Consider the following 44,398-nt stretch of genomic DNA (forward strand, 5'->3'; position numbering starts at 1 on the left):
CGCCGTGAAAGCTCTCGCTGCTCTTCTGGTTAACGCGTCCGCGTGAAAGACGCCCTCAAACGATCCTTTTCTCGTGATCGCAAAATATGTACAAAGAGCCGAAATCTCATCAGAAATTGACACATGACTCCCTCCCCCACTCGGCAACGCTTGATCGGTTACGCCCGCGTCTCAACCGAGGAGCAGGCAACGGACGCTCAGCTCGACGAGCTCAAGGCTGCCGGCTGCGCGGTCATCCATCAGGAGCACGGGTCCGGCGCCTCCCGAACTCGGCCGGTTCTCTCGCGGCTCATCCGCGAGATTTCGAAAGATGAGGTCCTCGTGGTAGTTCGGCTCGATCGTTTGGCCCGGTCGGTCAGCCATCTGCTCGAAGTGATCGAGACGCTTGAGGAGAAAGGTGCCCACTTCAAATCCCTCAGGGATCCAATCGACACGTCGACCCCGCAAGGCATGTTCTCTCTGCAGGTCCTGGGCGCCGTCGCTCAGCTGGAGCGATCGCTCATCTCGGAGCGCACGAAGGCCGGCATGAAGGCGGCAGTGGCTAAGGGGAAGAGGCCGGGGAACCCAGGGTTGCGTGAGGGACGGCCGGAGGCAATCCGCAAGACCACCCTCGCCCGCGACCGCGTCTATCTGGGCGACCTTTTGACGGCAGCCGGTTCCTTGCTTCCCGTTGTCCGCCAGATGCGGCCAGACCACAGCTGGCGAGATGTCGTGCAGGTGCTGAATGCACGAGGCCAGCGGTGGACGGATCAAAGCCTCCGAAGGGCAGTCAAGCGATTGGTCACCGAGCGGATGGCTGAGCCGGAATTGTTACAGAAAGCCGGAAGGCGGCCGCCGGACGACCGAATCATGACTCTCATTGCTGGCATCGCGATCTCTAACCCGAACCTCACCCTGCGTGAGATCGGCGCTCAGCTCGAAGGAATGCGGGAGCGGACGCCACGCGGCGGGAGAGAATGGAAGGCCAGCTCGGTCAAATTCCAACTCGACCGGGCCCGCAAAATGGGCCTCGCGGTCCCTGAAATCCAGTGATCGCGATGCTGTCACCAGATTTTGTGTTCGAAGTGCGACACTTGGATAGCTTGTGCCACCCTTGGTAGATCATGATGACCTGCCAGCAGGTCGTGGACAGGTCGCCGGTAGGTTAACTTGAGCTCCGAGCCTCGAATTCCATAGCCGCGACGGCGCTTCCGCCGGAGCCATCTCATTAGAGCTTCGAGCGCCCTGCCCTGCCCCTCGTGGACTTCCACAGTTTGGCGGCGATGCTTCCCAACATCGCCCTACACGGTGACCCATGCCGCTTAAGGAGGCTACCTGCTCCCATTCACTCACCATGTCTCGCCCGGGTCCTCAAACTCCATCAGCTCGCCGCCAATCCGAACGAGGGCATCATCAAGAGGCGACCTGCCTCTACCGGCGCCTTTTGGCCGGAGCCCCCTCCCCTGCCCTCGGACGAGCCGGCGCTTCACGAGCCGCGTAGCCTCTACCGCGAGATAGGCCAGTTCCTGATCCGGCATGCCATCCAAGAGTTCGTCAATCTCGGGCCTGGTTGCCTTCGCGCCGAGCGTGCCCAACGACACTCGCTCCGGCGCAGGGGTCTCCTCACGCACTGGCCTCGCCGGGGAGGTCCGGTGGACCGGTTTGGCAGGTGGCGGAGGTGCTCCGAACAGGTCCCCTTGTCGCTCATCGCGAACCGGGTTTCGCGCCATTCCGCCTCCAGTCCGTTTCCCTCTCGTTAACCATAGTGGCCGCCTCGCCTTCGTCCTTCAACCAAAACGGTGACGGTCCTGATGGTTGCGCGAGAGAATGGCCCCTCCCCTTACAGAGGGCTGCTCTGTTCAACGGAAGGTGCCGGACGGTCAGCCTCATGATGATCCGACCAGTCATCCGCCAAGGCATCGGACGTCGTCCCGGTCCCATGAGCAGGCAGTCGCATAAGGAGGCTGCACAGGCGCGCCAGTGTCGAGCGCAGATCATGGCGGTGGACTACCATGTCGACCATGCCGTGTTCCTTCAGGAACTCGGCCCTCTGGAATCCGTCAGGCAAGTGCTCGCGGATCGTCTGCTCGATCACCCGAGGACCGGCGAAACCGATCAGGGCTCCTGGCTCGGCCATATGGACATCGCCCAGCATCGCATAAGACGCCGTCACACCGCCCGTGGTTGGGTTGGTGAGAACGACGATATAGGGTAGCTTTCCCTCGCGCAGCCGCTGGATCAGAACCGTGGTGCGCGCCATCTGCATGAGGGACAGCATGCCCTCCTGCATCCGGGCTCCACCCGAGGCGGTGAACACCACATAGGGAGTGCCTCGCTCTATCGCCGTTTCCGCACACCGGATGAACACCTCCCCGGCAGCCACCCCGAGCGAGCCGCCGATGAAGTCAGGGTCATGGGCTGCCACTGTCATCGGCAGGCCTTCGACGGTTCCTGTGCCGACTTTGATCGCGTCGGCTAACCCGGTTTTCGTCCGGGCCTCCTTCAGGCGGTCGGTGTAGCGCTTGGTGTCCCGGAACTTCAGCGGATCGGATTCTCCCTCCGGGACTGGCACATCCGTCCACTGGCCCCCATCGAAGGTCAGCGCTAGGCGCTGGATCGCCGACAGGCGCATATGGTGGCCAGAGCCTGGGATCACCCACTGGTTGGCCTCAACGTCCTTTTGGAACACCACCTGCCCGGAATCTGGGCACCTGATCCAAAGGCTGTCAGTGTCAGGCGCATCCCGCTTGAACAGGGTTTTGATCTTTGGCGCGACATCGGTAATCCAGCTCATGCGGCGTTCCTTCCGTATCTGCCGGCGCGGCACAGACCATGGGAATGCAGCAGGAGTGCGACGCCGAACTGGTCGACCCCTCTCTGAGTGCTCAGTCACAGTTCACTAGCCAGAGGGGTTCTGCCATAGCCCGGCTAGGGCAGATCCAAAGACGGCACTGCAAAATGAGGGACAAAGAGCGTTGGCGGGCCCGCGATACAGCTCAATCGGGCAAGAGAACTCGACGCCTAAGCGGCCGTTCTTCCGATTGCGGCGGCTGATCATAATGCTGCGGTGCTGACCGACGCCGATGTTGCCACCCTGAAGCATCTTGCCGGTACCAGGATGGGCGTCAACACGCTGCGCGCCCTCGCCTCTGATCTCGCCAATCTCGAGGCTTTGTGCCGCGCCGCAACCGGAGGCCCACTCCTATGGCCGGCTGATCCCGAGCTCGTCCCGAAGTTCGTTGCCACCATATGTGGGCCCTGGGTCAGAGCGCCATCGATGCGGCTCATGGCATGCTTGACGACTTTACCGAAGGCCACTGGGATTGGAAGATCCTCAAGGTCAAAGGGCCCCATGCTCCCAAGACGGTCTCCCGGCGGCTCTTCAACTGGTCGACCCAGCACCAGTGGAAAGGCGTTGAACCGCCGTTCGAGCAGCCTGGCATCAGGAAGGCTCTCTACTCGGCTATGAAGACCTCAGCTTGAGATCCTCAGAGCAAGAGCCGTAAGCCCGTCACCCGCGATATCCTCGACCAACCCTTGGCCACCTGTAGCGGTTCCAAAGCTGTTGACCTCCGCGATCAGGCCATCCTCCTGATTGAGGCCAGCGGGCGGCGGCGCAGTGAGGTAGCGACCGTGAGGCACTCCCAGGTCGGCGTGGCCGATCCCATAAAGCTGCGGCCGGCGGACCCCGCATCGCCAACGGCGCGCTGTGTTCGCATTGCTCTCGGCCGGCCGAAAACCACTACGGCAGGGCAGGGTGCCTTCGTGTTCGCTGCGGGCCGTGCGGCTATTGCCCTTCACGAATGGATGCAGGCCGCCAACATCACCTCCGGGCCGATCTTCAGGGAGGTTCGCAAGGACGGCTCCATCGGAGCCAACTCACGGACTCCGCAGTCGGTCAACCTCATTCTCAGGAAGCGCTGCCGGATGGCGGGGGTGGAGCTGGCGGATTTCAGCGCCCACGGACTGCGGTCCGGCTTCATGACTCGAGCCGGACGCGACGGGATCCCGCTGGTCGACGCGATGCGTCAATCAGCACATAGATCGGTCCAACAGGCCTCCGGATACGACAAGCAGGAGCACACTCAGAGCAGGGAAGTCCGAATAGACATCTAGGCACGATTCTGCTTGCTCTCGGCCACTGTGATGAGGGAACTAAGACCTTGCTGCTCCTGCGCTCTCCAGCCCCGAGTTGAACATGTTCAACTGGGTTCAAGATGAAGTCGCAGGACCAGCCTTAGTCCTAGTGTGACGAGGGCAGCCTGAGCACGTAGCTTCCCTGCAACCAAGCTGGTTCCGAGTTGAACATGTTCAACCTCCGCTGAGATGCCACTCGCTTTGGCAGATCAACTTCTGGGGTGGACATGCTCAACCACAGCCTGACGATCAAAGTTGATAGGTGAGGGGAGTTCATAAACCAAGAAAGACAGTTGGACTAAGGTCACGCAATTCCAACCCTGATCACCCTGCGCATCATGTAACTTTATTTCGCTATCGTGAGTTGAACATGTTCAACTTCCATCGCCTGAACGGTCCCTGCATAGGCCGCTTACAGCCCGGATGCATGCGACGAGAACTCGAACTTCGTTCGATTTCCCGAGCCAAATCGCTCGATCTATTAACTCGCGATTAACGAATTTACGGCTGTATGAGCATCAGCGCTAATTCTCGGGTTTGAGCCCGATCAGCGTTAACATCTTCGGAAAGGCTCAGCCGATGCAAGCCCAGCACGCACAGTCCCCAAGCGAGGCGAATGACTTGCGCCTACTGATCGAACGGGATGCACAGGAAATCTCCGCCAAATTGAAAGCTCACCAAGAGCGCATCTTTCCCCCGACAGCACAAAAACGTCTGCGTCGTTTTACGTCAGCTGAAGCCGCCAAGTTTATCGGTATCCACGAAGGATACATTCGCCAACTCGCTACTACAGGCAAAGCCCCACTTCCGGAGCCAGCGCCAAATGGGAGACGGACCTTCTCCGTAGAGGAGATGAATGCACTGCGCGGCTTCCTTGACGAGGGCACGAAGGGCTCTCGGACCTACATCCCGCGACGAAAGGACGGTGAGAAGCTCCAGATCATTTCCGTAATGAATTTCAAAGGTGGAAGCGCGAAGACCACTACAGCTACCCACTTAGCCCAGTACCTCGCCCTTAGAGGGTACAGGGTCCTTGCAGTGGATCTCGATGGTCAGGCGAGCATGTCGGCAATGCTGGGGCACCAGCCTGAATTCGATGTTGGTGAAAACGAGACGATCTACGGTGCAATCCGCTACGATGACCAACGAGTGGACATTACCGAAGTCATCCGCGCCTCGTACTTGCCTGGACTTCACATCATTCCGGGCCAACTTGAGGTGACCGAATTTGAGCATGACACGCCAAAAGTCCTTGCTGATAAAACTCAGGCAGGATCGCTCTTCTTCTCTCGCATTGGCCAAGCATTGGCGCCTATCGCTGATGAGTACGACGTCGTGATCTTTGACTGCCCGCCTCAGCTGGGATTTCTCACACTTTCAGCTCTCTGCGCAGCGACTTCCGTTCTCATCACTGTCCATCCTCAAATGATGGACGTCATGTCCATGTCGCAGTTCCTTCGAATGACTGCCGATCTCCTTGGTGTCGTATCAGACGCCGGCGGCTCAACAAACTATGACTGGATGGGCTACTTGGTCACGCGCTTTGAACCCGGTGATGGCCCCCAAAATCAGATGGTTGGGTTCATGCGATCGATGTTCGGAACGCGGGTGCTCAACAATCCAATGCTCAAGAGCACTGCCATCTCCGACGCGGGTCTTACTAAGCAGACCCTTTATGAAATTGAACGCTCGCAATTTACCAAAGGTACATACGACAGGGCTCTCGAGTCCCTGACGGCAGTGAACAGCGAGATCGAAGATCTGATCCGCAAGGCATGGGGGAGGGTGTGATGTCGCGTAAGAACCTGTTCGGAGATCTTGCAGTACCGATCCCGCAGGCTGGGGGCGAACCTCCGGCCGCGATGGCGCCTGAGAGACCCTTCGCTGGGAAAGAACGTAAGCCGCCGCGGATGGCTAGCGCACTCGGTGCAATCACCGAGTCGCTAGGAGCCATCACTGAAAAGGCCCAAAAAGCTGAGGAGATGGAAAGGCGCCTCGCAGAGGGATTGACAATCGTCGAGCTCGAACCTGCCGACGTTGATGTATCCTTCGTCCGCGACAGGATGATTTATACCGAAGAGGATCATGCAAAGCTCGTTGAGGCTATAAAAAGCAACGGGCAACAGGTTCCTATCCTTGTGCGCCCACATCCGAAAGAGCAGGGACGTTATCAGGTCGCATACGGTCACCGACGCCTCCGGGCTGTCACTGAACTTGGCATCAAAGTTCGCGCCGTAATCAGACCTTTGACCGACGAGCAGTTAGTGGTTGCTCAGGGGCAGGAGAACAATGAACGCACAAACCTGACGTTCATTGAGAAGGCTCGCTTTGCCCTTCGACTTGAAGACGCAGGCTTCTCCCGAGAAGTTATTCAACAGGCGCTGTGCGTCGACAAGACCTATCTTTCCAGGCTGATCAACTCTATCAAGAATGTCCCAACGGATATCATTGACGCAATTGGATATGCACCTTCGATAGGCCAACGGCGTTGGCAAGAGTTCAGTGAAAAACTGACTGCCCAAAAGGTGGCCGGACTTCGGCAGGTTCTCCAATCTCCAGAAGCCCAAAATGCGATCAGCGACAAGAGATTTGAAATTGCCCTGAAGGTTCTTCTGACTGAACGCCCAGTTTCGCCTCAGACAGAACAATGGGTTTCAGCAGATGGAATCCGTCTGGCCAAATACAGCCAGGCGGACAAGAAGTTTTCGCTCGTCATCGATGAGAAGGCAGTTCCTCAATTCGGACAGTTTCTGATTGGGAGGATGCAAAGCCTCTACGAGGAGTTCGTCGGAAGCCAGTCTAAATGAACTTCCATCTCTAACTCTTCCGAGGATGTCCTCGTAGCTGTCCCGGCAATCCACTCCCAACCGGGACAACTAACAGGCGGTTGTGCGCCATGTAGACAATAAAGTCAGCGGAAGAGGGGAGGGGAGAGCGTAGGTTAGAGCGTTGCCTATCTCTGATGTTGGTCTTGTACAGAGACGGACGTCGTACTCAATTGATCGTTTGAAGACGATTTCCAAGATATTTTGTTAATCAGCGGGGGAGGGGAAGGCTTCCCCTGGGCGGGAGAAAATGCTTTCAAAACAAGGGCTTTAGCGGATCAGTCGATGACGAAAGGTCGATACAAGCCTCTGTGATCAGATCCCAAACGAAGCCGCTGACGATGTCGTCCCACTCAACAGGTCGCATCCTAAGGAAAGGCAGTAGTCAATTCCAGTTTAGCTTCCTTTGCTGTCACCTCTCCTTATTATATCAACGGTTTAGATCTCGGAACGAAGCGTAGCTTTCTGGGTAAGCGGGTCAGTTGGAGGCAAGCCTCAGGTTACTAGGGCCACGAGGATGACGAGGGGCGGAATTCGCGGCTGAGCCCGTTCAGTCCGAGCCGACCCCGAGATAAGTGAAGAACGACAGCCCGAGCATCACATCACGCCCCAGGCGGGCCAGCAAAGCGTCGAGTTCTTTGTAGCCTGTGTTAGCCAAAGATTGGGTTGAACCGTCGCCCCGTCCGCTCAGTCGATCAACCGACTATCCTGAGCTGCCGGCAAGCCACTTGTTGCCGCAATTCCCTGCAAATGGCAGTCTCGTCCCGTTACATACGCCATAAGTGCCCGTTCCACCCAATAACCGAAAGCCGCCTGTGATCTCCATGCTCAGATGGTCACATCTGCCTGTTTTGGCTCTCATAGCTGCTGCCCTGAGCGGGCAGGTCGCGGAGGCTGCGCCCGGATATCCGAAGCACGAAACTCCCATCCCGCCGGCAACGATGGCCCTGATGAAAGGGAACAACACCGCTCCCGCGGAACCGATGCTGATCCGCATCTACAAGAAGGAGGCGGAGCTCGAAGTCTGGAAGCGCAGCACAAGCGGGCGCTATATTCGCCTCAAGACATTTCCCATCTGCCGCTGGTCAGGCCAACTCGGTCTCAAGCAGAAAGAGGGCGACCGGCAGACTCCGGAAGGCTTCTATGCCGTCACCGCAGCCCAGATGAACCCGAAGTCCAAGCACTACCTGTCCTTCGACACCGGATTTCCCAATGCCTACGATCGGGCGCATGGGGCCACTGGATCCGCCCTGATGGTTCACGGAACCTGCTCGTCCGCCGGCTGCTATGCCATGACGGACGCGGGAATGGCGGAGATATACGCCCTTATGCGGGAGGCGTTCAGAGGTGGCCAGAAGGCTGTCCAGTTGCAAGCCTATCCGTTTCGCATGACGGCGGAGAACCTCGTTCAGCATCGCCTGGATCCGAACATCACGTTCTGGCGCCAGCTCAAGGAGGGCTCCGACCGCTTCGAGGCCACTCGGGAAGAACTCGCCGTGGGTGTCACGGCGGGGCGATACACCTTCCGGCCGACCAAAAGCCTGGACACGGAAGCAGAGGTATTGGCCTACCGGGCCATGGAAGACGACCATGTGACGGTGTTGCTGGAGGAGGGCAGGGCGGCCATCCGGACCACCTATGCCGATGGCGGGCAGCATCCGTCCTTCACGGCCCTGTGGCGCCGCGGCGTCTCCTTGGGTGAGGTCAGCCGTCCAGAGGCTCTGGCCTATGCCGGCCTCGAGCGTGTGATTGCGCCCGCGCCGGCGCCACGACCGGCGTGTTCCGGACCAGGTGCCTGCACACCATCATCCGCTGACGCAAAGGCGGTCTCTTCCCCAGCCATGGGAGAACGGCTCGTCGCCATCGCGCCGCGGGACGGCCCGTCCACGTGGCTGACGGAACTGCCGTCGCTGTTGACGTCCGCCGCAGTCGATGGCGCCGCAACGAGTTTCACCCATGACCATCCGATGATCCTGGGAGCGCAGAAGATCGTGCCCGCGCGTTTGGAAAAGCACACCTGATGGGAACACGGCTTGGCGGGCCTGAGCGATCTGAAGGCTGTCATCGCCTTGGCCGGGCCTCGAGTGCTACCTAGCGGACGGAGGCCCAACGAATGGGCTTGTAGTTCTTGCCCTTGAGCTTGGCTTGCCCCCAGATGGATTCGAGGTAGCCAGCATCCCCGAGGATGATGCCGTCCAGTTTGGCCGCCCGGTTGATGTCGACGCTGTCCTGCTTGCCCTTGAGCCGTTGCGTGTCCCTCGTGGACATCCGGGTGACGAAGGTCACGACGAGGCCGGGAGAGCCCTCTACCTCGTAGGCGTTGAACAGGCGCAGACCATCCGGCTTCTCGTCCATGAGCCGTTCGACGAAGGCGAAGCCATTGTTCTGCGCATGCATCCGGATGTCCGCGAGGGTGGTCTCGCCATAGCGGAAGCCAGGAAAGTCAGCGGGCTTGCCATCAGGCCGACCGCCCCAGGTCTTTTCGGCATAGGCGATCCGGCCATTCGCTGGATCCGTCGCGAGCGCGAGCTTGTTCCCGTCAGACAGTCTCCACCTGACCTCCTCGTGGGGCCCTGCGGCAACTCTGGAGGCTGGCTTGCCCGCGATCCGCGATGCTGTGGTGATTTCCTCCCCAATGCGGATGCCGTTCAGGCTCTGAGCCTGCGTTTCGGCCGTCAGGACAAGAAAGCCAAAGGCGGGGAGCGCATGCCGCGCGACAATGGAGGGGAAGTTTCTCATGGCGGTTATCGGCAAAGGAGGCCGACAACCTACCTTTGACAGGACTTTCGTCAACCAGACTTAGCCATTCCTTGGGCATTCGCGGATCCATGGTTGCAGAAGGATCACAGCTTCTGGCTGCCCGTCGGCGCTGGAGAGCGCTCTTCACTGCCGTGGCGTTTCTCCGGCACGGGACGATCCCCGGCCCGATGCACGACGAACCTGACAAGGGACTGGTAGATTCTAATCTCAATCGCGAAGAAGCTGTTTCCACGCCCGGATCTGCCGATCAGAGCAGAAGCGCGGCGGATCTCCGAAGAGACGCCAATACCCGATGCCGGTCTTGGGATTGAGCATCCAATACCCGACAGACTGTGGGATCGCAGGTGGGGCCTCGTCCTCGATCATCCAGAGGATCACAGGCACGCCGTCCCGCGGCGCTATGCTGATTGAGGACCAGCCCTCCCTGAGCGGCTCCATCGACATCGTCGGTTGGGTCTCCAGCGTGACTGCGGCCTTTGTCTGCCGCCTATGGATCTCACCTGCGGGTGGCTGAATGCGTGTTTCTTCCCGCAACGTCATGTCGGGATCAAAGACAGTCAGACGGAGCTCGACCGGTTCGAGAACCAAGCTGTGGCCATCCTGGCGCTCGGTCTGACACAGACCGGCGTGAGCTATGCGATCGTGATGCAAGTGTTGCTCTAAGACGTCCGCCGTGAGCGTTTCATCCACGGTCTTCGCAGAAATTCACGGTCCGAATGCAGCGAAGGCCTCGAGGGGCAACCTGAGGCCGTGCCTGTGCGGGAGCGATGGGCTGCATCGATAGCCCGAGCGCCTGGGCTCGACCATCACAGGGCCTAATTTTGTGCTTGGTGCCGAGCAGCGTTAACGGCCATCCCCCGATGGCTGTATGGCTTGCTTCAACGAGGCATATCAGAAATCCGCAGCGCATGTTGCACGCCCAGGGGGCTGCACCGCTTATCGGCGATCCTCGTGTGTCGCCAACTCGTCCAAGTGCTGGGCCGCCTCGAACAGGTGAAACTTGGCTTCGAGGAGCGAGACCTGCTCGGCAAGGGTGCGGATCGTCTCCGCCTGCTGGCGATACTCGGCCGCCTTGTCGGGGCGGAACTCATTCATGTCTCATGTCTCCGCTGGCGTTTCTCGCCGACCAACGGTCAAAATGGACCATGGTTCGCCGTTCCCTAGGACGGGGCGAGAGTTCTCGGCTTCGATTTTCTTGCCGGCTTCTTCACATGCGTTGAGGCAGAGCCATGATGACAGGTCCATGCTGATAGGTGGAACAGGGTCGCTTTTACCGTGGGTTCCTCAAGCCGCCCTGGTCACATACCCGCCTGAACCGCGCACCTGCCGCGGATCGGGCTGAAAGAGAGGCCGAAATCGACATTCCGCCTGGGCTGCGACCGCCTCTCAGGTCTTCCCGTTCAGAGGCACAAATCCCGGCTTCACAACGTGAACCGTCTGACCGGATCATTCCGGAACACCGTCAGTGACGTGTGACCTGCGGGTCACCACGGGCCCGTCGCCTTGCGACCGGGCCCGTTCCGTTTGATCCCGGGGAGACCTTGGATTCTCCCTTTCCCTTCATTGCACTTTCGTTCTAAGGCAGAATTTCCTCATCCCGTGTAGACGCGATGCATGCCTGGCCGAAGCTCCATCCCCAGCCCCTTCCGCTCCAATCCCATCCCCGCCGACCTCGTCCGGCTGCTCTATACGGCCCTGCCACAGGTCGCCTCGGTGACCACGGGCGTCGTCGTCGGCGCCTGGCTCATGGCCTGGCGCACCGGATCCGAGTGGGACTGGCTGCTGGCTTGGCTGGCGATCGGCATGGCGGCGGTCCGGCTGGGACTGCTCGCGGCCTTCTATCGGACCGGAGCCGACAAGGATCTCTCGCCCGCAGCCGCGAGGGGATGGGAGTTCGCCTACGGAGCAGGCTCGCTCCTGATGGCCGCCGTCATTGCGGGCATGTCCCTCCGGGCCCTGTCGGGAACCGATGCCGGTGTCCAGTTGCTTTGCCTCGGCCTCACGATGGCGACCTGCGCCGGGCAGTCGTCGACGCGGGTTGCCTGGCGGGCCTGGATCCCGATCAGCACCGGCAGCGTCGTCCTGGCCGCCTTCGCCGGCGGCTGCCTGCTGCACGCCGACGCAAGCTATAGAATCGTCGGGGGTTTGCTCCTGCTGTACGGGTACAGCCACATCGAGGCCTGCCGGCACGGCGCCCGGAACCTCGTGGCCCTGCATCGCGCCCAGCGCAGTCTCGCCCACCGCGCCGCGCATGATGACCTCACGGGACTGCCGAACCGGGCCGTTTTCCGCAAGTGCCTGATGGAGGCTTCCGAGAAGTTCGAGCGCGACGGGCAGAAATACGCGGTTCTCGCCCTGGATCTCGACGGGTTCAAGCACGTGAACGATGCCCATGGCCATGCCACGGGTGACGATCTCCTTCGACAGTTCGCCGATCGGATGCGGCACGCGCTTCGCGAGGGCAATGTGGTGGCCAGGCTCGGCGGTGACGAGTTCGCGGTTCTGCAACGGCCCGTCGCGGAGCCGGATGCTGCCGTGAGGTTGGCCGAGTGTCTCATTGCCGAGATCAGTCGTCCCTATGGTATCGAAGGACGGACCATCGCCATCAACGTCTCCGTCGGCATTGCGATGGCGCCCGAGTGCGGGGACGGGGAGGCTCTCCTGCGCGCTGCGGACGCAGCAAGCTACGAGGCTAAGCGCGCCGGCAAGGGGCTTTACCGCCTCGCCAGTCCTGGCCGGCATTGGCCGATTACGGCATAGCGAAGGCCGCCATGGCTATCCCGGACAAGGGCCTTCGTCGGCTCATGACGCGGTGAGCGGACCTTCATTTCAATTGTTGTTCGTTACTCTTTTGACCCATTGCACACATTCATAATGTTTGATCGTTGGTCAAGTGGCCGCAAAGCGAAATCATTGAAGTGTCGTCCTGCGGTGTACCTCAGTTGCGTCTCGATCAACTTACTTGCTTACGGGCCGACCTGATGACGACCGGGCTGTTCTCGTCTTCAACTTGCCCAGAATGGACTTGATGTGCTCCTTGACGGCAGCCTCGTCGATCTTCAACAGATCCGCAACGGCAGACGCGTTTTGGCCGGTCGCTAGATGCGTTATGATCTCAGTTTCCCTCAGCGACATGCCTGAGGAGGCAGGGCGTCGGTCCTCGTTCGCTGCCTTCGGATGGAAGAACCGAGATGGACTGTACACGGCTTCGATGATGCTGCCGGATGGTTCCCTCCGGCGCCGAATGATCTTTGCGGTCATCGCGGCTGCCCCCTGCAACGGATTAACCCTGTAGCCTGTTTAGCGGATCGGGCGGGGAAATACTTTGCAGTTTGCCTCAAGCTTTGCGCCGTTTATCTCACGCGCGGGATCAAAGGAGGTAGAGCCCATCAGACCTGAAGATATTGGATCCACTCGGCCAAGATTGGCTGGCCAGATCCATTCGAGCCAGGCTGAAGATGTTTGATTGTCCGATGAGCCAGGGCGCCCTCGGCTCGGGCTTCCCGGGGCGACATATCGAACATTCCGCGGAACGTCCGGCTGAAGGCGGTTTCATTGTTGAAGCCCCACGAGTAGGCGATATCCGCAATGGAGCGATGAGCATGGGCTGATGACGTGATCTCGCTGAAGCAGCGGAGCATCCGTCGTGCCCGGATGAACGCCGCTAATCCACCCAATGGCTCGAACATTCGGCCGAGCGTGGCCCTTGACAGTCGGAACTCGCGGCCGATGCCGTCCACCGTCAGCAATGGATCTGCCAGATTGTTGTCGATATAGCGCTTGATCGTCAGGATCAGTGCAGCGCGTTTGGCGATCGTTGTTGTCTCATGAGCGTCGGCCGCAGGGCCGAAACAGGCAGCGACAAGGCTAGCGGTCGCGTTAGAGATACGAGCCCCATCTTCTGAACTGAGAGAGCCTGCCGTCTGATAGACGGTGCTCAGATAGGTGGCGAGCAGGTGGCCGAGAGAGGACTGACCTGAGAGCACAAGGCCATGGAGTCCATCAGGATTCCTCACCAGAGGCTCCAATACCGATCGCGGAACCACGAGACTGAGGTTCTGAAAGGTCTCCGCCCGGGTATGCAGCGTCCGGGACAGATCAAGGATGCTGAGGTCGCCAGGACGGACATGGACCGTTCGGCCCTCTGCATCTCCCGCGTAGCCGCCGACAGGATAAAGCTGCACGAGGTAATGATCGACACCGCTGCGCGCAATCGTCACCGGTGAGCGGCGGAACTCTTGTCCACTCGCTGCCACGCTTCCGAGAAGCAACGGACCAAAGTGGTAACTGTCGATTTTGACCTGGAACGATGCGACGGCTCGGGTATCTGCGACCTCTACGTCAAACAGGGGCGAGACAATGTTGCGCCATATCCAGTATGCCTCCTCCGGCGCGGATACCAGGGATCCCTTGAAAGAAAAGGACGGCAGACTTGGCATAGATCTGAAGGTGCCCCAGAGCTCGTTATAATTCAGATAAGAGCCTGGGAGAAGACTAACAGAACAAGATTGAAAGGCGAGGCTTTGTCAAGGTTAAGATGAACATCTTGTTACTTCGCCGTCTAACCTTTGTGTTCCCTCGGAGACGTGTGGGGGCCCGGAGCTGCCACTAACCGTTTGTTCTTCCCTTGCTTCGCTTTGCCAGATTAAGAAACGTTAACCCGAGACAGATCCGCGAAGTGACCCAGCCTTCGCTGTGCGCAAGCCTTTGTTCGCGGTAGGTTTGACATGCTGTGGTTGGGCCGATGCAGGAGAAACGCCCTCACCGAGGGGTTCTTGCGGACCTCCGGCTGAGAGCGCCTGAGGCCCCAGCCGAGGGAGTCGTGGACCTCAGCCAGGGCGCTGGCGAGGGTAGGGGCCCCGCCTTGATCGGGCTGATACGCGACGCGCCCGGTGCCGGCATCCTGAAACGGACAAGGTTAAATTTCGGTAGCAGCAGGTGCATTCCAGACCGGCGCTTATGCTAAATTGCGCGGCCCCGCTTGGACTTCTGAGCCACCAGGGCGCATAGTGCCGCCATCACAGCCGATCCGAACCCGTAGGCGCCGGTGGCTGAAAGACATGCGCTCCCGCCTGCATGGTCGAGGAGGGTCGCCATGAACGACCTCCAACGAGAACGCGAAGACCTCGTCACCGCAGATCGGCATCTTGCGGCAGGCGAGCAGCGCATCGCCGAGCAACTCGCCCTGATCCAGAGAATGACCCGGGACGGCCACGACACCGCTCTGGCCCGGGATCTGCTGCGCCTGCTCGACGAGACCATGGTGGCCTGGCAGGAACACCGCCAACTCATCCTGGACACGATCGCCCGACATGAGCGGGCTCTCGCCCCTGCGCCTCAGCCGCATCCTGGGCCAGGAGCCTCCTGACCTCGGCTATCTCTCCGGCTGGATGCGGCAGCAGCGGATCGAGCTCCTGCCCGATCCGCTCCATCTCATCGATTTGACGCCGCACCTGTTGCCGGAACTGCACGTGGGCTTTTCGAAGCCGGGCGGTTTCCGCCAGGACAGCCTCGGCGCGCTTGAACAGAGTGTCATTCTCCATTCGCATGGCAGCTGCCCCGTCACTTCGAGCCCCAACGCCTCCTGTGCTGCGGGTCTACCGGAGGGTCGAGCAGCTTGCTCACCCCCGAGCATACGTCGCAAAGGGATAACATAGGTCAACGACAGCCATTCACCTGCCTGAAAGGATGGCTTGGCCATCACCTATGGCCACGGCGCAGGTGTGAGCCTCGGTCCTGCTCCCGCAGGCACAGGAGAGATGGCGATGATGCCCGCCCATTTAGCAACCGACCACCATCCGCTCATCCGCAGGCTGGAGAGCATCTTTTCGCCCAAGGACGACGAGCGGTAGGCGCTGCTTGACCTGCCCATGGAGGTGGCTGTCCTCAAGGAGGATCAGGACATCGTGCGCGAGGGTGACCACCTCTCCCGATCTTTCACGATCCTGAGCGGCTTCACCGGCACCTACAAGACGACCGGAGACGGCAAGCGCCAGATCGTCGTCTTCTGGCATGAGGCAGACGAAAGCTGAACTTCCGTTGCTCATATGGTAAGCTGACCTTCACAAGGCCACGCTCAACGGCTCAGATTGACCGATGCTGTTGAAAAACTCGGCAACTGCCGTTTTTCGCGTGGTCAGCATACAGGATGCTGGGCCTGATCTGGCACGCTGATGCTAGTAATAGATGGACGAGGAAGGCCCCGGGAGTTTTTCAACAGCATCGACCCGCTCCGGACCTTCGCAAACAGCGGGAGCGCAGCGGACGGGCTCCTGCGGGAATCGAGAGCACATGATGTGAAAGCGCTGGGACGCTCGCTGGTTTTGCGGGCGTCCCAGAACTGATTGCAGGCAATGAGCAGGCTGTTGGGCTCCCGGCTTTACACGCCGATCTTGCCGCCACCCTGCCTGGTGATCGCCACGATGGCGGGCCGCGGCGGCATGCCGGCCTTGAAATCCGGCCAGCGGGTCGACGGATCATCAAAGGTCGACGCCCGGCCAAATGCCGGCCAGTCCTGGCCATCCTCGCCCGGATGCTGCACGGCCACGAACATCGTCTCGTCGTCCGGAGTGAAGATCGGACCACACATCTCCGCCCCGGTCGGGCAGCGGAAGAAGTGCCGGGACGTGCCACGCAACTCGCCCTCGGTTTCCATCGCCCAAACGCCATCAGAGCGTCCGGTGGTCACGCCCGAGTTGCCGTCGGTAGTGATCCAGAGCCGGCCCATGTTGTCGACCGCACAGTTGTCCGGCATGCCGAACCAGCCATCCTTCGTGGTGGCCGACGAGAAGGTGGCGCCCACCGCCGCCACCGACGGATCGCCGCAGCGCACCAGGATCTCCCACCGGAACTTCGTCCCGGCATGATCCAGATCGTCAGGGGTCATCTCGACGATGTGGCCGAACTTGTTCTCCGGACGTGGGTTGGCCGCGTTGACCTGATCGGTCTTACGCCGGTCGTTGTTGGTCAGCATCGCATAGACCTTGTTGGTCTTCGGATTGGCTTCCACATCCTCAGGCCGATCCATCTTGGTCGCCCCTAACAGGTCGGCTGCCCGCCGGGCTTCGATCACCACATCGGCCTGCGACCGGAACCCGTTTGCCTCGGTCAGCGGTCCCTGGCCGTGAACCAGCGGCAACCACTCGCCCGTGCCGTCCTCGTTGTACTTGCCAACGTAGAGCGTGCCCTCGGCGAGCAGGTCCATGTTCGCCTGCCGGTCGTTGGGATTCACCGTGTCGCGGGTAACGAACTTATAGATGTACTCGAAGCGCTCATCGTCGCCGGAGTAGACGACATACCGCCCGTCCTTGTTGGTGATGCCGGCAGCACCCTCGTGCTTGAACCGGCCCATGGCCGTGCGCTTCTTCGGGGTCGAGTTGGGATCGAACGGATCGATCTCGACGATCCAGCCGAAGCGATTGGCCTCGTTCGGCTCCTTGGCGAAGTCGAAGCGCTCATGCCACTTGCCCCAGGCATAGCGGTTGCCGGGCACGCCATAGCGCTTGTGATTGCGTGCTTCCGGATGATCGTCGGCGAGCTTGCCCCAGAAGTAGCCGTTGATGTTCTCCTCGCAGGTGACCCAGGTGCCCCACGGCGTCACGCCGCCAGCACAGTTGTTGAGCATGCCCAGCACCTGCTTTCCGGCAGGGTCCGCCTGCGTCTTCAGCCGGTCGTGCCCGGCAGCGGGGCCGGTGATCTCCATCGGCGTGTCGGCGGTAATGCGCCTGGCATATTTGGAGTTCGGAACGAAGCTCCACTTGTCGTTCTGGCGCTGGACCTCGATCACCGAGCCGCCATGGGCGGCCATCTCGATGTCAACGAGTTCCTTCGTCATGCCCTTGAAGTCGGCTTCCTTGGTGTCCTGCATGCCAAGGCCGGGGAACATCAGCTCCTCACTGGTGTACTCGTGATTGGCGACCAGGAGCCCGTGGTTGGAGCCGTCGATGGGGAAGTAGCCGAGGAAATCGTTGTTATAGCCGAACTGCCGGCGCTGCTTCTCGGCCGTCTGAGCCTGCGGATCGAACTCTGTCCCATCGGCGAAGATCGGATCACCCCAACGGATGAGAATGTCAGCGTCATAGCCCTCCGCGATGTGGTGCCTCTCGTCGATACCGGCTGTGACCTCCTTGAAGCTGAAGGTGGGGGTTGCGCCCTGGGCCTGCGCCTTTTCGGCGACGGCCAAGGCCAGGGGGCTGACGGTCGCCGAAATGGCGGTCGCCGCCAGGGCACCCTTGAGCAGATCACGCCGGCTGAACCGGGCGCCGATTACGTCCCCCAGAGTAGCATTCTCTGAGGGATTGCGGCCAATGTCCTCGGATTCCTCATAGGCTTTGGTAGCTGAAATCTGGCGTTCCATTGTTTCCTCTATGTTCTCCTGATCCTTTGGAGTGCACCCGCAGGATGGACGATCATAGTAAGGCGACAAAAGATCGGAGATCCACCCACTCTGTAGGCCGGCTGACCGCCACAAAAGAGGGATCCGGTGTGCTGAACATCTCAAGATGGCACGAGCCGGAAGAAACGCTTTGGTCCTCTCATGAGGTGGTGAACGGACCTCCATTTCATTTGCTGTTCGTTACTCTCTGACCCGTTCCAAACCATCCCGTGTTGGAGCATATGCCTGGACCGAGGGTGTAATGCCATTGGTGCTGAATTCCATAACAAACGGACAGTGAGCCTCCTTAAGTGCTCCCGAGCCTTCGGCAACAGAGTGTCTTGTCAGGGGTATTTGTCCGGGTGTTTGCAGGAACAGAGTGGGTAGCAGGAATCACGTGACGGTCGTCCTGAGTGTATCGGCCGAAAGTATGATTGTAGTAGTCGCAACTCAGCCATGAGGCGTGATCTCTGTTCAGTGGCTGCTTCGGTAGGCTCCTCTGTTGATTGCCAGATCGAATCCAGGGTCGGCAATCAAAGGAGGAAACCCACATGTCTCTCACCCGACGCAGTCTCGTCGGCGCACTCACGGCAGTCGCGCTTCTTACCGGAAGCATTGCGCATGCCGCCGACGGGGCCGCCAAGCGCATCATGGTCTATGGCGACTCCAATACTTGGGGCTATATCCCGGTCGAAAGCGGCTCTACTACTCGCTATCCCAAAGACGTGCGTTGGCCCGGCGTTCTCCAGGCAGCACTTGGATCAGGGTATGAGGTGATTGATGAGGGGCTGAGCGCTCGCACAACCGACATCCCCGATCCGACGCTACCTCATATCTCGGGCGCCGGTCTCGATGGATCCGCCTACTTGTCCTCTGCCCTTGCCACGCACCAGCCGCTTGATGTCGTTGTGATCATGCTTGGCACCAATGACGTGAAGAAGATGTTCGACCGTTCGCCATTCCGGATCGCACTTGGCATGGGTAAACTGATCGACATTGTGGCACAGACCAAGGGCGGCGTGGGAACATCGTATTCCGCTCCCAAGGTTCTGGTGCTTGCTCCACCCCCACTGGGGAAGCTGTTCCCTGAAGGGCGCGCCGAGAGGTTCGCTGGCGGCGTCGAGAAGACGAAAGCTCTTCCTGGTTATTATGAGGCGATTGCCAAAGCGGCAGGGGCCGAGTTCCTTGATGTCGGTCAACTGACAACGACTGACGGGATTGATGGTGTTCACCTCAGCCCTGAGGCTCACAAGGCCATCGGCGCCGGTGTTGCTGAAAAGGTCAAGGCAATCCTGCAATAAGATCTGTTCCTTGGAGGACGGTTCATCACGGTGTGAACTGGACCAAACTCCGGGCCGCTGGTGACAGCGGCCTTTTCTTTGGCCGATTGTTCACCCTCACGGGCACAGGGTAACCCCGCCGCTTGGCCCGTATAATGGCCGCCGCGGCCTCATTTCAGCTACAGCCTTCCACAAATTGGAATCCCGTGTGAAGGCGGAATGTCTTCTGCTGGCACACTTGAGACCTAAGCCGCAAGGCAGCAATTGTCGCCTAACCAGACATTCCGAAAGGGCGGAAATCTCACAGCCTGACCTAAAGACTTGTCCCGACGATGGCGTAGACGTTGCACACGGTCTGGTTATCCGCTAGCGTTCTCCCTTTCGACGTGCCCGTCGTGTTGGCTGTCCTGTAAGGGCGCGACCACAATTACCTCCCGCGTGCTCTCCACAATGACCTGCAATTCGTTCTGCTTCGGCTCGGTAGCGAGCTATGGACCGCAGCCGCGATCATCAGAGGTCATCCGTGCGACGTTCGGGCCGGTGCTCGGTCACGTTGCGGCCCGAGATCCGGGCACAGGACGAGCTTGCCGTCGAGGCCGCCCGCTTCGAGACGGCGGTGCGCCTCGGCGACCTCCTCGAACGAGATCCGCTCGGCAACACGCGGCCGGATCGCGCCTGTCGCCAACATGTTGAAGAGCCGCTCCAGGTCTTCCCGGAACCAAGCCGAATGGCGGGCCCGCATCAGGTTGATCGAGTATAGGCGCAGGCGCTTGCCGCGGGGCAACAAGCTCAGCACCTGCCGCCAGACGTACACGCGTACGAGCCACATCAGGAGGCTTAGGAGGCGACGCTCCGCCTGCACGTTCGCCGAGTAGCCGTAGGCGCAGAGCAGACCGCTGGGCCTGAGCGCCGCGAACGAGCGGCGATAATCGTCCTCACCGACACCGTCGAAGACGACATCGAACCCGCCCGGCAGGACGCGCGTGAAGTCTTCGCGCTGATAGTCGATCGGCGTAGCACCGAGGTCGCGGACAATCCCGGCGTGCTCGCCCCGTGCAGTGCCCCACAGCTCCAGCCCCGCCATCCGGCCGAGCGTCAGCAGCGCCTGGCCGACGGCGCCGGCAGCTCCCTGCACGAGCACGCGCTGACCGCGCTGCACCCGGGCTGTGCGATGCAGGAGCTGGTAGGCGGTGGTCCAACTCAGGATCAGCGTGGCCGCCTCCGCCGGATCGATGCCCGGCGGCACCCGGGTCAGGTCTTTGGCCCGGAGCGTGCGATAGGCGGCATTCGAGCCGACGACCGTCATGTCGGCCACGCGCTCGCCAAGCTGGAAGCCGGTCACGCCGTCGCCGAGCCGATCGATGTCCCCAACCATGTCATAGCCCAGCACGAACGGCGGCTGCAGACGCATCGTTTGTGCGTAGAGGTGGCGCCGGATCGTGACGTCGGTGTATTCGAGGCCCGAGGCGAGCACGCGCACCCGCACCTCGCCCGGACCGGCCGTCGGCAGGGGGGCGTCGACCACCTCCAATCCGTCGGGACCGCCGAAGCGCCCGACCTGAACAACCTGATTGCGCGGCTCCATCATGGGCGTTCTCCTTGCAATCTCGTGATCCAGTGCAAGGACGGAAAAGGCCTGAGCGGCTCCTGTGCCAAGGGTCTACCGCCATGCCGGATGGCGAGACATACAATGCGACATCCTACCCGGCCCGCCTGCCGCTCCGCCTTGATTTATCTCAAATCAGCGAGCCGCCGCGGAGCCGGCATTCACATGTCGGCGACCATGCCCCCGTACGGCCCTATCCTGTAGGTGATCCGACCTAGGTCCAGCATTCGAACGCACCGTCCCGCGCGTGAGCGGCGACGCCCTGGCGCACCGCATCGCGGATGGCCGCCAGTGCCTCTGGCGTCTGCGCCCGGAGCAGGTCCGCCGCCCGAACGGTGCCTTTGAGGAGTATGTCGAAGGGAGCGTCCGGCGGCACCACCCGCCAGACCTGCGGCACCTTGGTGACGGTCACGGACCCGAAGCCGGCCGCCTGGAGACTGCGCTCGCACTGGGCCGGATCGCCGAAGGGGAAGAAGTTGGGGCCCGGCGGCAGGGGAACGTCCATCCGACCGTGGGCTTGCACGGCGCTGTAGATCCACCCGAAGCCGACGCACTCCTGCGGGGAGGCCCAGGTACTGAAGGCCACGCGGCCGGTGTGGCGGAGGACGCGGTATGCCTCGCGCAGAAAAGCGTCCGGATCAGGAAAATGCGGGATGCCAAAGTTGCTGATCACGGCATCGAAGCTGTCGTCGGGCAGCGGGAGGGCACCTGCATCGCCGTGGCGGAACTCGATATCGGGATAAAGCTGCCGCGCCAGGGCGAGCTGGGTTGAGGAGAAGTCAATGCCCACGACCTCGGCCCCGCGCTCGGCCGCCGCCGCTGCGACATAGCCGGGCCCGGTGGCGACGTCCGCGACCCGCGTCCCAGGTCTGACCCCGGTGGCATCAAGAAGTGCCCCGATGGCTTGCACCGTGAGCGGTGAGAAGAGGCCATGATAGGTGGTGGCCACCTCATGATCCGACCAGCCCTGATGCTCGAAGTCCCGAAACGACGTCTTCGTCTCCGTCATCGCAGCCTCCATCGGCTCAGGCCCTTCGAGCGTCTATCTTACCCAAGTGCTGGCCGGTGTGACGAGGATGTTCCGCAGACCGTCTTCTCGGGTTTACGCGCAGTACCCGGGCGTCGAGCCAGATCACGGCATTGGCACCGGGATCGGCAAAATGCTCGATATTCTCCAGCCCTAGGACGTCCTGACCAAGATCTGGTTCATGAGGAAACGGCTGGGCTGGGCGGTCTGGCCGGCCGGAGCAATCATGAAGGTGACGGGGACGTAGAGCTGGGCCACGCCTGGCTGGATCTCGATGACCTTGAGTTCGTCCGTCTTGGGATCGAGCGACCATGTGCCTTGGTACAGCGCCTCAAACCGCCTGAGCGCCGCCTCACGGCTCCAGATGGGCGCTCCCCGTGTGATCCAGAGAAACTGGGGGCTGTCGAGCAGCGTGTCGCCTACAGCCTTCGAGTCATGGGCGTTTTGGGCTGCAACGAACTTGCTGAACTGCGCCTTCACCTCGTCCTCGGTTCCGGCCTGAACGGAACCAGAGAAGATCATGAGAGCCGCCACCAGGGTGGTGCGTGAGCCTGTCCGCATGAGAGTCTCCTCCGGTGCCAGCCCCAGGACGCAGTTTACACCCGCTTGAGGTCATCACCCAGACGATGATGGGCTGCAACTCAGTTCCGTGTTCCAAAGCCCCTGACACGGATCAGTCCAGGCCCATGAACCATCCGGTCTGAAATCCCTTTCAATCTGTGAGCTGTTGAGGGTTCAGCGCGAGGGTTGATCCCAGGCCGGAAGGTCTCTTCGTGGTACTAGACCGACTTTATCAGGTTTTCTGAATTGGCATCGTTGACGGACTTTCATTGAGTTCGCTCAACGTTGCACTTTGATCCTGGTCGCGCCCAGAGGCTCGGCACGGCGGCACCGATTGACATTCTGGCTTTGCGGGAGCGAGGATGACGTGCAGCTCCCGCGGGCCACTGCTCCTGCCCAGGAGGCGGCAGCCATTGCGGGTCGATCGTCATGCCAGAGTTCGCCATTGAGCCCGGTGCGGTGAGCCGCCGCTGGCGTGGAGTTGCACTGGTGGCTGGTGCGGCCGCTGCCTGGAGCATCGCCGGGATCCTGACGCGGCTCACTGCGACGGACGCCTGGACCACGCTCTTCTGGCGCTCCATCTTCGCCGCTGCTTTTCTGTGCTGCTATATCGCATTTAAGGAGCGGGGCGATTGGCGGGCGGTGGTCAAACGCTTCGGTTGTCCGAGCCTCGGCATTGCAGTGGCATTTTCGGCAGCAATGATCTCCTTCATCACCGCACTGTATGAAACAACCGTCGCCAACGTCCTGTTCATCCAGGCAACGGCACCCTTCTTCGCGGCTCTCGGTGCCTGGCTCCTCATGCGTGAGCGGGTGTCAATGCACACCCTGGTGGCGATCTCGCTGGCGCTGCTCGGCGTTGGCATCATGGTCTCGGATTCAGCCGTGAGCGGCCGCTTACTCGGTGATCTTCTGTCCGTGATCGTCGCTGTCTGTTTGGCGGCCACCATTGTCGTCGCCCGGCGCTATCCGGATTTGCCGATGACGGACGCGATGTGCGCCGCATGCCTGATCACCGCTCTCGTCACCGCGCCTCTTGCCAGTCCCACAGAGGTTTCGCTGAACGATCTCATGCTGCTTGCCGTCTTTGGGATCTGTCAGATGGGCCTCGGGCTGGTCATGTTTTCAGCCGGCGTGCAGTTGATTCCGGCAGCGGAAGCGGGCCTTGTATCTGTCCTGGAAACGGTCCTGGCGCCCATCGGGGTCTGGCTGGCAGTCGGCGAAGTACCTGGCCCACTTGCCCTGATCGGAGGCGGTATCGTTATGATCGCGGTGCTTGGCCATCTGGTCACCGAGCGGCTCGATGAGCTCCGACACAGAGTGGCCTGAGCTTGATCGTCACGCCGACCTTTTGCTGCTGGGGCCTTGTCACAGGGAGCAGATGAAGAGCTGGATCGCTGCCCAGTACACCAAACAGGTTCAATGGCGGCTTGGAGCATCGCCCCATTGCGGTGCCGCCCTCGCCCCCGCATCCCCGATGAGCCGTGAAGCCAGCAATCCGTTAGGACGACATCCATTCGCTGAGGACCTGATCCATGTGCTCGCCCCAACGAGGGTTGAACCTGATCATCCTCGGCGTGATATCCCAGGCCGGATCACCGGAGGCGCGCATCTCCGTAAGCGCCGAGCGGGCGGTCTCTTGGTCTCCCAATGCCACTGCGCAGAGTGCCACCATCCTCAGCGCAGGCGACCAATGCGTGCGCAGGTCCAAAGCCTGCCGTGCCGCTTTCAGCCCTTTCTCGGGCTGGCCCGCAAAATAGCAGGCAAACGCCAATTGAAGGTTCCAGGCGAAGTTCTGGGGCTCAAGCGGGCTGAGTCTAAGCCCGTGTTCCAGCGGTTCAATCGCATCCTGCGCCCGGCCCGCATACAGCCGTGCCACCCCCGACATGATATGGCCCAGGGCAAAGCTCGGGCTGAGGCTCAGCGTATGATCCGCCGCCCTGATTGCAGCGTCGAACAATCCTGCGAACGTATGGCTGACCACAACGGCGTAGTGGGCGTACGGGTTCTTGTCATCAAGCTGAACGGCACGCACTGCGGCAGGGATGGCGGCCTGGAGGGCTGCGTCCGGATCATCGGCCCAGCCGTAGGCGACCAGACCGCTATAGGTCCGGCTCAACCAGATATAGCCGTCTGCTGCATCAGGCGCGATCTCGATAGCCTTCTTGAACAGGTCCAGGGCGGCGAGGTGGGTTGGGCGCGTGAACTTATGAAACTCCCACATTCCCCGACGCACAACGTCCCAAGCGGTGAGGTTCTGGGAAGGCCGACCAGCCATGCGCTGCCCTTCCTTCTGGAGAAGCTCGGGTTCAATCGCTCCTGCCACCTGCTCGGCAACCTCATCCTGAAGCCGGAAGATGTCCTCCAATTCACGCTCATATCGTTCGGCCCAAACCGAGCCTCCGGTCTCGCCCTCAGCCAGTTGGACTGAAATCCGGACTCGTGATCCGGAATAGCGCAGGGTGCCGCTCACGACATAAACGACCCCAAGTTGGCGAGCGATCTGCGTTACCTCGACCGCCTTGCCCTTGTAGGCGAAAGCCGAGTTTCGCGCGATGATGAACAGCCATCTCATCTTCGAGAGGATCGTGATGATGTCGTCGGTGATGCCGTCCGCCAGATACTCGTCCTCGACCTTTGAGGTCGTGAAGGGCAGAACAACCACTGAAGGCTTGTCAGGAATAGGCGGCGGGTCTCGTTGTGGAATGGATGCTCGATGTGACAGACGCACGCCGAAGATTGGGACCGGCTCGGCTATGTTCTTGACCTTCTGAGGACCGAAATCGTCGAAGCTGAGAGGAAGCACTCGTCGGACGAACTCATGGGCCGATCCTGAGAGGCAGATGCCCGATGGCGGGGCCAGCGCCTGAAGGCGGGCTGCGATGTTGATGGTGTCGCCGAGCAGATCGCCAGCACTGACGATGACATCGCCGACGTGGATGCCGATCCGGAACTGGAGGCGGTGCTCGTCGGGCGTGCCCTGACTGGCTTGCGCGAGAGCCTCTTGGACAGCGACGGCGCATTGGACGGCATCGACAACGCTGGGGAACTCGGCCAGGACGCTATCCCCAGCCGTATTGGCGATCCGCCCGCCGTGCTCGGCGATCAGCCGGTCCATCGCCTCACGGTGAGCCGCCAGGGTCCGCAGGGTTCCGACCTCATCCTGCTCCACAAGCCGCGCATAGCTCGCTACGTCAGCCGCGAGAACGGCTGCCAGGCGCCGCTCGACCCTGTGCTCCTGTGGACCCATGGGACCCTCGGTGCCGCTTCAGAGGGGATTCTGCGGCGAGTGGGGTGAGGTGTCCAGCCTTCGTCCAACATTTAGAGGTCCGCGGCTGTCAAGCTTGGCTCGGGAAGCAGCGGGCACCGATGAGTGCAGGAGAGCGCAATGAGAGTTTGCGCGAGGGCAGATGCTTGGGTATCCAACTTGGCCTATTCTGGTAGCCCTGCTTTTCGAAGCCCCGCCGCAATACGCCCTCTTAGGGGAGACGAAGGAGGCGTAACCTCAATCGCCTTTGAAACCGTCATGTCCGGGTAAGCCTCCAAGAACCGGGCCGCCGCTTGCTTGGCCTCCTCCAGCCGGTCAGCCGCAGCGTATGCGGCGATCAGAAGCCGGTAACCCCAGGCCGCATCGGGCTTCTCACAGAGACCTTTCTCGATCCATCGCGCCGCCTCGTCCCACTGGTCCTTGGCAAGATATGCGGCTCCGATCCCGATCAAGGCACTGAAGCGCATCGGGTCGAGCGGACTGAGACGCATGGCCCGCTGAAAATGCTCAATGGCGGTGTCGTATCTTCGCATGTAGGTGTTCGACCATCCGCTGCGAAGCCAAGCCCAAGCCGAGTTGGGGTCCAGCGTCAGCGCCTTCTCGACAGCGGCGAGCCCGAGGGCGACCTGACCGATAAGGTTGTATGCGGCACTCAGCACAGTCAGCACGAGAGGATCGTTGCTGTCGAGTGATGCGGCTTCCCGGGCGAGTTGGAGTGCCCTGGTTCTGGTCGTCGATGGATCGGAGGTCGTCATGGACATCACGCGTTGGGCATAGCACCATGCAGCGAGCGCCTTCGATAGTGCATATGTGGGGTCAAGATCCATTGCCTGTTCAGCCAGCCGAAGTCCTTCTGCCTTTTTATGAGGGTCTTGCGACCAGACGGCAGGCAGCGCCCGCATGACACAGCCATAGGCATCAAGGCTGTCAGGCCGCTTGCGCTTGGCCCACTCGATCTCGGAGAGGGTAATGGTCGGCTCAAGGGCTCCAACAATGGCCTCGGTCACCCGATCCTGAAGATCGAAGAGGTCCGTAACGTCCCCGTCGTACCGATCCGTCCAGATGTGGCTCCCCGTGGTGGCATCGATCAGTTGGGCAATAATGCGGAGCCGGTTTGCCACCCTGCGGACGCTGCCCTCCAGCACATACCGAACGCCAAGCTCGCGACTGACTTGGCGCACATCCACGGCCTTGCCTTTGTAGGTCGCGGTGGAGCTATAGGCGATGACGAAGAGCGAGCGAAAGCGTGAGAGGGCTGCAACGATCTCCTCGGTGAGACCATCGGCCAAGTAGTCCTGTTCGGGGCCGCCGCTCATGTTTCTAAGCGGAAGCACCGCAATCGAGGGCTTGTCGGGCAGGGGAAGCGGCTTAGCTTGCTCCTGTCCTGCTGGAATGACTGCGGTTGCCTTAAGCACGAAGGCTCGTACTGGCTCTTCGATGTTCTTGACTGTCTGTGGTCCGAGATCCTCGAAAGCATGGGGCAGAGTCTTTCGCACGTACCCGTAGGTGGCCTCGGAGATGCACAGGCCGCCAGGATCTGCGAGGCTCTCCAGCCGTGCGGCAATATTCACGCCGTCCCCGAGCAGATCTCCTGCACGCACCATCACGTCGCCGACATGAACCCCGATCCGAAACTGAAGACGGCGCTCCTCGGGAGTGCCCTGATTGGCCTGCACAAGAGCCTCCTGCACGGCCATGGCACATTGGACGGCATCAACGGCGCTGGGGAACTCAGCCAACACACTGTCGCCAGCGGTGTTGGCAATGCGTCCGCCATGTTCAGTGATCAGCCGGTCCATGACCTCGCGGTGCGCAGTCAGTGCCTTCAGGGTGCCGACCTCATCCCGTTCCATGAGGCGCGAGTAGCCTGCCATGTCAGCCGCGAAGATGGCTGCGAGCCGTCGCTCGACCTTGTGCTCCTGCGGACCCATCGGACCCTCGGTGCCGCTCCCGAACGAATTTTGCGGCGGACTGAGTGGAGTGTCCAGCCCACACCGGGGTAAGCAGGATTGGGGCCAGCACCGTCGTGTTACTCTTTCCCGCCACGGATTACCGTCAACCTTCGCATTAAGGGAGGCGGATCTGGGGGAGGGCGGCTCGTCGCCTCCACATCCGTAAAACGAGCCTTGCACTTTGGATCAAACTGGCTGGGAAACCCCTCCCACGGGAGGGGTTTCCTTGGGCAGTCGAAGGCGATCTGATCGATCAGGTCGCATAGCTGGATCTCCGCCCCGAGCTTTTCCGCCAACCGAGCCAGCCGATACCTGCCCCTTCCGGTAGGGGCAGAGGGGCAATCGATCCGAACGATCACCCAGGGGAACGCGGGACATCAGTGTTGCATTGCCCCAGGCCCTCATCGGCTCACTCAGGAACGGCAACAACCATGTTCGATAGCATGCCTTCGGCGCTGCTCACCCTTTTCCTCGCTTTCTGCGTTCTCTGGCTGATTGTGCGGGCTCTCCAAAAGCTAGTGTCATCTCGTCGGAAGACGCGCAGGTCCTCTCTGGAGGCGGAGCCAGAGCCTCCTCCGGGCCCTCATGAGCCGGCGGTGCCACGAGCGGGACACCCCGTATCCACCATCCCGGATGCCGCCGACGTTCTGGCTTTGAAGGCCGCCATCGACAATCTGGCACGGCAGGTTGCCGCTCTTGAGAGACGCTTGGCTTCTGGACCTGCAACCTCACAAGCGGACCACGCTGCCCCGATTCAGAACACACCGGAGCCGCGACCCGAACTGCCATCGGTGACACCAGATCATCGGATCTGAGAATGATCGTGCCTCGTACTTGGGCTCATCGGATGGTAAAATGAGGCTGGCTGAGGGGCCTTTCTGAACGGGAGGTCACGATGTACGCAGTGGTGCGCAAGGTCCCTATGCGGTCGATCGAGGAGGCCGCTCGCCGCGCGGTCGACGGCCTCGATCCCACGATGAAGCAAAGCCCTGGCTTTATCGGGTACTATGTCGTGCGCTTCGGGGATCAGACCGGCGGCTCGATCACGCTGTTCGAGACCCAAAGCGCTGCCCAGGAGGCGAACAGGAAGGCGCTCGACTGGATCAAGGCGAACTTGGCCGATCTCATCACAGGTGAGCCGGAGATTTCGGTGGGCGAGGTTCTGGGGGCTGTCACAGCCGAGGGGACGACGGGGCGCGCCTCGGCTGCCTAAGGCATCCGGGGCGGAGTTCGAAGTCACAAGGACATCTGTGCTCGACCCCGCTGCAAGTGAGGCCGAGCCGGAGCTGTGTGGAGGGTCCCATGAAGACAGCAGCCCTTCTCGCCATCCTCTGCGCGCCGGCCGTGCTGGCCGCAGCGCCGCTCTCCGCTAAAACCCTCGTCTACTGCTCCGAGGGCAGCCCGGAGAATTTCTACCCCGGCGTGAACACTACCGGCACCTCATCCGATGCCAGCGAGCCGATCTACGATCGCATCGTCGAGTTCGAGCGCGGCGGCACGAAGGTGGTGCCCGGCCTCGCCGAGACGTGGGACATCTCCGAGGACGGCCTCGTCTACACCTTCTACTTGCGCCATAACGCCCAATGGCAGTCCAACACGAACTTCAAGCCGACCCGCACCGCCAACGTGGACGACGTGATCTTCATGCTGGAGCGCCAGTGGAAGGAGGACAACCCGTACTTCAAGGTGACGAGCCCCAATCACTCCTACTTCGACGCCATGGGCATGCCCAAGCTGCTCAAGTCGGTGGAGAAGGTGGACGATTATACCGTCAAGGTGACCCTGAACCAGCCCGAGGCGCCGTTCCTGTCCGACCTTGCCATGGGGTTCGCTGCCGTCCAGTCAAAAGAATACGCCGACGCCATGCTCAAGGCGGGCACACCCGAGAAGATCGACCATGAGCCCATCGGGACGGGCCCGTTCTACCTGGTCCATTATCAGAAGGACGCTGTGATCCGCTACAAGGCCTTTGACGACTACTGGGGCGGCCGCGCCAGGATTGACGATCTCGTCTTCGCCATCACGCCGGACGCCTCGGTCCGCTGGGCCAAGCTCCAGAAGGGTGAATGCCATATTATGCCGTATCCGAACCCGGCCGATCTTGAGGCCATGAAGAAGGATCCGGACATCAGGATCCTGGAGCAGCCAGGCCTCAATGTCGGCTACCTCGCCTTCCAGACACAGAAGAAGCCATTCGATGACGTTCGCGTCCGGCAGGCCGTGAGCATGGCGATCAATAAAAAGGCCATCGTTGATGCGGTCTATCTCTCCACGGGCGTGGCAGCGAAGAACCCGATCCCGCCGACCATGTGGTCCTACAATGATGCGGTGAAGGACTACGATTACGATCCTAATGCTGCCAGGAAGCTCCTCGCGGAAGCAGGTTACCCGAACGGCTTCGAGACCGATCTCTGGGCGATGCCGGTGCAGCGTCCCTACATGCCGAATGCCCAGCGTGTCGCCGAGCTCATGCAGGCCGACCTCGCCAAGATCGGCGTGAAGGCCGAGATCAAGAGCTTCGAGTGGGGCGAGTACCGCAAGCGCATGCAGGCGGGCGAGCACCAGCTGGGCCTCATGGGCTGGACGGGCGACAACGGCGACCCGGACAACTTCCTGTCCAGCCTCCTCAACTGCACCTCGGCCGAGAGTACCTCTGGCGGGAACGTGGCGCGGTGGTGCTACAAGCCGTTCGACGATCTCGTCATGAAGGCGAAGACCACGACCGACCAGGCCGAGCGCACGAAGCTCTACGAGCAGGCTCAGGTGATCTTCAAGGAGCAGGCGCCCTGGTTCACCATCGCCCATGCGGTGCAGTTGAAGCCAATACGCAAGGAAGTGACCGACTTCAAGCTCTCGCCCTTCGGCCGCCACACATTCTACGGGGTGGACATCCAGGGCAAGTAAGGGCGATCCCACGCCCGGGCGGAGCGACTTCAGAGCGCCTTGGGGTCATTGTCCGAGCGACGAGATCCAGCATTAATTCCGGCCTGGAGAATAAGGGGAGACGGCCGCCGGCCACGGGTGTGGGGGCCTCTATGAAGATCAGGGAGGGTTCTCCACGCACTGCCCCTGTCCGCTACCAAACCCGCGTCGTCTGACTCATCAGCCTCCTCGTAGACATCATCGTAACAGCTCTTGGGTAAGAGATATCGGAGACCGCGAACGCCATCGCCTAAAGCCGTCCTCGAAGGACCACTCTTCCGCGCAATTGGCCTCCAGTTGTCATATGCCCGGAGGGGCGGCTCCCAACGTGGCTGCGGCTCTTCTCACGCCTGACGTTATCGGGTACGCTGAACAATCTTCCCACCGGCTCTGCCTGTGCAAGCAGGGGGATGCAATGACGATACGCCGTCTTGCCGCCATCATGGCTGCCGATGTCGTCAGCTATTCCGCCATCATGGAGAGCGACGAAGAGGGCACCCTTACGCGACTGAAGGGCATACAACGGGAGATCATCCAGGGAAAGGTCCTCGCCCACGGCGGACGGATCGTCAAGACGATGGGCGATGGCTTCCTGGCCGAATTCGCCAGTCCGCTTGAGGCTCTCAAATCCGCTGTGGCGATCCAGGGCGAAGTGGCCGCTAGGGAGCAAGACGTTTCCGTTCACCCGATGAGCCTGAGGATGGCGATCAACCTGGGCGACATCCTTGTTGACGACGACGGCGACATCTTCGGGGACGATGTGAACATCGCCGCCCGGCTTCAGATGCTCGCTGAGCCGGGATGTATCGTCGTGTCGGGGAAGGTCTTCGAGGAGGTTGCAGGCAAGCTTGACTGCGGCTTTGAAGACCGGGGGCAGCAACGCGTCAAGAACATCTCGCGCCCCATCCATGTCTATGCCGTGCGTCCCGGCGAGGGGCTCAGGACCACACGGATCGGCAGCTCGCACCTGAAGCAGGAAATCAGCTTCTGCCGGGCGCCGGACGGCGTGCGGCTGGCGTGGGCGAAGGTCGGGCATGGCCCGCCGCTGGTCAAACCCGGCAATTGGGTGGGTCATCTGGAGGACGACTGGGAAAGCCCGGTTTGGCATCACGTCCTTGAACGCCTGGCCCGCCGCTACACGCTGATCCGCCACGACTCCCGCGGCAACGGGCTGTCCGACTGGGAGGTGGGCGAGCTCTCCGTGGAGGCATGGGTCAGCGATCTCGAGAGCGTGGTCGATGCTGCCGGGGTCGCTCGCTTTGTCCTTCTCGGCATCTCGCAGGGGTGCGCTGTCTCCATTGCCTACGCCGTCCGGCACCCAGACCGTGTCTCGCATCTCATTCTCTATGGCGGCGTTGCTGTCGGGGCTCGGAAGCGCTCACCAGGCGAGCGGGAGCGCCAGATCGCGCTGAACACGTTGATGCGCTTGGAATGGGGCTCTAACGATCCATCGTTCCGGCAACTCTTCACGTCGCAACTGATGCCAGACGCGACGAAGGACGAATTCGAGTCGTTCAACGAGCTCCAGCGGCGCTCATGTTCACCGGAGTGCGCGGCTCGATACTACGAGGCCATCTGCGATCTGGATGTACGCGAGCTGTTGCCGAAGGTGAGGACGCCGACGCTGGTCCTGCATGTTCGCGATGACCGCATGGCTCCTGTGTCGGCTGGGCGGGCGATGGCCGCCGACATTCCTGGCGCTCGTTTCGTGGTGCTCCCCGGCCACAATCATCTCTTTCGCGAAGGTGAACCGGCCTCTGAACGCTTCTTTGAAGAGCTGACGGCATTTCTTGGCTAGCGGGGGGGCTGAAGGGCGGGCCCAAACAGCCGTGACGTTGGCGGTTTTTTCGTGTCCAATCCCGTGGGCAGGTGGGTCTGATTGTTCCATGGCAAGGACGACATCGTCCCGCTCCCGGTGGTGGAGACCCTCAGATGGCTCTATGATCGGTTCGGTGTTGACGAGCCGAACAGCACCTCGCGGCGTAAAACCTTTCATCCTCTCGTCTGCCCGGGGATCGGAAAAATAACGAGACCCCGGCCTAACGCATGAGGGAAGAGACCGTGTCCTCGCTACAAAGCTGTTCCACGTCATTAACGGAAGGGAGGAAATCCGCCGGATCGATTTCCGGCTGCGGTAGCGTCTCGGTCACATCCGCGCATCCATCTCGATCGCGATCAAAGAAGAGCTGGCGTGACTGGAACTCTGTCACTGCGAACGGAGCAGGCTCAGAGTGACCATCGCACGCCATATAGAACGCGACCATATCATACGGACCAGTGGGCCCATAGGAGTAGTATAGACCCTTGATCAATCTGCCGGTCGCCAGCACCTGGGGGTTGGTGCGTAAGATGAGCCCATTCAGTTCCGGCATGGACTGTTGTCCCGCAGGGCACACTTGCGTTAATGCTGCATGGCGAACTGGGCGAGCCTGACAAAGGCTCATCAGCAACAAGAGAACCGGAAGGCAGAGTAGGAGGGCAAGCATCACAACCTCCTCGTCTGGGTGGTCGTAGGCGTTACTCCTGGTATCCGTCAGATGCAGATGCGGAGTTGGGAGGAAGGATGGCGCAGTAGGTAATATGGGCCATCCTATGATCCGGATCGTTATGAGCCGTGCCGCACCAATGCCCTCCGCGTGTCCCGCCGGTGTCACCAGGGAGAGACCGGTATTGAATCCTCCCATCCGGCACATCGATCCAGACTCCGTCGACATGCATCTGCACACCAGTAGAAGACACGCGGTACGGTGCAGGGCGACAATCCTGGTCGTTGCAGCAATCGTTTCCCCATCGATCCTTTAGATTTGAATAGATGTCGTGGGCTTCCGTCGGAAGTTCAGGCGCCACCAAGAGAAGGGCGATGAAGAGAGCGCGTTTGAGAGACATAGGTTGCTCCCACACATAAGGGATTGGCGATGCTCCTCAGTGCGTCAATAGAGGTCTCTGGCACCTTCTCAGCCCGCTCGAGCGAGGTCTTCCGCCGCCTTGCTGGCATGGTGATCCGCGATCAGCTATCTGCCATCCCTCATTCTCTCCCGGACCTTCTCGAAGCCCATCACCCGGACGATCGGGCCGCTCGCCTTGATTGCAGGATCGGGCATTACCACTGACAGTTCGGAGAAGACATCGAACGGAACCACTTTCCTGCAATCAAGGACCGCTACCCGTCCGATCGCCACCGACTTATTGTTCTCATGCAGCGCCGCGGCGGCGTCACCATCGGCGCATGCTGTCGAGATATCCTCATCGAGCCGGCAGAGAAAGCGCCTTGACGAAGCCATCGTTGGCTGCTCGCATGTCATTCCTATCGGCGGCCTGATCGGCCATCGGAGCTTCCTGAGCCGCCATAGGTGCTTGCATCACCCTATCCTTCAGTCAGGATCCTACTCAATCCAGAGGTCGATGCTTGATCGGCAGGGACAATCGCTTGGCAGTTTGAGCCAAGGATCTGGCCCTTCACGTCCACGGCGTAGTTCAATTTACGTTGTTGGATAATGAGATTGCGCCTCTCCGGCGCGAGGGCAACAACTGGTGCCGTTTCACATCAGGGTCAAGTGCGCGCTTGTTGTATTATGTTCCATTTCACAGCGTGGTGCTGTTCTCTAAGCGTCAGCACATCTTCAGGCAAGCTGAGTGGGCAAATGGCGAGGTGCTCAGGTAGGCCCGTAAGACGATGGCTCGAGATGGCCTCTCAAGGGGAGAAGATTGACTCTTTCGGCAGCCATGTGCCCGCGGTGGGGAGGAGGGAACACTATAGCCGCCTGAAGCGGCTATAGTGTTCCTGAAGTTCGTCCAGCGTCGATCTGGGCGTGCTCTCCAGTTATGCGAGGGGGCCCGCGATGACAAAGCGCCTCCTGGCCTCCGTCCTCTGGTGTGCGGGTCTGATCACAATCGGTCCTGGCAATCCCCGCTTCACCGGCACGGTTATTCTCGTCTTCAACCCGTCCTGCCACCGCTTCGGTGCTCAGACCAGCGATGGCCTCGTGCTGTTTGAGTATGAAGACGCACTCTGTTCTTTAGAGAGGGCAACAGCCTGTGGGACCGCTCCACGAGACTGAACATCCCCCTAGCATGAGCGCGGGACGGCGCCAGACGAGGTCTTGCAGCAAAGGGGCCGTCAGACCGTTTCAAGCCAGCCAGTGGATTGCGCTGCGGGGGGTGAGGAGACAATGCACCAACTTAACAGTGACTATTGACCTCGGGATCAACGGAGGCCAGCAGGTTGTCGAGGTCAAGCGGATCGTCAGTCATCTCAAGGGTTCCGTCCGGTTTCTGAGGCCATTCAGATTGAGGCCGATCCCAATAAATCTCGATCATGTTGCTGTCGGGGTCGTGGAAGTACACCGCCTCGCTTACGCCGTGGTCGGCTTTGTGTAGAAGAACAATTCCGTGTGCCAAGACGCGCTTGACCGCGCGGGCGAGGCTCTGCCGGTCGGGATAGACGAAGGCGACGTGGTGCAACCCCGTGTGACCGTCCGGCGGAGGCGAGCCGCCGAGGCTTCGCACGGTATTGAGCCCAACATGATGATGGTATCCACCGGCCGCAAGGAAGGCTCCTCCCTTCCCAAACCTCTGCCGCAGCTCGAACCCCATCACCTCTGCATAAAACTTAATTGAGCGATCAAGGTCGGAAACTCTCAGGTTCACATGGCCTACCCGAGCGCCCGGGTCAGTATCGTATCCCATGTTGCCCACCTCTGATCTGTCGTGGACCCAAGTCAGCATACACCAGACGCGAGGCATGATGCACCGCGTCCTTCCCGCTGACGAGCCAGTTGCAGTCTGCGCTTAAATCGGTTCGGCAGTCACGTCTGGTCCCAGCAGCAAGCCATCCCGGATGAGGAATGGAACCCCAACGTCAGCAGAGCCGTGTGGACTGTGTCGCTGGAAATACCCATAATGAGCCCTGTGGACAGCGGACAGACCATGGGTTCTGACGAGCGCCGTCTCGTCGCGATTTTCGCGGCCGACGTGGCAGGCTACTCGCGGCTGATGCGGGCCGACGAGCAGGGCACTCTGAGAGCTCTTCAGACTCACCGCAGGATCATTGACAGCGGTATCGCCGACCATCGGGGCCGGATCGCCAACACGGCCGGAGATAGCATTCTCGCCGAGTTCTCCAGCGTGGTTGACGCCGTCCGATGCGCTTTGACTGTCCAACGCGCGGTCGCGGACACGAACGCCGCCACCCGCCCGGGTGAGCAGCGCCTGCAATTCCGGATCGGTGTTCATGTAGGCGATGTCGTAGTAAAGGGCGGTGACCTGTTCGGAGACGGCGTTAACGTCGCCGCTCGCCTCCAGGCTCTCGCCGAACCTGGTGGCCTGTGCTTATCCGAGGAGGCCCACCGTTACGCCGCGCGGCCGTTGGCACTCACCTGCACCGATTTGGGGCAACAGGACATCAAGAACATCGACGGCGGCATTCGGGTGTTCTCGGTGCGTCTGACCGGACAAGCCACGCCTGACGAGCAGAGGACCCCGCCGACAAGGGCATTGGAGAGGCCAAGCGTTGCAGTTCTGCCGTTCGAGAACCTGAGCGGTAACGGTGCCGAGAGCCACTTCAGTGATGGCATCACCGACGAGATCATCACCGGTCTCGCCCGATTCCGGTCGCTGTTCGTCATTGCCCGCAATTCGTCCTTTGCTATCAGAGACCATTCCCTCGATCTCGCCGAAGTCGGCCGGCGGCTTGGCGTGTCCTTCCTCGTCCAAGGCAACGTGCGCCGTACGGGCGATCGTCTTCGCGTCACAGCTCAACTCGTCGAAGCGGGAACGGGCGTCCAGCTCTGGGCTGAACGCTACGACCGGCACGTCGACGATGTGTTCGCGGTTCAGGACGAAGTCGCCCAGACCATTGCCTCGACCCTATTCGGGCGGATCGAGGACGCAAGGCTCCAGCTTGCTCTGCGCAAGCCGACGGAGAGCATGGCTGCCTACGATTTTTTCCTCCGAGGTCTGGCATACTTCCGAGGCTACGAGGATGACAGCAATCAGCAGGCCGCCGCCATGTTGGAGCGGGCCGTCAGCCTTGATCCGCAGTTCGCGCTGGCGCAGTCGTACCTCGCGTTCGTGCGATGTGCAGTCGATGGGTACGCGGCCGCGTCTCGGGCCACGTTGGACGCGGCCTTCGCGATGGCAGCCCAGGCGGTCGACCGCGACCCACAGGAGAGCCGATGCCACCGGCTGCTCGGCCTCGTCTGCGTTTACCGCCGCGAACTCGCAACGGCGCAACGCCATCTGGACCGGGCGCTCCAGCTCAATCCAAACGATGCGGACGCGATGCAGCAGATGGGCTATGTGCTGACCCTGCGGGGCAAGCCGGAAGACGCGCTCGCATGGATGGAGAGATCCAGGCATCTCAATCCATTCCACCCGACGTGGTACAACTCGGGCCTTGGCACCACGCTCTACTCCCTCAGGCGCTACGCAGACGCGGCGGAAACCTTCCGGCGGCTGCCAAACCCAGGGCCGTGGTCGCACGCAAGGCTTGCAGCTTGCTACTCGCAGCTCGGCGAGGAGGCAAAGGCAAAGGTCCTTGTGGACGCTGTGCTTCAGGTCCGCCCTGACTTCTCGATCCCGACCTTCTTGATGCGTGACGTTCTCCTGGAACGGGCCGAAGACCGAGAGCATCTTCGGGAGGGGTTAATTAAGGCAGGTTTTCCAAGCTGACGCCCACGTGCTTTCGATCAAGTACTGATCAGAGTGGCCTCATACTCGGCGCAGCCGCCAGAATGCAAACCTTCAAACGGATGGCCTCGGGAAGTCCACCGCAGTGCACTCCACGACGCTCCCCATCGGGTTTGATTTTTAGTTTGCCTCACGACCACAGGTGGGCACCCCTGGTCCCGACGGCGCTCTTGATATGGATCAGCACAAGATCTTTTCCGGATTGAGCGCCGGCATTATGAGGTGAGTGAAGCCTTGGTAGGATCGATGCTGCCTCTGCCCCGATGATCAAGGGAGAGCAGGAGGCAGAGGGGTGTCCGCTGGACATTCACGGCAGCAGGGGAGGAGAGGGCAGGTCAGGAGTGAAATGTGGACTTTTACACGGCTAAGCTGAAGGGTGCCCGTGACCCGGTGCTGACTTTCCGACTGATGCCGTAGGAACCAGGCAACTCATTGTTTCAAGCTTGGTTGGATAGACTGCCTGTGCATTTAGAAAGGCGCTTCCAACCACAATATCGAAAACTCTTGGCCCATCTCCTCCACAATCTCGACCGTCAGGTTCTCCTGTCGAATGTTGCGGGGCAGGTAAGCGCGAAAGTGTCTGGCGACCCGGTGAGCCTCGTGACAGGCGGTCTCCAGATCCGGGAGATGGTGGATCTCTAACTCCTGCACAAAGCAGATGCCACTGGAGGCATTAAAGATGTAGCGCGGCATAGTCTGTTCCTCGGGCCAGCGCTGTTGTGCGCCGCTGTTGAACGTTCCGCCATCAACCAGGTTAAGTTCCGGCCCGGTTCTGGGCTTTATCTCCGCGCCAGCCCTTGGTCCTCCCGAAGCCCTCGGTCCGGTGCGATCAGTTCGAAGACCGCCTGCTCGTCCGGAATCCCCTGTAGCGTGAAGGTTCCGAGCTGCCTAGTAGTGGCGGCCGGAAAGCAGGCCGCCACCTCCGGGGAACACACCGCGGCAGAGTTCGTGCTCTTGGCAACCGCCTCCAGCCGGCAGACAAAGTTGACCGTGGGCCCTACCACCGTGAAGTCCAGCCGGTCCGGACTGCCAATATTGCCCTAGATTACGGAGCCGACGTGCAGGCAGCCGACAAACCGCAGCCCTCCGATCTGCTCGGATTCGAACAAGGCGGCCTCCAGGGCACGACGGGCGCGACCACTCGCCTTCTCCCGTTCGCCCTCCTCAACCGGAAAAATGGCCAGCACGCCGTCGCCGATGAACTTCAGCACGTCCCCGCCCTCGGCCCGCACCGCCGTGACGACCACCTCCTGGTATTGGCCAAGGCGCTCCAGCAGTTCATCGGGAGGCAAGTGTTCCGACAGAAGGGTGTATCCTCGCAGATCCGTCAGCAGCACGGCGGCTTCGATGGCTACCTGATCACCGCGGCGGATTGCGCCAGCGGCAATGCGCTCGGCAGGGCCGTCGCCAAGGTAGGTCCGCAGCAGGCTCTCGGCAGACCGGCGCATCGCGGCCGGCTCCAGCGCGGCCGCTAAAAAGGGACTAAGCTTGTCGATCAGCGCGATGGCCTCCGGAGTGAAGCCGTCGGGAGCATCGGTTGTAAACGAGGATCCTTGCACCGAGCCATCCCCATAGACGATCGGGAGGGCCAGATAATCGGTGCTGCCATCCGCGGCGAGCTCGAACAGCACCGGATGGTCATGGACTGAGTCGAGGTCGCGCAGGGAGCGGTAGAAGCGGGTCCGCGTCTTGACGACATGTTCGAAGGGGCTACCGGTGTAGGAACTCGTACCCAGGGTACTGCGAGGGACAGTGTAGTCCGTGCCTCCCGTTCCGCGCACCCAGATCACGCCCCAGGCGCTGAGCAAGGGATTGATCAGCCGCTGCCCGACCCGCACCCGCCAGAGCGGGATCCCAGCGGCCAGGAGCCGATCACAGGTTTGGGTGACGATCTCGACCGGGGAGAGAGCCTCGCGTGCCGGGCCGACCAGCCAAGTGGTGAATTCGAGGATATCGAAGTCGAGGATCCGCTGATGAGGCATGGCTTATCACACCTGTGCGTTGCCGATGCCGGAAGGATGCAGTTACAGTTACACTCGTTTGGAGCGCTCCAGACGATTATCTGGCCAGACCCATGCCGACACAACCCTGCGCAAGGGCCCTCGTGGCACTTCTCGCAAATCGACCCAACGTCGGCTCAAGCGGACAACACCGGACGTTCTTAAGAGGCACAGATCATCGCCTTCTGATCCAACGCGGACATTCTATGAATGAATTCATAAGCGGAGCCGCCCTACAATTTTGCGACTAGGCCTTCGTAAGCAGGCACCGTTAATGGCCACGATCCACGCCCAACGGCGCCTCGCCACCATCCTGGTCGAGGTCGTCGCCTGTACGGTGGCCGTGCAGAACGGCGTCCCCGACCGATAGGTGGAGGGGCCACCCGGCGGGGGACCGGAATTCGGATCGGGGTCAACATCGCCGCCCGCGTGGAGCATGTCTGCAAACCCGTCAGCGTGATGATCTCATCCTGCCCCGGATGGAGAGTCGATCACTCCATCCTCGGTGACAACCTCGAAACAGTACTGCTCGAACAGACTGGGCAGGAACGGGTCCAGGACAAAGAGCCCAATGCCGAGCCGCGCGAGTTCCCGCGCAGCGGCATCATCGGGACAGTCATGGCCGATACTGTCCCGGGCGACAATGCAGGGGCCCAGTCTGAGATGGAAAAAGTAGCGGGGCATCAGGCCCTCCTCATCCCACCGTCATGGCCGCTGACGTGAGACCGCCTCAAACCCCGTCAGCGGAGCTGAGCCGATCGCACGCCTCCCGCAGGAGTTGCCACACGCGTGCGATGTGTTCCTCGGTGGTGCGAATGTTGCCGACGGCGAGGCGCAGGGTGAACCGGTCGTGGAGCTTCGTATGCGAGAGGAACGCCTCGCCGGTCGCATTGACGGCATGCATGATCTGCTCGTTCAGGCGGTCGAGGCGGGCGGCGTACTCGTCGTCAGGCGCTTCGCTGCGCGGCGGGCAGGCGCGGAAGCAGACGAGGCTCAAGGGGACAGGCGCGAGCAGTTCCCAGCCGGGCGTGGCCTCGATCCACGAGGCGAACAGCCGTGCGAGGCGGCAGTGCTCGCGGATGCGCGCCGCGAGCCCGTCGCGACCGAAGTAGCGCAGGACCATCCAGAACTTGAGAGCACGGAAGCGGCGCCCGAGCTGGATGCCATACTCGGAGTGGTTGCGGACAACTTCAGGCTCATGTTCGAGCGTGCGGAGGAACTCGGGCACGAGCGAGAAGGCGCGGTGCAGCAGATCCATCCGCCGCGTGTACAGGACGGACAGGTCGAAGGGCGTCATCAGCCACTTGTGCGGGTTGAGCACGAGCGAGTCCGCCCGCTCGCTGCCATTGAGGATGTGGCGCAGCTCCGGAACGACCGCGGCCGAACCTGCATAGGCGGCATCGACGTGCAGCCAGAGCCGTTCGCGCCCGCACAGCTCGGCGATGGCCGGCACGGGATCGATGCTCGACGTCGAGGTCGTTCCGATGGTAGCGACAACGCAGAAGGGCAGGTGGCCGGCGGCCCTGTCCTCCGCGACAGCGCGTGCGAGCGCGGCCGGATCCATGCGGAACTCGGCGTCCGTGGGGATCTTGCGCAAGGAGCGCTGGCCGAGGCCGAGCGTGATGACGCCTTTCTCGACCGACGAGTGGGCCTGCTCGGAGGCGTAGACGCGCAGCAGCGGCAGGTCGGCGCGCCCGCTCATGCCGTCCTCGCGCACGCGCAGATCGAGACCCTCGCGTGCAGCCGCGATGGCGTGGAGGGTCGAGACCGAGGCGGTGTCGTAGATGATCCCCGAGAAGGCCTCGGGCAGGCCGATCATCTGGCGCAGCCACGACAGGGTGACTTCCTCGAGCTCCTGCGCGGCGGGAGCTGCGCGCCAGAGCAGCGCCTTTGTGTCAAAGGCGGCCGAGAGCAGCTCCCCGAAGATGCCGGGCGCCGAGGTGGAGGTGGCGAAGTAGGCGAAGAACCCCGGATGACTCCAGTGCGTGAGCGCCGGCACGATGAGGCGGTCGACGTCGGCGATGATCGCCTCCATCGACTCGCCGGTTGCCGGCGGTTCGGCCGGAAGTTTCGCGATGAGCGCGCCCGGCTCGACCTGGGCTAGGACGGGGAACCGTTCAATGCCCTCAAAGTAGTTGGCGATATAGTCGACCATGGTACGGCCGTAGCGCCGGAATTCGTCAGAGCTCATGTCGCCGAGCGGCGGAGCAACCCCGTCCGGGCCGACAACGTTCAAGGCTTCCGTTGTCGTCGCACTCGGCGCCACGCTCAGCGGTTGGTCCTGAAGGTCGTCCTGGGGCATCGGTACGCCTCCATCATGGCCGCACGACGGGTCGCGCCGGACGGTGGGCAAGCGGGAGAACCTCCGCAGGATAGATGAAATCCACATGGCAGGCAAAAGCGGCGGCTGGCTGAGGCTCGAGGTGCCACTGAGACTGGTTCTTGACTGACCCTCGGCCTGCCACCACAGCCGTTGCGCGCCGTCGAGGTTGCGGCTGACGCGCCGCACGGCTTTTGGGGCATTGGGGTCGAGTTCACGACCCCGAGGCCCAGAGCGTCGGACTGGGAAATCGGACGTCTGGGCTGATCTGCGGTTCCTCTTTATGATGGGATGTGAGCGATGGGACGTTCCCCGTCCCAGGATTGGGATACGGTGCTCACGACGGAGGTCCGAATGCCACAGCTTCTTGAACCCAGCGCAACGTGGTCAGCCGCACGCCAAGACGAATTCATCAGTAACCAGTTCAATCCTTGCGTGGGAACCCGCCTCCTGTCCCAGGACCGCCGAGTGCGGGTTTGGGAAGTCCGGCTGAAGCCCTCAGAGCGGCTCGGCTTCCATCGCCATGTTCTGGACTACTTCTGGGTCGCCATAGCACCCGGAAGAGCGCGCTCGCACCAGCAGGACGGCACGGTGGTGGAGGCCGCCTATGTGGCGGGCCAGACGAGCCATCTCACCTATGGGCCAGGAGAGTTCAAGATCCACGACCTGGAGAACATCGGGGACACTGAGCTGATCTTTACGACGGTGGAGTTTCTCGACAGCGCCAACCCGCCTCTTCCGTTGCCGAGCGAAATAGCGGTCGGGCCCCAAGGAGCCGGATCCGCTGAGACTGAGGACTTTCTCTGAAACGACGAGGAGACGCGTCATGAAGGTCGACGGGCGCTGCCACTGTGGCTTCATCACCTTTGAGGCTGAGATCGAGCCCGACAAGGTGTGGCTCTGCCACTGCACCGATTGCCAGACGCTCTCGGGATCCGCCTTCCGCGCGGTGGCTCCCACCCGGGAGGGGGCCTTCAGGCTGCTCTCGGGTGAGGTGAAGAACTACGTGAAGATTGGAACGAGTGGAGCGAGACGGCTTCACGGGTTCTGCCCCGAGTGTGGGACGCCCATCTACTCGACGTCGGAGAGCAATAGACCGAAGGTCTACAACCTGCGTGTCGGAACGATCCGGCAGCGGTGGGACCTCGTGCCCCGAAGGCAGATCTGGTGCCGGTCGGCCCTGCCCTGGGCCACCGAGATCAAGACCCAACAGCAATTCGAAATGGGGCCGGATCGACGCCCATAGAGTCATCACTGATACGTGTGCCGTGCACAGCCTTCCGCGAAATTGAACCATAATTAGGAAGGTCTCTCCTTGGCACGTTCCCACGGGGACGAACGTCCGCTTTGGACCGGAACATCGGATGTTCCTGTCAGTGAACGAATTTCAATGCCTGAGCCCAAGCCGACATTCCTGATTGGCTGTCTTCGCAGGTGCAGCGACAGGAAGGCAGCTCAGGAGTAGAATAAACCCTGTGGCGTTCTGTTGACGCTCTGACGAGTGCCTTAACCTCTTGTGCATGGGAGCAGCCCATGTCTCTCAGGCTTGAGCTTCTTGTCCCTGTTCTTCTCGCCGGACCTTTGCTGCCGGCAGCGTCGGCCGATCCAGTGGACTGCAACGACATGGCCCCCATTGTCAGCGAGATGCTCGTCGACCGCATGCAGGTGCCCGAGTACTTGGCACTCGATACCGCCGCAGCCGCCGAGGCCACCTTCCGGATGAACTATCTCCATGCCGAGCAGCGTGAATTCCATCGCACCGTCTGCTCAGCCGTAATCCGATTCAACTCCAGCCGCTTTGCCGAAGCAGAGCGCCGGGCGACGGCCAACGATCCAGCGCGGGCCCTTCACGATCTGGCCGGAGCCGCTACAGGTGGGCTCGCGCGGTATGCCGACTTTCCCGATGGGCTCAAGCTCCACTACCGGCTTGAGCTGATCGGCAATGGCAGAACCTGGGTAGTCACCCTCTCGGGCGACCCCGCTGCCGGACACATCTGTGCGCTGCAAGATCGACATCGCTATGTGGTGGATGACAGGCTGTGTACGCCCTCCGGACACGACCTGCAATGGCGCCGGTCCGGCCTGGTCGACGCAGCAGGTGTGTCGGCTTCCGACCGTTGAAATGTGCTCTTCTGTGAGGAACCCGGCATGGCCATGGCAGGCAAGGCGGTTCCCGCATCGGCTCTGTTAACTCAGTCCCGCCAGTTCCAAACCACGCTCGGAGTGTTCCAGGTCAGCCAGCATCGTATTAGGCCGGGCAAAACGCCCGCTTAGACTGGTTCGTTGCTGGCTCACCTCCTGATGTACCGATGGAGCCTTCCGGATACGCTCGAACGCACCTTTATCCGGCTCCATCAAGGCGCTTGTTGGAAATTCGCGGCCGCACTTCGCGCGCGACAAGGGCCTCACTGGAGAGTAGAGTGGCCGGAGTAGCGTTTCCCGACGCTCTGACGAGCGCCGCCAACCCCTTATGAGGGAGAGCGGCCTATGTCTCTCAAGCTTGGCCTCATTGCCGTTCTGCTCTTCGCCGGCTATGAGCCGACGACCGAAGCCCACGACATCTACTCACCTCTCAGAGACAAAGCCGGGAGGAATTGCTGCGATGACGGGGCTTGTCGCCCTGCGTTCTACCGAATGAGGCCAACCGGGGTGCAGATGTTCGTCGAGGGAAAGTGGATCTGGGTGCCAGACCACACGATC

Annotated in this window: 40 protein-coding genes and 1 pseudogene; 20 read left to right on the top strand and 21 right to left on the bottom strand. The window is 61.3% G+C overall.

Annotated elements, in window-relative coordinates:
- Positions 1 to 123: 123 nt before the first annotated feature.
- Positions 124 to 1,032: a recombinase family protein gene (locus KBI52_RS14965; protein ID WP_210808434.1), complete on the top strand. Its 909-nt coding sequence runs from the start codon at positions 124 to 126 to the stop codon at positions 1,030 to 1,032.
- A gap of 296 nt (positions 1,033 to 1,328) precedes the next feature.
- On the opposite strand, the gene KBI52_RS14970 is transcribed toward KBI52_RS14965, so the two are convergent.
- On the bottom strand, positions 1,329 to 1,574 hold the full coding sequence (locus tag KBI52_RS14970; RefSeq protein WP_210808436.1) for a hypothetical protein: 246 nt from the start codon (positions 1,572 to 1,574) through the stop codon (positions 1,329 to 1,331).
- Between the two features lie 245 nt (positions 1,575 to 1,819).
- Positions 1,820 to 2,773, bottom strand: coding sequence for an acetyl-CoA carboxylase, carboxyltransferase subunit beta (gene accD / locus KBI52_RS14975; RefSeq protein ID WP_210808438.1), 954 nt, complete (start codon positions 2,771 to 2,773; stop codon positions 1,820 to 1,822).
- Positions 2,774 to 3,270: 497 nt separating this feature from the next.
- Here accD and KBI52_RS34140 point away from each other — a divergent pair, with 497 nt between their 5' ends.
- From KBI52_RS34140 to KBI52_RS14995, 5 genes are all read left to right on the top strand, one after another.
- Positions 3,271 to 3,462, top strand: coding sequence for a hypothetical protein (locus tag KBI52_RS34140; protein ID WP_371823174.1), 192 nt, complete (start codon positions 3,271 to 3,273; stop codon positions 3,460 to 3,462).
- Between the two features lie 54 nt (positions 3,463 to 3,516).
- Positions 3,517 to 4,095: a tyrosine-type recombinase/integrase gene (locus KBI52_RS34145; RefSeq protein WP_371823175.1), complete on the top strand. Its 579-nt coding sequence runs from the start codon at positions 3,517 to 3,519 to the stop codon at positions 4,093 to 4,095.
- A 600-nt stretch (positions 4,096 to 4,695) separates the two neighbouring features.
- The gene (gene repA, locus KBI52_RS14985) at positions 4,696 to 5,907 is read left to right on the top strand and encodes a plasmid partitioning protein RepA (protein ID WP_210808440.1); all 1,212 of its coding nucleotides are present in this window, start codon (positions 4,696 to 4,698) and stop codon (positions 5,905 to 5,907) included.
- Positions 5,907 to 6,923, top strand: a complete 1,017-nt coding sequence (gene repB / locus KBI52_RS14990; RefSeq protein ID WP_247654404.1) for a plasmid partitioning protein RepB — start codon at positions 5,907 to 5,909, stop codon at positions 6,921 to 6,923. The genes repA and repB overlap by 1 nt, the downstream gene beginning before the upstream one ends.
- Positions 6,924 to 7,765: 842 nt before the next feature.
- Positions 7,766 to 8,962 (top strand): murein L,D-transpeptidase family protein, encoded by a 1,197-nt coding sequence (locus KBI52_RS14995; protein WP_247654405.1) that lies wholly within the window; start codon positions 7,766 to 7,768, stop codon positions 8,960 to 8,962.
- A gap of 70 nt (positions 8,963 to 9,032) precedes the next feature.
- Here KBI52_RS14995 and KBI52_RS15000 read toward each other — a convergent pair whose 3' ends face one another.
- From KBI52_RS15000 to KBI52_RS15010, 3 genes are all read right to left on the bottom strand, one after another.
- Complete coding sequence (locus tag KBI52_RS15000) at positions 9,033 to 9,680, bottom strand: hypothetical protein (protein ID WP_210808446.1); 648 nt, start codon at positions 9,678 to 9,680, stop codon at positions 9,033 to 9,035.
- Between the two features lie 228 nt (positions 9,681 to 9,908).
- Positions 9,909 to 10,289 (bottom strand): hypothetical protein, encoded by a 381-nt coding sequence (locus KBI52_RS15005; protein WP_210808448.1) that lies wholly within the window; start codon positions 10,287 to 10,289, stop codon positions 9,909 to 9,911.
- Positions 10,290 to 10,637: 348 nt separating this feature from the next.
- A complete protein-coding gene (locus KBI52_RS15010; RefSeq protein WP_210808450.1) occupies positions 10,638 to 10,796 on the bottom strand; it encodes a hypothetical protein in 159 nt (52 codons plus the stop codon).
- Positions 10,797 to 11,315: 519 nt separating this feature from the next.
- On the opposite strand from KBI52_RS15010, the gene KBI52_RS15015 reads away from it, so the two are divergent.
- Positions 11,316 to 12,461 carry a GGDEF domain-containing protein gene (locus KBI52_RS15015; RefSeq protein WP_210808452.1) on the top strand — a complete coding sequence of 382 codons (1,146 nt, stop codon included), beginning with the start codon at positions 11,316 to 11,318 and terminating at the stop codon, positions 12,459 to 12,461.
- A gap of 198 nt (positions 12,462 to 12,659) precedes the next feature.
- Here KBI52_RS15015 and KBI52_RS34150 read toward each other — a convergent pair whose 3' ends face one another.
- Both KBI52_RS34150 and KBI52_RS15025 read right to left on the bottom strand, forming a co-directional pair.
- Positions 12,660 to 12,962 carry a LuxR C-terminal-related transcriptional regulator gene (locus KBI52_RS34150; protein WP_210808454.1) on the bottom strand — a complete coding sequence of 101 codons (303 nt, stop codon included), beginning with the start codon at positions 12,960 to 12,962 and terminating at the stop codon, positions 12,660 to 12,662.
- 128 nt (positions 12,963 to 13,090) lie between these two features.
- The gene (locus tag KBI52_RS15025; RefSeq protein WP_210808456.1) at positions 13,091 to 14,140 is read right to left on the bottom strand and encodes a helix-turn-helix domain-containing protein; all 1,050 of its coding nucleotides are present in this window, start codon (positions 14,138 to 14,140) and stop codon (positions 13,091 to 13,093) included.
- A gap of 656 nt (positions 14,141 to 14,796) precedes the next feature.
- On the opposite strand from KBI52_RS15025, the gene KBI52_RS15030 reads away from it, so the two are divergent.
- The 3 genes from KBI52_RS15030 to KBI52_RS15040 all read left to right on the top strand — a co-directional run bounded on the left by KBI52_RS15030 (position 14,797) and on the right by KBI52_RS15040 (position 15,733).
- Positions 14,797 to 15,069, top strand: coding sequence for a hypothetical protein (locus KBI52_RS15030; protein ID WP_210808458.1), 273 nt, complete (start codon positions 14,797 to 14,799; stop codon positions 15,067 to 15,069).
- 325 nt (positions 15,070 to 15,394) lie between these two features.
- Positions 15,395 to 15,553 (top strand): hypothetical protein, encoded by a 159-nt coding sequence (locus tag KBI52_RS15035; protein WP_210808460.1) that lies wholly within the window; start codon positions 15,395 to 15,397, stop codon positions 15,551 to 15,553.
- 18 nt (positions 15,554 to 15,571) lie between these two features.
- On the top strand, positions 15,572 to 15,733 hold the full coding sequence (locus KBI52_RS15040) for a hypothetical protein (RefSeq protein WP_210808462.1): 162 nt from the start codon (positions 15,572 to 15,574) through the stop codon (positions 15,731 to 15,733).
- A gap of 347 nt (positions 15,734 to 16,080) precedes the next feature.
- On the opposite strand, the gene KBI52_RS15045 is transcribed toward KBI52_RS15040, so the two are convergent.
- Positions 16,081 to 18,057: a PhoX family phosphatase gene (locus KBI52_RS15045; protein WP_210808464.1), complete on the bottom strand. Its 1,977-nt coding sequence runs from the start codon at positions 18,055 to 18,057 to the stop codon at positions 16,081 to 16,083.
- A 569-nt stretch (positions 18,058 to 18,626) separates the two neighbouring features.
- Here KBI52_RS15045 and KBI52_RS15050 point away from each other — a divergent pair.
- A complete protein-coding gene (locus KBI52_RS15050; RefSeq protein ID WP_210808466.1) occupies positions 18,627 to 19,376 on the top strand; it encodes an SGNH/GDSL hydrolase family protein in 750 nt (249 codons plus the stop codon).
- 496 nt (positions 19,377 to 19,872) lie between these two features.
- On the opposite strand, the gene KBI52_RS15055 is transcribed toward KBI52_RS15050, so the two are convergent.
- From KBI52_RS15055 to KBI52_RS15065, 3 genes are all read right to left on the bottom strand, one after another.
- The gene (locus KBI52_RS15055) at positions 19,873 to 20,943 is read right to left on the bottom strand and encodes a medium chain dehydrogenase/reductase family protein (RefSeq protein WP_210808468.1); all 1,071 of its coding nucleotides are present in this window, start codon (positions 20,941 to 20,943) and stop codon (positions 19,873 to 19,875) included.
- A gap of 232 nt (positions 20,944 to 21,175) precedes the next feature.
- Positions 21,176 to 21,970: a class I SAM-dependent methyltransferase gene (locus KBI52_RS15060; RefSeq protein ID WP_210808470.1), complete on the bottom strand. Its 795-nt coding sequence runs from the start codon at positions 21,968 to 21,970 to the stop codon at positions 21,176 to 21,178.
- Between the two features lie 171 nt (positions 21,971 to 22,141).
- Positions 22,142 to 22,549, bottom strand: coding sequence for a nuclear transport factor 2 family protein (locus KBI52_RS15065; protein ID WP_210808472.1), 408 nt, complete (start codon positions 22,547 to 22,549; stop codon positions 22,142 to 22,144).
- Positions 22,550 to 22,978: 429 nt separating this feature from the next.
- Between KBI52_RS15065 and KBI52_RS15070 the strand changes: the two genes are divergently transcribed.
- A complete protein-coding gene (locus tag KBI52_RS15070; protein ID WP_210808474.1) occupies positions 22,979 to 23,878 on the top strand; it encodes a DMT family transporter in 900 nt (299 codons plus the stop codon).
- A 172-nt stretch (positions 23,879 to 24,050) separates the two neighbouring features.
- Here the strand turns inward: KBI52_RS15070 and KBI52_RS15075 are convergent, their stop codons facing one another.
- The 3 genes and pseudogenes from KBI52_RS15075 to KBI52_RS15080 all read right to left on the bottom strand — a co-directional run bounded on the left by KBI52_RS15075 (position 24,051) and on the right by KBI52_RS15080 (position 27,691).
- Entirely contained in the window at positions 24,051 to 25,355 is a 1,305-nt protein-coding gene (locus KBI52_RS15075) for a transcriptional regulator (protein ID WP_247654406.1), read from the bottom strand.
- Between the two features lie 63 nt (positions 25,356 to 25,418).
- Positions 25,419 to 25,799, bottom strand: a pseudogene (locus tag KBI52_RS34155) (adenylate/guanylate cyclase domain-containing protein); the annotation flags it as partial.
- 182 nt (positions 25,800 to 25,981) lie between these two features.
- The gene (locus KBI52_RS15080; RefSeq protein ID WP_247654408.1) at positions 25,982 to 27,691 is read right to left on the bottom strand and encodes an adenylate/guanylate cyclase domain-containing protein; all 1,710 of its coding nucleotides are present in this window, start codon (positions 27,689 to 27,691) and stop codon (positions 25,982 to 25,984) included.
- Positions 27,692 to 28,664: 973 nt separating this feature from the next.
- Between KBI52_RS15080 and KBI52_RS15085 the strand changes: the two genes are divergently transcribed.
- The 3 genes from KBI52_RS15085 to KBI52_RS15095 all read left to right on the top strand — a co-directional run bounded on the left by KBI52_RS15085 (position 28,665) and on the right by KBI52_RS15095 (position 32,489).
- Complete coding sequence (locus KBI52_RS15085; RefSeq protein WP_210808478.1) at positions 28,665 to 28,982, top strand: hypothetical protein; 318 nt, start codon at positions 28,665 to 28,667, stop codon at positions 28,980 to 28,982.
- Positions 28,983 to 29,071: 89 nt separating this feature from the next.
- A complete protein-coding gene (locus KBI52_RS15090) occupies positions 29,072 to 30,673 on the top strand; it encodes an ABC transporter substrate-binding protein (RefSeq protein WP_247654409.1) in 1,602 nt (533 codons plus the stop codon).
- A 346-nt stretch (positions 30,674 to 31,019) separates the two neighbouring features.
- Positions 31,020 to 32,489, top strand: a complete 1,470-nt coding sequence (locus KBI52_RS15095) for an alpha/beta fold hydrolase (protein ID WP_371823176.1) — start codon at positions 31,020 to 31,022, stop codon at positions 32,487 to 32,489.
- A 241-nt stretch (positions 32,490 to 32,730) separates the two neighbouring features.
- On the opposite strand, the gene KBI52_RS15100 is transcribed toward KBI52_RS15095, so the two are convergent.
- From KBI52_RS15100 to KBI52_RS15110, 3 genes are all read right to left on the bottom strand, one after another.
- Entirely contained in the window at positions 32,731 to 33,063 is a 333-nt protein-coding gene (locus KBI52_RS15100; RefSeq protein WP_210808482.1) for a hypothetical protein, read from the bottom strand.
- 639 nt (positions 33,064 to 33,702) lie between these two features.
- The gene (locus KBI52_RS15105; protein ID WP_210808484.1) at positions 33,703 to 33,972 is read right to left on the bottom strand and encodes a hypothetical protein; all 270 of its coding nucleotides are present in this window, start codon (positions 33,970 to 33,972) and stop codon (positions 33,703 to 33,705) included.
- An 898-nt stretch (positions 33,973 to 34,870) separates the two neighbouring features.
- On the bottom strand, positions 34,871 to 35,377 hold the full coding sequence (locus KBI52_RS15110) for a VOC family protein (RefSeq protein ID WP_210808486.1): 507 nt from the start codon (positions 35,375 to 35,377) through the stop codon (positions 34,871 to 34,873).
- Between the two features lie 213 nt (positions 35,378 to 35,590).
- Here KBI52_RS15110 and KBI52_RS15115 point away from each other — a divergent pair, with 213 nt between their 5' ends.
- Positions 35,591 to 37,360 (top strand): adenylate/guanylate cyclase domain-containing protein, encoded by a 1,770-nt coding sequence (locus tag KBI52_RS15115; protein WP_247654410.1) that lies wholly within the window; start codon positions 35,591 to 35,593, stop codon positions 37,358 to 37,360.
- 486 nt (positions 37,361 to 37,846) lie between these two features.
- Here KBI52_RS15115 and KBI52_RS15120 read toward each other — a convergent pair whose 3' ends face one another.
- The 4 genes from KBI52_RS15120 to KBI52_RS15135 all read right to left on the bottom strand — a co-directional run bounded on the left by KBI52_RS15120 (position 37,847) and on the right by KBI52_RS15135 (position 41,680).
- Positions 37,847 to 38,071 (bottom strand): hypothetical protein, encoded by a 225-nt coding sequence (locus KBI52_RS15120; protein ID WP_210808488.1) that lies wholly within the window; start codon positions 38,069 to 38,071, stop codon positions 37,847 to 37,849.
- 347 nt (positions 38,072 to 38,418) lie between these two features.
- Complete coding sequence (locus KBI52_RS15125; protein WP_247654411.1) at positions 38,419 to 39,360, bottom strand: adenylate/guanylate cyclase domain-containing protein; 942 nt, start codon at positions 39,358 to 39,360, stop codon at positions 38,419 to 38,421.
- Between the two features lie 483 nt (positions 39,361 to 39,843).
- A complete protein-coding gene (locus KBI52_RS15130) occupies positions 39,844 to 40,062 on the bottom strand; it encodes a hypothetical protein (protein ID WP_210808490.1) in 219 nt (72 codons plus the stop codon).
- A 46-nt stretch (positions 40,063 to 40,108) separates the two neighbouring features.
- Positions 40,109 to 41,680 (bottom strand): pyridoxal-dependent decarboxylase, encoded by a 1,572-nt coding sequence (locus tag KBI52_RS15135; RefSeq protein ID WP_210808492.1) that lies wholly within the window; start codon positions 41,678 to 41,680, stop codon positions 40,109 to 40,111.
- A gap of 486 nt (positions 41,681 to 42,166) precedes the next feature.
- On the opposite strand from KBI52_RS15135, the gene KBI52_RS15140 reads away from it, so the two are divergent.
- From KBI52_RS15140 to KBI52_RS15155, 4 genes are all read left to right on the top strand, one after another.
- Complete coding sequence (locus tag KBI52_RS15140) at positions 42,167 to 42,505, top strand: hypothetical protein (RefSeq protein ID WP_371823177.1); 339 nt, start codon at positions 42,167 to 42,169, stop codon at positions 42,503 to 42,505.
- Between the two features lie 19 nt (positions 42,506 to 42,524).
- On the top strand, positions 42,525 to 42,944 hold the full coding sequence (locus tag KBI52_RS15145; RefSeq protein ID WP_210808496.1) for a GFA family protein: 420 nt from the start codon (positions 42,525 to 42,527) through the stop codon (positions 42,942 to 42,944).
- Positions 42,945 to 43,231: 287 nt separating this feature from the next.
- Complete coding sequence (locus tag KBI52_RS15150; RefSeq protein ID WP_210808498.1) at positions 43,232 to 43,819, top strand: hypothetical protein; 588 nt, start codon at positions 43,232 to 43,234, stop codon at positions 43,817 to 43,819.
- A 366-nt stretch (positions 43,820 to 44,185) separates the two neighbouring features.
- On the top strand, positions 44,186 to 44,398 hold a 213-nt coding region (locus tag KBI52_RS15155; RefSeq protein WP_210808500.1), incomplete at its 3' end, for a hypothetical protein.

It is taken from the genome of Microvirga sp. HBU67558 (genome assembly GCF_018069605.1).
Classification (GTDB): domain Bacteria; phylum Pseudomonadota; class Alphaproteobacteria; order Rhizobiales; family Beijerinckiaceae; genus Microvirga; species Microvirga terrae.

Coding starts and splice junctions, on each gene's coding strand:
- KBI52_RS14965 (WP_210808434.1), top strand. CDS start 124: ATGACTCCCTCCCCCACTCGGCAACGCTTGATCGGTTACGCCCGCGTC.
- accD (WP_210808438.1), bottom strand. CDS start 2,773: ATGAGCTGGATTACCGATGTCGCGCCAAAGATCAAAACCCTGTTCAAG.
- KBI52_RS34140 (WP_371823174.1), top strand. CDS start 3,271: ATGCTTGACGACTTTACCGAAGGCCACTGGGATTGGAAGATCCTCAAG.
- repA (WP_210808440.1), top strand. CDS start 4,696: ATGCAAGCCCAGCACGCACAGTCCCCAAGCGAGGCGAATGACTTGCGC.
- repB (WP_247654404.1), top strand. CDS start 5,907: ATGTCGCGTAAGAACCTGTTCGGAGATCTTGCAGTACCGATCCCGCAG.
- KBI52_RS14995 (WP_247654405.1), top strand. CDS start 7,766: ATGCTCAGATGGTCACATCTGCCTGTTTTGGCTCTCATAGCTGCTGCC.
- KBI52_RS15000 (WP_210808446.1), bottom strand. CDS start 9,680: ATGAGAAACTTCCCCTCCATTGTCGCGCGGCATGCGCTCCCCGCCTTT.
- KBI52_RS15010 (WP_210808450.1), bottom strand. CDS start 10,796: ATGAATGAGTTCCGCCCCGACAAGGCGGCCGAGTATCGCCAGCAGGCG.
- KBI52_RS15015 (WP_210808452.1), top strand. CDS start 11,316: ATGCCTGGCCGAAGCTCCATCCCCAGCCCCTTCCGCTCCAATCCCATC.
- KBI52_RS34150 (WP_210808454.1), bottom strand. CDS start 12,962: ATGACCGCAAAGATCATTCGGCGCCGGAGGGAACCATCCGGCAGCATC.
- KBI52_RS15025 (WP_210808456.1), bottom strand. CDS start 14,140: ATGCCAAGTCTGCCGTCCTTTTCTTTCAAGGGATCCCTGGTATCCGCG.
- KBI52_RS15030 (WP_210808458.1), top strand. CDS start 14,797: ATGAACGACCTCCAACGAGAACGCGAAGACCTCGTCACCGCAGATCGG.
- KBI52_RS15040 (WP_210808462.1), top strand. CDS start 15,572: ATGGAGGTGGCTGTCCTCAAGGAGGATCAGGACATCGTGCGCGAGGGT.
- KBI52_RS15045 (WP_210808464.1), bottom strand. CDS start 18,057: ATGGAACGCCAGATTTCAGCTACCAAAGCCTATGAGGAATCCGAGGAC.
- KBI52_RS15050 (WP_210808466.1), top strand. CDS start 18,627: ATGTCTCTCACCCGACGCAGTCTCGTCGGCGCACTCACGGCAGTCGCG.
- KBI52_RS15055 (WP_210808468.1), bottom strand. CDS start 20,943: ATGATGGAGCCGCGCAATCAGGTTGTTCAGGTCGGGCGCTTCGGCGGT.
- KBI52_RS15060 (WP_210808470.1), bottom strand. CDS start 21,970: ATGACGGAGACGAAGACGTCGTTTCGGGACTTCGAGCATCAGGGCTGG.
- KBI52_RS15065 (WP_210808472.1), bottom strand. CDS start 22,549: ATGCGGACAGGCTCACGCACCACCCTGGTGGCGGCTCTCATGATCTTC.
- KBI52_RS15070 (WP_210808474.1), top strand. CDS start 22,979: ATGCCAGAGTTCGCCATTGAGCCCGGTGCGGTGAGCCGCCGCTGGCGT.
- KBI52_RS15080 (WP_247654408.1), bottom strand. CDS start 27,691: ATGGCAGGCTACTCGCGCCTCATGGAACGGGATGAGGTCGGCACCCTG.
- KBI52_RS15085 (WP_210808478.1), top strand. CDS start 28,665: ATGTACGCAGTGGTGCGCAAGGTCCCTATGCGGTCGATCGAGGAGGCC.
- KBI52_RS15090 (WP_247654409.1), top strand. CDS start 29,072: ATGAAGACAGCAGCCCTTCTCGCCATCCTCTGCGCGCCGGCCGTGCTG.
- KBI52_RS15100 (WP_210808482.1), bottom strand. CDS start 33,063: ATGCCGGAACTGAATGGGCTCATCTTACGCACCAACCCCCAGGTGCTG.
- KBI52_RS15105 (WP_210808484.1), bottom strand. CDS start 33,972: ATGGCTTCGTCAAGGCGCTTTCTCTGCCGGCTCGATGAGGATATCTCG.
- KBI52_RS15110 (WP_210808486.1), bottom strand. CDS start 35,377: ATGGGATACGATACTGACCCGGGCGCTCGGGTAGGCCATGTGAACCTG.
- KBI52_RS15115 (WP_247654410.1), top strand. CDS start 35,591: ATGAGCCCTGTGGACAGCGGACAGACCATGGGTTCTGACGAGCGCCGT.
- KBI52_RS15120 (WP_210808488.1), bottom strand. CDS start 38,071: ATGCCGCGCTACATCTTTAATGCCTCCAGTGGCATCTGCTTTGTGCAG.
- KBI52_RS15125 (WP_247654411.1), bottom strand. CDS start 39,360: ATGCCTCATCAGCGGATCCTCGACTTCGATATCCTCGAATTCACCACT.
- KBI52_RS15130 (WP_210808490.1), bottom strand. CDS start 40,062: ATGCCCCGCTACTTTTTCCATCTCAGACTGGGCCCCTGCATTGTCGCC.
- KBI52_RS15135 (WP_210808492.1), bottom strand. CDS start 41,680: ATGCCCCAGGACGACCTTCAGGACCAACCGCTGAGCGTGGCGCCGAGT.
- KBI52_RS15145 (WP_210808496.1), top strand. CDS start 42,525: ATGAAGGTCGACGGGCGCTGCCACTGTGGCTTCATCACCTTTGAGGCT.
- KBI52_RS15150 (WP_210808498.1), top strand. CDS start 43,232: ATGTCTCTCAGGCTTGAGCTTCTTGTCCCTGTTCTTCTCGCCGGACCT.